Origin of the sequence: Maribellus sp. YY47 (genome assembly GCF_023111095.1) — a bacterium.
Lineage (GTDB): Bacteria > Bacteroidota > Bacteroidia > Bacteroidales > Prolixibacteraceae > Draconibacterium.
Genome location: NZ_JALGYW010000007.1, coordinates 115,344 through 173,014 on the forward strand (window position 1 = coordinate 115,344; position 57,671 = coordinate 173,014).

At 41.0% G+C, this 57,671-nt stretch carries 47 protein-coding genes (2 of these 47 cut by a window edge); 35 read left to right on the forward strand and 12 right to left on the reverse strand.

The window, feature by feature from the left end; translation table 11 throughout:
• Positions 1-89 carry the 5' end (the start) of a hypothetical protein gene (locus MR764_RS07455; RefSeq protein WP_247978779.1) on the reverse strand. The gene continues 493 nt to the left of window position 1, outside the view, so only the first 89 of its 582 coding nucleotides appear in the window; it begins with the start codon at positions 87-89; the stop codon falls past the left edge of the window.
• Positions 90-663: 574 nt separating this feature from the next.
• On the opposite strand from MR764_RS07455, the gene MR764_RS07460 reads away from it, so the two are divergent.
• Positions 664-1,893 (forward strand): LL-diaminopimelate aminotransferase, encoded by a 1,230-nt coding sequence (locus MR764_RS07460; protein WP_247978780.1) that lies wholly within the window; start codon positions 664-666, stop codon positions 1,891-1,893.
• A gap of 1,192 nt (positions 1,894-3,085) precedes the next feature.
• Here MR764_RS07460 and MR764_RS07465 read toward each other — a convergent pair.
• Positions 3,086-4,318: a pyridoxal phosphate-dependent aminotransferase gene (locus MR764_RS07465; RefSeq protein ID WP_247978781.1), complete on the reverse strand. Its 1,233-nt coding sequence runs from the start codon at positions 4,316-4,318 to the stop codon at positions 3,086-3,088.
• A 238-nt stretch (positions 4,319-4,556) separates the two neighbouring features.
• Here MR764_RS07465 and ald point away from each other — a divergent pair, with 238 nt between their 5' ends.
• The 7 genes from ald to MR764_RS07500 all read left to right on the forward strand — a co-directional run bounded on the left by ald (position 4,557) and on the right by MR764_RS07500 (position 11,460).
• A complete protein-coding gene (ald, locus tag MR764_RS07470) occupies positions 4,557-5,669 on the forward strand; it encodes an alanine dehydrogenase (protein ID WP_247978782.1) in 1,113 nt (370 codons plus the stop codon).
• Positions 5,670-6,189: 520 nt separating this feature from the next.
• Positions 6,190-7,005 (forward strand): ion transporter, encoded by an 816-nt coding sequence (locus MR764_RS07475; RefSeq protein ID WP_247978783.1) that lies wholly within the window; start codon positions 6,190-6,192, stop codon positions 7,003-7,005.
• Between the two features lie 141 nt (positions 7,006-7,146).
• Positions 7,147-7,941, forward strand: a complete 795-nt coding sequence (locus MR764_RS07480) for a thymidylate synthase (protein ID WP_247978784.1) — start codon at positions 7,147-7,149, stop codon at positions 7,939-7,941.
• Between the two features lie 10 nt (positions 7,942-7,951).
• Positions 7,952-8,455, forward strand: a complete 504-nt coding sequence (locus tag MR764_RS07485) for a dihydrofolate reductase (RefSeq protein ID WP_247978785.1) — start codon at positions 7,952-7,954, stop codon at positions 8,453-8,455.
• Positions 8,452-8,757, forward strand: a complete 306-nt coding sequence (locus MR764_RS07490; RefSeq protein WP_247978786.1) for a cation:proton antiporter — start codon at positions 8,452-8,454, stop codon at positions 8,755-8,757. Before MR764_RS07485 ends, MR764_RS07490 begins: the two co-directional genes overlap by 4 nt.
• Complete coding sequence (locus tag MR764_RS07495; protein WP_247978787.1) at positions 8,721-9,674, forward strand: cation:proton antiporter; 954 nt, start codon at positions 8,721-8,723, stop codon at positions 9,672-9,674. Before MR764_RS07490 ends, MR764_RS07495 begins: the two co-directional genes overlap by 37 nt.
• Positions 9,675-9,717: 43 nt before the next feature.
• Positions 9,718-11,460, forward strand: coding sequence for a M14 family zinc carboxypeptidase (locus tag MR764_RS07500; protein WP_247978788.1), 1,743 nt, complete (start codon positions 9,718-9,720; stop codon positions 11,458-11,460).
• A gap of 57 nt (positions 11,461-11,517) precedes the next feature.
• On the opposite strand, the gene MR764_RS07505 is transcribed toward MR764_RS07500, so the two are convergent.
• The 4 genes from MR764_RS07505 to MR764_RS07520 all read right to left on the reverse strand — a co-directional run bounded on the left by MR764_RS07505 (position 11,518) and on the right by MR764_RS07520 (position 18,927).
• Positions 11,518-12,612, reverse strand: a complete 1,095-nt coding sequence (locus MR764_RS07505) for a chorismate mutase (protein WP_247978789.1) — start codon at positions 12,610-12,612, stop codon at positions 11,518-11,520.
• A 2-nt stretch (positions 12,613-12,614) separates the two neighbouring features.
• Entirely contained in the window at positions 12,615-13,586 is a 972-nt protein-coding gene (locus tag MR764_RS07510) for a prephenate dehydrogenase (RefSeq protein ID WP_348773075.1), read from the reverse strand.
• A gap of 174 nt (positions 13,587-13,760) precedes the next feature.
• Positions 13,761-16,220, reverse strand: a complete 2,460-nt coding sequence (locus MR764_RS07515; RefSeq protein WP_247978791.1) for a T9SS type A sorting domain-containing protein — start codon at positions 16,218-16,220, stop codon at positions 13,761-13,763.
• A gap of 268 nt (positions 16,221-16,488) precedes the next feature.
• On the reverse strand, positions 16,489-18,927 hold the full coding sequence (locus tag MR764_RS07520) for a T9SS type A sorting domain-containing protein (RefSeq protein WP_247978792.1): 2,439 nt from the start codon (positions 18,925-18,927) through the stop codon (positions 16,489-16,491).
• A 623-nt stretch (positions 18,928-19,550) separates the two neighbouring features.
• On the opposite strand from MR764_RS07520, the gene MR764_RS07525 reads away from it, so the two are divergent.
• Together MR764_RS07525 and MR764_RS07530 are read left to right on the forward strand one after the other, a co-directional pair.
• Positions 19,551-21,005, forward strand: coding sequence for a glycoside hydrolase family 32 protein (locus tag MR764_RS07525; protein WP_247978793.1), 1,455 nt, complete (start codon positions 19,551-19,553; stop codon positions 21,003-21,005).
• A gap of 48 nt (positions 21,006-21,053) precedes the next feature.
• Entirely contained in the window at positions 21,054-21,536 is a 483-nt protein-coding gene (locus MR764_RS07530) for a thioredoxin family protein (RefSeq protein ID WP_247978794.1), read from the forward strand.
• 69 nt (positions 21,537-21,605) lie between these two features.
• On the opposite strand, the gene pepE is transcribed toward MR764_RS07530, so the two are convergent.
• The gene (gene pepE / locus MR764_RS07535) at positions 21,606-22,316 is read right to left on the reverse strand and encodes a dipeptidase PepE (protein WP_247978795.1); all 711 of its coding nucleotides are present in this window, start codon (positions 22,314-22,316) and stop codon (positions 21,606-21,608) included.
• 259 nt (positions 22,317-22,575) lie between these two features.
• Between pepE and MR764_RS20355 the strand changes: the two genes are divergently transcribed.
• The 5 genes from MR764_RS20355 (at position 22,576) to MR764_RS07560 (ending at position 27,513) form a co-directional block, all read left to right on the forward strand.
• Positions 22,576-23,427, forward strand: coding sequence for a M23 family metallopeptidase (locus tag MR764_RS20355; RefSeq protein ID WP_247978796.1), 852 nt, complete (start codon positions 22,576-22,578; stop codon positions 23,425-23,427).
• A gap of 133 nt (positions 23,428-23,560) precedes the next feature.
• Positions 23,561-24,721, forward strand: coding sequence for a 1-deoxy-D-xylulose-5-phosphate reductoisomerase (locus tag MR764_RS07545; protein WP_247978797.1), 1,161 nt, complete (start codon positions 23,561-23,563; stop codon positions 24,719-24,721).
• 9 nt (positions 24,722-24,730) lie between these two features.
• Positions 24,731-26,068 carry an RIP metalloprotease RseP gene (gene rseP / locus MR764_RS07550; protein ID WP_247978798.1) on the forward strand — a complete coding sequence of 446 codons (1,338 nt, stop codon included), beginning with the start codon at positions 24,731-24,733 and terminating at the stop codon, positions 26,066-26,068.
• Between the two features lie 42 nt (positions 26,069-26,110).
• Positions 26,111-26,308, forward strand: a complete 198-nt coding sequence (gene tatA, locus MR764_RS07555; protein WP_247978799.1) for a twin-arginine translocase TatA/TatE family subunit — start codon at positions 26,111-26,113, stop codon at positions 26,306-26,308.
• Positions 26,309-26,463: 155 nt separating this feature from the next.
• A complete protein-coding gene (locus MR764_RS07560) occupies positions 26,464-27,513 on the forward strand; it encodes a DUF4837 family protein (RefSeq protein WP_247978800.1) in 1,050 nt (349 codons plus the stop codon).
• An 84-nt stretch (positions 27,514-27,597) separates the two neighbouring features.
• Here the strand turns inward: MR764_RS07560 and metF are convergent, their stop codons facing one another.
• Together metF and metH are read right to left on the reverse strand one after the other, a co-directional pair.
• The gene (metF, locus tag MR764_RS07565) at positions 27,598-28,551 is read right to left on the reverse strand and encodes a methylenetetrahydrofolate reductase [NAD(P)H] (protein WP_247978801.1); all 954 of its coding nucleotides are present in this window, start codon (positions 28,549-28,551) and stop codon (positions 27,598-27,600) included.
• Between the two features lie 154 nt (positions 28,552-28,705).
• Positions 28,706-32,374 carry a methionine synthase gene (gene metH, locus MR764_RS07570; protein ID WP_247978802.1) on the reverse strand — a complete coding sequence of 1,223 codons (3,669 nt, stop codon included), beginning with the start codon at positions 32,372-32,374 and terminating at the stop codon, positions 28,706-28,708.
• A 320-nt stretch (positions 32,375-32,694) separates the two neighbouring features.
• Here metH and MR764_RS07575 point away from each other — a divergent pair, with 320 nt between their 5' ends.
• Positions 32,695-33,906 carry an MFS transporter gene (locus tag MR764_RS07575; protein WP_247978803.1) on the forward strand — a complete coding sequence of 404 codons (1,212 nt, stop codon included), beginning with the start codon at positions 32,695-32,697 and terminating at the stop codon, positions 33,904-33,906.
• A 90-nt stretch (positions 33,907-33,996) separates the two neighbouring features.
• On the opposite strand, the gene MR764_RS07580 is transcribed toward MR764_RS07575, so the two are convergent.
• Complete coding sequence (locus MR764_RS07580; protein ID WP_247978804.1) at positions 33,997-35,235, reverse strand: Gfo/Idh/MocA family oxidoreductase; 1,239 nt, start codon at positions 35,233-35,235, stop codon at positions 33,997-33,999.
• A gap of 533 nt (positions 35,236-35,768) precedes the next feature.
• Here MR764_RS07580 and MR764_RS07585 point away from each other — a divergent pair.
• From MR764_RS07585 to MR764_RS07640, 12 genes are all read left to right on the forward strand, one after another.
• Positions 35,769-38,825, forward strand: coding sequence for an FAD-dependent oxidoreductase (locus MR764_RS07585; protein ID WP_247978805.1), 3,057 nt, complete (start codon positions 35,769-35,771; stop codon positions 38,823-38,825).
• Between the two features lie 250 nt (positions 38,826-39,075).
• The gene (locus tag MR764_RS07590) at positions 39,076-40,305 is read left to right on the forward strand and encodes a site-specific integrase (protein WP_247978806.1); all 1,230 of its coding nucleotides are present in this window, start codon (positions 39,076-39,078) and stop codon (positions 40,303-40,305) included.
• Between the two features lie 11 nt (positions 40,306-40,316).
• A complete protein-coding gene (locus MR764_RS07595; protein WP_247978807.1) occupies positions 40,317-41,204 on the forward strand; it encodes a hypothetical protein in 888 nt (295 codons plus the stop codon).
• A 180-nt stretch (positions 41,205-41,384) separates the two neighbouring features.
• A complete protein-coding gene (locus tag MR764_RS07600) occupies positions 41,385-41,684 on the forward strand; it encodes a helix-turn-helix domain-containing protein (RefSeq protein ID WP_247978808.1) in 300 nt (99 codons plus the stop codon).
• Positions 41,681-42,313, forward strand: coding sequence for a DUF5131 family protein (locus tag MR764_RS07605; RefSeq protein WP_247978809.1), 633 nt, complete (start codon positions 41,681-41,683; stop codon positions 42,311-42,313). Before MR764_RS07600 ends, MR764_RS07605 begins: the two co-directional genes overlap by 4 nt.
• Positions 42,314-42,712: 399 nt before the next feature.
• Positions 42,713-43,861, forward strand: a complete 1,149-nt coding sequence (locus tag MR764_RS07610) for a BT4734/BF3469 family protein (RefSeq protein ID WP_247978810.1) — start codon at positions 42,713-42,715, stop codon at positions 43,859-43,861.
• 628 nt (positions 43,862-44,489) lie between these two features.
• Positions 44,490-44,843, forward strand: a complete 354-nt coding sequence (locus MR764_RS07615) for a hypothetical protein (RefSeq protein WP_247978811.1) — start codon at positions 44,490-44,492, stop codon at positions 44,841-44,843.
• A gap of 340 nt (positions 44,844-45,183) precedes the next feature.
• A complete protein-coding gene (locus MR764_RS07620) occupies positions 45,184-45,492 on the forward strand; it encodes a hypothetical protein (RefSeq protein WP_247978812.1) in 309 nt (102 codons plus the stop codon).
• Positions 45,493-46,259: 767 nt separating this feature from the next.
• Complete coding sequence (locus MR764_RS07625) at positions 46,260-47,123, forward strand: AAA family ATPase (protein ID WP_247978813.1); 864 nt, start codon at positions 46,260-46,262, stop codon at positions 47,121-47,123.
• Positions 47,065-48,099, forward strand: a complete 1,035-nt coding sequence (locus tag MR764_RS07630; protein WP_247978814.1) for a DUF3871 family protein — start codon at positions 47,065-47,067, stop codon at positions 48,097-48,099. The genes MR764_RS07625 and MR764_RS07630 overlap by 59 nt, the downstream gene beginning before the upstream one ends.
• 111 nt (positions 48,100-48,210) lie before the next feature.
• Positions 48,211-49,599: a hypothetical protein gene (locus MR764_RS07635; RefSeq protein ID WP_247978815.1), complete on the forward strand. Its 1,389-nt coding sequence runs from the start codon at positions 48,211-48,213 to the stop codon at positions 49,597-49,599.
• Positions 49,600-49,707: 108 nt separating this feature from the next.
• Positions 49,708-49,956 carry a hypothetical protein gene (locus tag MR764_RS07640; protein WP_247978816.1) on the forward strand — a complete coding sequence of 83 codons (249 nt, stop codon included), beginning with the start codon at positions 49,708-49,710 and terminating at the stop codon, positions 49,954-49,956.
• On the opposite strand, the gene MR764_RS07645 is transcribed toward MR764_RS07640, so the two are convergent.
• A complete protein-coding gene (locus MR764_RS07645) occupies positions 49,953-50,306 on the reverse strand; it encodes a hypothetical protein (RefSeq protein ID WP_247978817.1) in 354 nt (117 codons plus the stop codon). The two genes, MR764_RS07640 and MR764_RS07645, sit on opposite strands and share 4 nt — an antisense overlap.
• A gap of 113 nt (positions 50,307-50,419) precedes the next feature.
• On the opposite strand from MR764_RS07645, the gene MR764_RS07650 reads away from it, so the two are divergent.
• On the forward strand, positions 50,420-50,728 hold the full coding sequence (locus MR764_RS07650) for a hypothetical protein (RefSeq protein WP_247978818.1): 309 nt from the start codon (positions 50,420-50,422) through the stop codon (positions 50,726-50,728).
• An 11-nt stretch (positions 50,729-50,739) separates the two neighbouring features.
• On the opposite strand, the gene MR764_RS07655 is transcribed toward MR764_RS07650, so the two are convergent.
• Positions 50,740-50,967 (reverse strand): helix-turn-helix transcriptional regulator, encoded by a 228-nt coding sequence (locus MR764_RS07655; protein ID WP_247978819.1) that lies wholly within the window; start codon positions 50,965-50,967, stop codon positions 50,740-50,742.
• 358 nt (positions 50,968-51,325) lie between these two features.
• On the opposite strand from MR764_RS07655, the gene MR764_RS07660 reads away from it, so the two are divergent.
• The 6 genes from MR764_RS07660 to MR764_RS07685 form a co-directional block, all read left to right on the forward strand.
• The gene (locus tag MR764_RS07660; protein WP_247978820.1) at positions 51,326-52,195 is read left to right on the forward strand and encodes a DUF3761 domain-containing protein; all 870 of its coding nucleotides are present in this window, start codon (positions 51,326-51,328) and stop codon (positions 52,193-52,195) included.
• 69 nt (positions 52,196-52,264) lie between these two features.
• Positions 52,265-52,978 carry an FISUMP domain-containing protein gene (locus MR764_RS07665; protein ID WP_247978821.1) on the forward strand — a complete coding sequence of 238 codons (714 nt, stop codon included), beginning with the start codon at positions 52,265-52,267 and terminating at the stop codon, positions 52,976-52,978.
• A 22-nt stretch (positions 52,979-53,000) separates the two neighbouring features.
• Positions 53,001-53,267, forward strand: a complete 267-nt coding sequence (locus MR764_RS07670; protein WP_247978822.1) for a hypothetical protein — start codon at positions 53,001-53,003, stop codon at positions 53,265-53,267.
• Between the two features lie 64 nt (positions 53,268-53,331).
• A complete protein-coding gene (locus MR764_RS07675) occupies positions 53,332-56,151 on the forward strand; it encodes a DEAD/DEAH box helicase family protein (RefSeq protein WP_247978823.1) in 2,820 nt (939 codons plus the stop codon).
• A gap of 1 nt (position 56,152) precedes the next feature.
• Complete coding sequence (locus MR764_RS07680) at positions 56,153-57,352, forward strand: restriction endonuclease subunit S (RefSeq protein ID WP_247978824.1); 1,200 nt, start codon at positions 56,153-56,155, stop codon at positions 57,350-57,352.
• A gap of 11 nt (positions 57,353-57,363) precedes the next feature.
• Positions 57,364-57,671, forward strand: the 5' end (the start) of a protein-coding gene (locus MR764_RS07685; RefSeq protein ID WP_247978825.1) for a putative phage abortive infection protein. Its footprint extends 1,012 nt past the window's final position; the window shows 308 of its 1,320 coding nt (coding positions 1-308); its start codon is at positions 57,364-57,366; its stop codon lies off the right edge, out of view.

A 57,671-nucleotide genomic window follows, 5' to 3' on the forward strand; every position in this document is an offset into this window, starting at 1 on the left:
AATAAATCATCCAAATAATTTAATACTTCAATTTTAGATGGCCACGAAGCATTATATTTTTGCAGATAAATGCTTAAAAAATCATACAAGAAAAACTCATTTTCAAGGCAGAAGAATCTATACAATACTTCCTCTATCCTTTCAACATCTGAGTTGAATTGGATCATTTCAGGGATATACCCAAATGACATTCGCTTATAATGTATCTGAAACTCTTTCAATATGCCAATCAAATACGCATCATATTTCATAAAAAAAGGAAATAACAATCGATTGAAAATATCCCATCTATCCTCAACTGAAATATCTTCCCAACTCCTTAATTCCAATTTTGGATAGAACTTTTCTTTTAAATCAGGTCGTGTTTGAGAATAACTTTTGAATTCCATCGTGCGTTTTGTTTTTCATAAAATTAGGAATTTCTGTCAATTTATGAAGTCACTCATCTTAAGGGCTAAAGCCCAACATTACCGCATCCCATAACCCCAGGCTTAAGCCTGGGGTTACTGAATCAAAAGCAACTACGGGTTTTAACCCACAACTTACCCATACTTTCATTAAAAAAATCTAAATAAGAATTAGCCCGGTTCACGAAGAAAGGTGTCGCCACTTATATTTCTTATCTTAGCGGCTTCAATTGAAATTCAATAAAAACAGATAGATATGGCATTAATTAATGAAAATTACCTGAAGCTTCAGGCGGGTTATCTCTTCCCCGAAATCGGGCGGCGTGTGAATGATTTTATTGCAGCCAACCCCGATAAAAAAGTGATCAAAATGGGTATTGGCGATGTAACGCAACCTTTGGTGCCGAGTGTTGTAAAAGCATTCCACGAAGGCGTGGAAGAAATGGCCAAAGGCGAAACGTTTAAAGGTTACGGCCCGGAACAAGGTTATGCTTTTTTGCGTGAAGCCATTGCCAAACATTCATACCAGGACAAAGGTGTTAATATTTCTGCCGGCGAAATTTTTATTTCCGACGGCTCGAAATGTGATACCGGCAACATCCAGGAAATTTTTGGAAACGATAATAAAATAGCCATCTGCGACCCGGTTTACCCGGTGTATGCCGACACTACAGTAATGTCGGGCAAAACCGGCACCTGCCAGACCAACGGCTACTACGAAAACATTGTTTACATGCCGTGCACCAAAGACAATGGTTTTATTCCGGAACTTCCTACCGAAACTCCGGACCTGATCTTCCTGTGCTATCCGAATAACCCAACCGGAACAGTGGCATCGAAAGAAGAGCTGAAAAAGTGGGTGGATTATGCTATCGAAAAAAATGCGATCATCCTTTACGATGCAGCCTACGAAGCCTTTATTCAGGACGACAGCATTCCACGTTCGATTTACGAGATTGAAGGCGCCAGGAAAGTGGCCATCGAATTCCGCAGTTTCTCGAAAACAGCTGGATTCACAGGAACGCGTTGTGCCTTCACGGTAATCCCGGATGATTTGGTAGCTTTCGACAAAAGTGGTAAAGCTCACCCGGTGAAACCCTTGTGGAACCGTCGCCAGTCGACCAAATTCAACGGTGTTTCATACCCGGTACAAAAAGCGGCTGCCGCCATTTTCACCGAAGAAGGGAAAAAAGAAGTAAGCGAAGTAATTGCCTACTACATGGAAAATGCGCGCATTATGAAAGAAAGCCTGGCGAATGCCGGTTACGAAGTATTTGGCGGCGAAAATGCGCCTTACATTTGGGTAAAAACCAAAAACGGCATGAAATCGTGGGAATTTTTTGACAAGGTTTTAACGGAAGCCAACGTGGTGGGAACTCCCGGTTCAGGCTTTGGTCCTTCGGGCGAAGGCTACTTCCGTTTTTCAGCTTTTGCCGACCGCGAAAATGTGCTGGAAGCGATGGACAGAATCAAAAATATGAATTAAGAAATTCAGCAATACAATACTCAGAAGCCGGTTATTTAGCCGGCTTTTGTTTTTCCGTCAATTTCGGAATACTTTTTATTTCACGCCGATTACCGCAAATTCCATTTCATCCCAATGGGTGAATTCATTTTCTGCGTAAATCTGCGTTATCTGTGTGCCGTTAAATTCCGCTTACGGAACTTCAGTATAAAATCAGATCAATGCGGAAATGAATAATAATTGTGTTTTTACCCGTAAATCAGGTCCACTGAGCTTCTATAAAAGCCACATCCTTTGGGCGTGTTTGTTTACTCGCCAAAATCACGGATAAAGCCGAAAACCATAACCCGATTCGCTGAAGTTGGCTGCATTCAACATATCAGACCGAAACCGGGCATCGTTAGACTTCGGCATTTGGACAAGAACCATTCTGCCATCAGACAGCCCCTATCTTATGCCAGAGAAAAGCTCGCTGATTGGGTAAAGTCCTTATCTGTTGTAAGAAAACCCTCCTCTTTTATAAGATAACTTCTATCGGGCGGGGTAGCATCATTCTCTGATGCAAGATAATCTTCATCTTATACCAGAGAAAGGCTATCGGGCGGGGTAGAGAGATTATCTTCCAGAAGATAACCCTCCTCTTCTATAAGATAACCCCTATCGGGCGGGGTAGCATCATTCTCTGATGCAAGATAATCTTCATCTTATACCAGAGAAAGGCTATCGGGCGGGGTAGAGAGATTATCTTCCAGAAGATAACCCTCATCAGTTAAAAGATCCACCTTATCGGGCAGATGGGAGCCATTCTCTGATACAAGATAGCTTTCCTCTTTTTATCCCGACACCTGGAATTTTGTTTGAGAATGCTAATCGGGTAGGAGGAAACTAAACCACTATGCACCGGAAGTACATAGGTTTAAAATTGAATGAAATTCAAAAGAAGAATTAAGACATGAGATGTAAGTAATGAGTGACGAGACAAGAGTAGTAAGAATTAAAAAATTCAGATACTTGGATCTGGTCATCAGACCGATAATTTGCCGCCGACTTCCTTCAGATTCCACCTCGCGGAGGACACCCTTGTTTCAAGCTAACACTTCCCCCTATCAAGGCGTATCCGGGACCTACACCCTGGAGTTATGCCCCATACCGGGCGGCTAACAATAAAAAATCCGGTAAGCACTGCTCCCGGATCTTCCAATATCTTATATCACTACTTTGAACTTTCCTCGCTTATTTCAACCCGCCGCATTTTGCTTCCCGGGTAAACTTTCAAGGCTTCCTGTAAAATTTTAAGCGCTTTTGCCAGGTCTTCCTTTTTCAGTACGTAGGCAATCCTCACCTCATCCTGTCCTTTGTCGGGAACTGTATAAAATCCGGAAGCCGGAGCCAAAAAGATCGTTTCTCCTTCGTAACTAAATTCAGACAGCAACCATTCGCAGAAGCGGTCTGAATTATCAACGGGCAAACGGGCCACGGTATAAAAGGCGCCCATCGGAATCGGAGAATAAACACCGTCAATCCGGTTAAGACCATCGATCAGAAACTTACGGCGGTTTACATATTCGTTGTAATTGTTGAGCATGTAATCCGGATCAGCATCCAAAGAAGCTTCGGCAGCGATCTGCCCGATCAGTGGCGGACTCAAACGGGCCTGACAAAACTTCATCACATTCTTTTTAACCGCTTCGTTTTTGGTGATCAGCGCACCAATTCTTAGTCCGCATTCGCTGTACCGTTTCGAAACCGAATCGATCAGCACCACGTTTTGCTCAATACCTTCGAGGTGAAATGCTGAAATATACGGAGCCCCGGTGTAACAAAACTCGCGATAAACCTCATCCGAAAAAAGATACAAATCGTACTTCTTAACAAGGTCACGAATTTCATTCATTTCCTGTTGCGTATACAGATACCCGGTTGGATTGTTCGGGTTGCAAATCATGATCCCCTTGGTTTTTGGGGTAATCAGTTTTTCGAATTCTTCCACCGGTGGCAGCGAAAAACCTTCTTCGATCGTGGCTGCAATGGAACGGATTTTTGCTCCGGCCACAATAGCGAAAGCCTCGTAGTTGGCGTAAGCTGGTTCCGGAACAATGATTTCATCTCCCGGATCGAGACAACTCATAAAAGCAAATGTTACGGCCTCACTTCCCCCTGCAGTAATGATGATGTCCTCGGTATTTACATCAATGTCAAACTTATGGTAGTATTTCGCCAGTTTTTGCCGGAACGAAAAAATTCCTTCACTGGGTGTATATTCAAGTATTTTTCGGTCGATGTTCTGAATTGCCGCCAGCGCTTCTTTCGGAGTAGGCAAATCGGGTTGTCCGATATTTAGATGATATACTTTTACCCCCCTTTCCCTGGCTTTCTGAGCCAATGGAGCTAATTTCCTGATGGGTGAATCAGGCATTATCCTTCCCCTGTCTGATACTGTCGGCATGTTAATTTTTTTTACAAGTCAGCAAATATAATTTTATCAATCTGAAAATAACCGCGATTAAAAAATTTCATTTTAGAATATTATTGATAATTTAACTTCCAAATTAACAACATATTATGACCCTGGATGTTTAATCATCCATAAACGATTAATTCATTAAGTTTTATCATGTTTTCGTTACCCTGCTCTTTCTACTTTTGAATAGCAAATTATACTATTAATACTAAATCTTTCAGATATGATTATTGGTGTTCCAAAAGAAATTAAAAATAACGAGAACCGCATTGCCCTTACTCCTGCAGGTGCGGCTGAATTAACAAAACGTGGCCACCAGGTTTATGTTCAGGCCGGTGGCGGTTCAGGCAGTGGTTTTCCCGATGAAGACTATGTAGCGGCAGGTGCGCAAATTCTTCCGACAATTGAAGATGTTTACGGCATCGCCGAAATGATCATAAAAGTAAAAGAGCCGATCGAATCAGAATACAAGCTTATTAAAAAAGATCAGATCTTATATACTTATTTTCATTTTGCCTCTAACGAACAGTTAACTGACGCGATGTTAAAAAGTGGTGCGGTTTGCCTGGCTTACGAAACCGTTGAATTACCTAACCGTACGCTTCCCTTGCTGATTCCCATGAGTGAAGTTGCCGGCCGCATGTCAATACAGGAAGGCGCCAAATACCTCGAAAAAACATTTGGCGGTTACGGCGTATTGCTGGGCGGCGTTCCCGGTGTTCCTCCGGCTAATGTACTGATCATCGGCGGTGGAATTGTAGGTACTGAAGCTGCAAAAATGGCTGCCGGTCTGGGCGCTGACGTTACCATTATGGATGTTTCGCTGCCACGCCTGCGTTACCTCGACGACATTATGCCACCGAATGTAAAAACCATGATGAGCAACGAATACAACATTCGTGCAGCCGTTAAACAAAATGACCTGATCATTGGCGCGGTGCTTATTCCCGGAGCCAAAGCTCCTCATCTGGTAACCCGCGACATGCTGTCGACCATGAAACCGGGAACGGTTTTGGTTGATGTGGCAGTTGACCAGGGCGGATGTTTCGAAACCACCATGGCCACTACACATGCTGAACCAACTTTTGTGGTCGATCATGTACTTCACTATTGTGTGGCCAACATGCCGGGTGCGGTTCCGCGTACTTCAACCATCGCCTTAACCAATGCAACTCTGCCCTATGCCATCCAGATTGCACAAAAAGGATGGAAACAGGCTTGTATCGACAGCGAACCTTTGCGAAAAGGGCTGAATGTAGTTGACGGCAAAGTGGTTTACGAAGGGGTTGCCGAAGCTTTCAACCTTCCGTACCACGATGTAAATACAGTGTTATAACAAAACCTATCGCTATATTTCCAAGCCTTTCCGGTCATTCGGGAAGGCTTTTTTATTGAAAGCCGATCAACGAAAGACAGGTATTTTTCGTCCGGAAGTACTGTCAATCTATGATCAACTACCTGTTCCGGACGATTTCCCTTCGGTCATTTCATCCCGGCGTTACACACCGGGTTAATCACATTTAGCGCTTTCAGCGCCATAAAAAGGGAAGAGTTCAAACATCACAGTCCGGTTTTACTCGTCTTAACTTTCTAATTCTGCTCAATATCCCGAAGGGATAAAGTAGGATTAACCTCGGGTGAAACCCGGGGTGATATGTAAGTAAAATCAAAGGCGCAATCAATAAGCGAATCAAGGCACAATCGTTCTATGCGCCTTGTAATCCAGCAATCTTTATAAAATGCTGTCAACAATCCGCACTTTCATTCCTGTTGGAGATTCCCGGGAATCATGATTGTTTTATTGAACCCCTGCACTTCCCCTAAATGTTGTATATTTAAACCCCAAAGCGCAGGCCATGGGGAAAACCAAACAAAAACTTTACGAGATTATTTTTGAAGCAGATACACCTGCAGGAAAGCTTTTTGATGTAGCCTTACTTTTTGTGATCCTGCTTAGTGTGGCATTGGTCATGCTCGAAAGCGTTCCATTTATCCGACAGGATTACTACTCGCTTCTGCACATTATAGAGTGGGTCATTACCGGTATTTTCACCCTTGAATACCTGCTTCGGATCCTCATTATCCGAAAACCTTTCCGTTATATTTTCAGTTTCTACGGCATTATCGATTTTCTGTCGGTCATCCCAACCTACATCGGGTTATTCCTGGTGGGCTCGCACAGTCTGGTGGTTATCCGGATATTACGCATGCTCAGGGTTTTCCGAATCCTGAAACTAAGCCGTTACACGCAGGCAGGGCGATCGCTGGCGCAGGCCATTTGGGCCAGCCGCGAAAAAATAAGCGTTTTTATATTTTTTGTGGTGGTGCTGGTTATTGTAGTGGGTACCATTATGTATTTGATTGAAGGCGAAGCGCACGGATTCACCAGTATTCCAAGGGGAATTTACTGGGCCATTGTAACACTTACCACAGTCGGCTATGGCGACATCAGTCCGCAAACACCGTTCGGACAATTTATGGCGAGCATTGTTATGATTATGGGCTATGCAATTATTGCAGTACCTACCGGCATTATTACTGCCGAAATTATCAATCCATCGAACCGCGACAACACACAGGTTTGTCCGCAATGCCTTTGGCCGCACCACGATGACGATGCTGTTTTCTGCAAAAAATGCGGTGTAAAAATCAATCCCACAGAAAAAAACTAAACGGTTCAATTAACAACACCCAAACATTTGTGGATATTTAAATGCATCATTTGGGGAACACCATTTTTTGAATTTCTATTTTTACCAAAAATTACAGTGACATCCTCTCCATAAATAAGGATTTCACGAAAATGAATGATTATGAGGCAGTATTTGGATTTATTGGAAACCATTTTGAAAGAGGGAACAAAAAAGGAAGACCGGACAGGCACCGGCACAATCAGCCGGTTTGGACATCAAATGCGTTTTGATCTGAGTGAAGGATTCCCGATGGTAACTACCAAAAAGCTGCACCTGAAGTCGATCATTTATGAATTGCTGTGGTTTCTTGCCGGCGACACCAATATAAAATACTTGCAGGACAACGGCGTTCGGATTTGGAACGAATGGGCCGACGATGATGGAACCCTGGGCCATATTTACGGCTACCAGTGGCGCAGCTGGCCGACTCCCGATGGAAAACACATCGATCAGATCAGCCAGGTGGTCGACTCGATCAAAAATAATCCCGACTCGCGCAGACACCTGGTTAGTGCGTGGAATGTGGGTGAACTAGATAAAATGAACCTGCCCCCCTGCCACATCCTTTTCCAGTTTTATGTGGCCGACGGAAAACTTTCGTGCCAGCTTTACCAGCGTAGCGCTGATGTATTTCTGGGCGTTCCGTTTAATATCGCTTCGTATGCGCTGCTCACACTGATGATGGCGCAAATAACCGGACTAAAACCGGGAGATTTCGTGCATACTCTTGGCGATGCACACATTTATTCGAACCACATCGAGCAGGTAAAGCTTCAGCTATCGCGCGAACCGTATCCCCTGCCAAGCATGAAAATCAACCCGGATGTCAAAAGCATTTTCGATTTTAAATACGAAGATTTTGAACTGGTAAATTACCAATCGCATCCACACATTAAAGGAGTAGTAGCCGTTTAATTTTTCCAAAATGATTCAAAAAAACATTTCCATTATAGTTGCTGTTGCCGAGAATTTTGCGATTGGCAAAAACAACGACCTGCTTTTTCATTTGCCCAACGATTTAAAACGTTTCAAGGCAATCACTTCCAGGCACAGCCTGATTATGGGACGTAACACCCTGCTTTCGTTACCCAAATGGCCGCTACCCAACCGCCGTCATATTGTAATCACCGATAAAAAAGACGATGTATTTCCGGGTTGCGAGGTAGTGTTTTCGATCGACGAAGCCATTGAAAAAGTAAAGGGAGAGGAAGAAGCTTTTGTGATTGGAGGCGGCATGGTTTACCGCCAATTTTATCCGCTGGCCGGAAAATTGTACCTTACACTGGTACACCAGTCTTTTGATGCCGATGTTTATTTCCCGGAAATCGACTACGCCGAATGGCACGAAAACGAACGGGAAGACTTTTTTGATGAGAAAAATAATTTCAATTATTCTTACCTGAATCTGGAACGAAAAAAGATGGAATGAATGTTCTTCTGGTAATAGGGCTACTACTGATTGCAGGCTATTCTCTCGGGTACCTGGCGTCAAAAATCGGATTGCCCAAAATTATCGGATACATCGCCACCGGAATCGTCTTCAGCCCTTATTCTTTTGGCATTCTCGACAAAAGCATACTCCCTCAAACCGAACCGCTCATTGATGTAAGCCTGGCGTTTATTGCATTTGAAGTGGGAGGTACACTGAAATGGGATAAAATCAAAAATTACGGAAAGGTATTGATCGCATTCTTTTGCTCGAAAGCCTTTTACCGTTTTTCCTGGTGCTGATTTTCATCAGCCTGAGCGGCTATCTGTTCCCGGGCATTTTCTCGATGCAAAGTCACTGGATACTTATTCTGGCACTGCTGATAGCGCCGCTGGCCAGTCCGACAGATCCCTCTGCAACCATTGCCGTTATTCACCAGTACAAAGCAAAAGGCCAGGTTTCGGACACCATAATGGAAGTTGCCGCTCTCGACGATGCGATGGCGGTATTGCTGTTTAGTATTTCGGTGGCAGTTGCTGCTATTGTGGCCGGAAACAACGACACCAGCATCAGTTCATCGGTTTTACACGCTTTTTATAAAATAGCAGGCGCAGTTTTGGCGGGAGGAATTACCGGGTGGCTGACGGGCTTTTTATCCAAAATGCTAAAAATAGAGAACGAAGGACAGTGGATTGTTTTGCTCGCAGCCGTCATCATTTTTACTTTTGGAATAGCCTCATTTTTGAATCTGGATGAGATACTTGCTGCCATGGCTTTGGGGGCCTTTATTACCAACTTCAACAAACAAAGCAAATTACTTTTCAAAATTGTGGAACGTTATACCGAAGCATTGATTATGTTGCTTTTCTTTATTCTCTCCGGCCTCCATCTCGACCTGTTTGCCATCCCCGATGCTACCTTGCTCATTCTGATTTTTGTGCTCCTGAGAATTACCGGGAAGTATTTCGGTGCGCGACTGGGCGCTTCGTGGGCACACGCTCCTCAAAAAGTAAGAAGATACACCAGTGGCGGACTGATTCCGCAAGGAGGAATTGTTATCGGATTGGCCTTGCTGATCTCAAAAAATCCTGCTTTTTCAAACATTGCCCATCCTCTTCTGGCGGTGATCATGGGAAGCGCCATTTTCCACGAGTTACTTGGCCCCCTGGCTGCTATCCGTGCATTAAAAAAGGCAGGTGAAATTCCAGGCAAAACTTAATTTTCGGCAAAAAAATTATACTTTCCCCTTCAAAAATCATACGATGAAAAGAACTGCTGCTGCATCACTTCTATTAATGTTTTGTTTCACTGCTTTTGCACAAAAGCAATCGCTGTTAAAGCTCAAATATGAAGAGAACTATACTCCAACCTATTCCGAAGTAATTGAAATGTTCCGTTTGCTCGACAGAACCTATGAAAATGCAGTTCTGCTTGAAAAAGGAAAAACCGACAACGGCAAGCCCCTGCATCTTTTTGTGATCAACAACGAGCCTGTTTTTGATCCTGCAATCCTTCGGGAACAGGGCAAAACAGTTTTACTGATCAACAACGGAATTCATCCGGGAGAACCCGAAGGAATTGACGCCAGTTTAGAATTTGCCGACGACATACTTCGTAACAAGGATGACCTGGCTGAGCTCCTCGAAAATACAGTGATCATTATGATTCCGGTCTATAATATCGGCGGCCATTTAAACCGCAGTGCCTATAACCGTTCGGGACAAACCACCCCCTACGAAACAGGATTCAGAGGAAATGCCAAGAACCTCGACCTGAATCGTGATTTTACAAAAAGCGATTCACAAAATGCACTTAGTTTTTACGAAATTTTTAACGAATGGAACCCAGATGTTTTTCTCGACACACATACCACCAATGGTTCCGATCATCAGTATTCCATCACGCTCATTCCACCATCTCCGGCCCGATATCCTAAAGTAATGCAGGAATTTATTCAGAACGATTTTGTTCCGGCGCTTTATAATGATATGAAAAAGGGAACTTACGAAATGATTCCCTATGTCAATTACATTTACCACGATCCAAGACAGGGAATGGCTCTTTTCCAGGGAAGCCCGCGCTACTCGAACGAATTTGCCACCATGTTTCACAGCCTCGGATTGGTGACAGAAAATCATATCTATAAAAATTACTCCGACCGTGTAAAATCGTGTTATCAGTTTATTCAGGTATTGGCCGAATACACTTCGCACAACAGTAAGAAAATCAAACAAAAGAGAGCGACGGCCATTCGTGAATCAATGATAATCAACGAATTTCCGGTAAGTTACCAACTCGATACGACACAATTTACCATGATCGAATTTAAAGGATATGAAGCAACCGATAATCAGCTTAGTCCGGTAAGCGGCGTTGAACGTTTTGGTTACGACACCAGCCGTCTCTACACCGACTCGATTAAATACTACGAATTCTGGATTCCATCGGAAAAGGTAAAAGTTCCGGAGTATTATTTGTTGCCACAGGGATACGACGAAATTATCCAGAAACTGAATTTGCTGGGAGTACGTTATTCCACCCTTCAGCATGATTCGGTAATGAAAGTATCGGTTGATTACATCGACGATTATTCCAATTCCTCCCAACCGAGCAACGGTCATTACTACCACAATAAAGTAAGCACGCACTCCGAAATACAGGAAATTCAGTATTTCAAAGGTGATTTGCTGATTCCGGTGCGACAGGAAAAGATCCGTTATATTCTGGAAATGTTCGAGCCCAAAGCGGAAGATTCATTTTTCAGGTGGAACTTTTTTGACAACATACTCGATCAACGCGAATATTTCTCGTCGTATGGGTTTGAAGAGAATGCGCTAAAATACCTGAACGAACATCCCGATTTCAAAAAGAAGATGGAAGAAAAACGCGCTGCAGATCCGGAGTTTGCAAAGGACCATCGCGCACAAATGGCTTTTATTTACAACAATACCGAATGGCTTGAAAAAACCTGGAAACGCTATCCGGTCGGAAAAATATACGAGTGATTTTTGAGTGTATTTCAAATAAAAACGGAAGCCAATTGACTTCCGTTTTTTATCGTTTTATTTCTCTGCATCCATAATTTCAGTCTGCATACGAACCGAATCTTCGTGAATCAGCTGAAAGAGTATTTTTACAAACGTTTCGTCGAGGCTTAACTTTTTACCCAGATTAACACGACTTTCCATCAACTGAGTCCAGCGGTTGATCTGAAGTGCAGTAACGTTATTGTCTCTTTTATATTGGCCAATTTCCTTTACAATCTCCACCCTTGAGGACAGCATCTCCAATAACTCAGAGTCGATGGCATCAATTCGGTTTCGAAGCATATCCAGTCGGTTTTCAAACTCCGGATTATTGGCACTCTCGTAACGTATTACAAGCCTGTCGAGTAATTTCGCCAAATCGGCAGGAGTTACCTGCTGAGCGGCATCACTCATAGCACACGAAGGATCGATGTGCGATTCAAGCATCAAACCTTCCATACCCATATCGAAGGCTTTTTGCGCTATCTCGAACAAGTATTCCCTTTTCCCAGCAATATGGCTCGGATCGCAAATTATGGGAAGATTAGGCATGGTACGACGCAATTCAATTACATTTTTCCAGTTCGGGTAATTGCGGTACTTGGTTTCACGAAACGGTGTAAACCCGCGGTGAATCGCAACAATATTACGAATCCCCGCCTGGTGAACCCGCTCGATCGCTCCCATCCACAACTGCACATCCGGATTCACCGGATTCTTAATCATTACAACTGCGTCGCTGCCTTTTAAAACATCGGCAATTTCCTGTACCACAAACGGACTCGCAGTCGACCGTGCTCCGATCCAGATTACATCCAGTCCGGCTTTTAACGCTTCTTCGGTGTGTTGCGCATTCGCCACTTCGGTACCAACGGGTAATCCGGTTTCCTCCCTTACCTTTTGCAGCCAGCTTAGGCCAATTGAGCCCACTCCTTCGAAAGAACCGGGCCGTGTTCTCGGTTTCCAAACGCCCCCACGGTATACAAACACACGTTTATCCTGGGCTAAAAGTCGGGCAGTATCGAGGGCTTGTTTTTCCGACTCGAGGCTACATGGCCCCGCGATCAGCAATGGATTGTCAAGATTTGGCAACCAGGCTTTAATCGGATTAATGTCTAATTTCAATGTCATGATTATTTCGTATAAAGTTTTGTTATTTTTTCTTCGTTTTTCACCAGATGAGGAGTTTCGCCTGCCAAAATGCTTCTGATCCGGTTGGCACTTTCAATCAGATCCCACATCTTTTCATCATCTTCCTCCTTCATGCAATCTCTGAATTCTTTTAAATGCTTAATGTATACGTTCAGGGCTTCAACAACGTAACGGCGGTTTTGTTGAAAAATGGGGTGCCACATCGAACCGGCGCTTTTGGCCAATCGCACCGTAGAACGAAATCCGCCGCTCGCCAGATCAAAAATGATGCTTCTGTCTTCTTTAGCCTGCACGGCATTTGCCAAAGCGAAAGCCGCAGCGTGTGGCAGATGAGATACAAAAGCGGTGCTGTGATCCTGCTCATCCGATGTCATATAGGCAATATCCATCCCCAGGTTCTGAAACAATTTTTCGACAAGTGCAATGTGTTGCGGGCCTGAATCTTCCTGATCGCAAATAATGGCGATCTTACCCCGAAACAAATCTTCCATTGCGGCAGTTGGTCCCGAGTTTTCAGTGCCCGACATGGGATGTGCCGGCACATAATTTTTTCTTCGTTTATGGCTGGCAACCGAATCAACCAATATTTTTTTGGCCGAGCCCATATCTGACACGGTGGTTCCACTTTCAATCCGGTCAAGAATAAGCGGCAATACAGCCAGTGTTTTATCCACCGGAATGGCGATCAAAACCATATCAGTGTGGCTAACGCCTTCTTCCAATGTTGCAACACGATCAACCAGGCCAAGTTCGAGCGCCTGGGCAGCATGTATTTCATTGGCATCAACACCGATCAGCTCGGTGGCAAAACCCGATTTGCGAAGGTCTTTTGCCATAGACCCTCCAATTAATCCCAGCCCAACGATTGTAATTCTCATATGACGTATTTTTATAAAAAAAGGCCCCGAATTTCTTCGAGACCTTTCTGTAACATATCTTTCGTTTTTAACAATACACTACTTCCTGATCCCGATTTTAGAACCAAAATAAAAATAGAAGTAATAAAAGCTATTGTTAAAATTCGTTTGCATCATCTAACTTTTGTGTCAACAAATATAGGTATATATTTTAAAAATGAAATCACACTATCCTATTTGCTTAAAATTATTAAGCTAAATGATGGAAATTTAGTTTTTAATTAACTTTTTGGTAAGTACGGGTTTTCCATTCTCACTTACCCGGAGCAGGAACATTCCGCTTGCCTGATCCTTCAAATCAACCTGCTCAGAGTATTCTCCCCAAACACTCTCGACAAAATTCGAATAAACATTTCTGCCAAAAGAATCAAATACATCAATCTGCAGACTTTTCAATACTTGTTCCGGTTGGATATCAATATGAAATGCAGTGGAGAACGGGTTGGGATACACATTCACATTTCCCGGCGACAACACGACAACAGGCGCCGAAACCGTTTGCTGAATCCTCAAATTATCAATTACCCACCCCCAGCCGTTGGCATACGGATCGGAATACAAGCGGAAACGAATCAAAATCGTATCCCCGGCTTCAAAATTTCCGTTTTGCAATAATGAAATTTTGCGGTTCACATACCACTCTTCTGTTCCCACTGCTTTCGAATCCTGATCAACAATCGAGGCATTATAATTTGTCAGCCAGGTAGCATTTGCGCCGGAATCGTAGCCATCGACCAGTTCCTGCCAGGTTTCGCCCTTATCCTTGCTCCCTTCAACAATTACATAATCCCAAAAAGCATCGCTCCCGTAGCCCCCCGTGCCGGGCTCCACCAACACTACTTCGTCAAACCACATTGCTCCTTCCTCTTTCAATATTACCGGATATTTCAGCATCGTGGTAAAATTATAGTCCTTGTTATCTTCTTCGGGACTGGGATACGGATGAGGGCTATGCAAAGCGGCATCTTTGAAATTCTTTGCGTCATGAATATCAAAATCTGCCAGTAAAAAATCAGGGCTTTCGGTATTAAAATTATTGGCATAACTCTCCACCGGTTCGAATATCCTCTCAATTTTAAATGTATAGGTATCCGAGGCCGGAGCAACTGTTTGATTTTTGGCAACAGCAGCATCGATCGCTACAATCGAATACTTAATTTCATCACCATCCTGAAGTCCCTCTTCATTTAAATCAAATGTTCCTGAGTAATCAATACCATTTTGCAAAGTCAATCCAAACGACGGCTGTTCGATGCCGTTGAGCGAATAATTAACGTATACGGTATCAACCCCAAGATTATCGTCTACTTGTGCGTTTAGCACAAGCGGATCACCTTGCACAAGAAAGTAAGGAATTGGAGTATGCTCAATAACCGGAGGCTCCTGATCGACCCCAAAATGCACATTATGAACTGCAACGGGAGCATTCCAGGGGCTTGTGCTTTTTCGCCCCTTTATATCTGAAACTTCCACATAATACTGGAAATCTGTGGTTCCGTTACCGGGGATATAGCTTACGAGGTATTCATCTGTATTTTCGGTTGCCACAAGCAACAAGGTGTCCTGCGTGGTGAAATTATCGGTTGAATAGATCACAAACGTATTGGAGGAAAGTTCATAATAGCTTTCCACGGTAGCGAAAAACTCGAGGGGTACCAATTGTTCTTTGTCTCTTACCGGAGTATGATGTAAAAACAGGTTCGTCCAGCCAATGTCCTCCATAATACCCTTTGTAAGTGGTCCCGGATCGTGATTGGCTTCACCCGGAGCAATAGCATGCGTCATCAATGCATTGGCCGTTCCGGTGCCGTAGGTCACATCATTTAAATGATAAATACTTGAACCGTCATCGAAGGTATTCGGCGCATACAGTCTTGGCCGCGAGGCATTGGTTTTAGCCACCGGGCTATCTGCAAACAATGAATTCGAAATCAAGGCACTATTCAATTCCACAGAGGCATTTTGAAAAAAGGATGTGTCCAGCAGGTTACGCCCGCTGAATTGCTCCACCAACAAATCAAAAGAGGTAAAATCGCCCCTTGAATAATACTCATAGATGCCCAGGCCGTTGCTCACATAGAAGAATCCGGTAAATCCGAGGCCGTGACCGATCTCGTGTAAAACCACTGTCACAAAGTCGTATTTATCGATGGGGGTATTTCCGTCGATGCCGTAATACCAGTCAATTTTGTTGCTAAAGCTTGCTTCAATATCCGAACGACCTGTACCGTTTAGCTCTTCGCTGGCTATTTTTTCAGCAACAGCCACCGGATAATAGCAGTCGGGGACCGGAGCATTCGTAAAATTGGCATAATAGGTTTCAGGACCACAACTGGCCAAAGTATTGACACCAAGGCTCCCCGACCACGTTACGTAAATGTGAATCGGAACACTTGATTCAAGTATGCTTTCCCAAATACTTACTGCATATTCAAAGGCGACTTTTACAGAATCAGGAAATCCGCTGTACGAAACAACGATATCGCTTTTGGCTTCTCCCGACTTAAGCAAAAAATCTTTGGGAGGCGGAACAAATGACTTTTCAGCCTTTCCGGAGGCGTAACAAACGGGATTCGGGAATTTCCCCTCTCTGAGGATAGCTTTCTGCTGTCCGAAAACCAGGTTTGCCAGGCCACATAAAAGCCCAATAATTAGTATGATTCTGCTCATCAACTTTTGATATTTGAAAAATAACTGATAAAGCTCTTAATTGTTCGAAATTAAAATCAAATGAAGTTTATATAAAGCGACCAAGATACAAAAAGAATGCCGGGACAATCGTCCCGGCATTTCCTAATTTAAGGCTGTAATACCAATCATCTAATATTCTAACCTTTGCGCTTTTTTCTTTGACACTAATCTCAGTAGAACTACAATTGAAGTTATAAAACCAACGACTGCTGCTAAAAATGCAATTAATAATAAACTTTTCATGATTCTAATTTTTTATGATTTTTTGATTGATTGTTAATGCTTGATTATCTGTAACACTGGCGAGATAAACTCCCGCAGCAACGTTTGGCAGCTCAATTTTGATGCGTTGATCATAGTTGGCCAAACGTGTTTCGCGGTAAATGGTTTTACCGCTGAGGTCTCTTACAATCACGTCGACATCAGCTCCCTGAGTATCGAGACCATCAATGTATATGCTGTTCTGGAACGGATTAGGATACACGTTCACTTCGTTTTCTGCAAGAATTTCATCGGCATCGGTGGTTATACTTTGAATGGAAAGATTGTCGATTGCCCAACCCCATCCGGTAACCGCTGCGTCAGATGCAAGTCTGAAACGGAAAAGCACTGTATCTCCGGCTTCAAACGGTGTATTATCAGTTAGATTAATATGTTGACGCAAAAACATGTTTTCAGTTCCGCTGGCTTCAGAAACGGTACTTTTCAGTGAACTGCTAAAATGAGATTTCCAAAGTTCATCGGCACCCGAATCGTAACCATCGATCAACGGCAACCAGCTCTTACCATTATTTTTACTGCCTTCAATAATTACAAAATCCCAGAATTTATCTTCTGTATATATCGTTCCTTCTTCACCCGGCTCAACCAATACCACCTCATCAAAACTCATTTCTCCATTTTCTTCAATAATGACCGGGTATTTCAACTGGGCGATCAGGTTATACTTTTGATTTTCGAGTGTTGACTCAGGATAAGGGCTTACCGTATGTAAATTGCCTGATGAAAAGCCTGAAGGTCTGTTGACTTCAAAATCAGAAAATTCGAAATCGTTGTTAGCATTATCAAAGTTGCTTACATAAGCGGTCACCGGCTTTTGGGCTTCAGAAACACCAACTGAGAAATAACCTGTAGCCGGCAAGTATCTTTTGTTTTCGCGAGCTGTAGCATCAAGTGCCAACACGCGGTATTGAATGTCGTCGTTTTCTGTTAATCCGACAGGTAAAACCAATTCGCCGGTATAGGTATCCTGTCCTTCCAAGCCAAGTGCAAAAGGCTCCTGGCTTTCACCGTTTATCGAGTATTCCACCTGAACCGATTTAATTCCCACATTATCGGTTGCGGTCGCACTCAGGTTAAGTACAGGATTTACATTTGACATTATTCTTGCAGGATTATGTGCCAAAGTAGGTGGATAATAGTCGGCTCCAATAGTGAATATATATTTCCGTTCGGGCGCTCTGTCAGGGCTGGTAAAAACCATATCGCCTGTTGTTGTAGCTGAGTAATAATAATACATCTTACCTGTTCGGTTATTGATTGGAGCCTCTCCTTCAAATTTTCGGGTAGACTTGTTGTATTTCAGAGGAAGTACATTCGAGGTCGCAAAATTATCGGTAGAAAAGAAAAACTTAACCGACGAACTGTCAATTTTCAATTCGCTGCTTACCTCAACCGAAACCGGAAGTTTTTCGCAAGTTTCTTCAAAATCCTTAATTACTAAACCGTCAATAGTAACAGCTTTCCAGCCCAACTCTGCCAAAACACTCATTGTTTTATCACCGGGATAGTGAATCGCTTCGCCTTTAAAAATGTATGGGCTCATCAGCGCATTTGCATCTCCTTTTTCATAGCCGCTTTCCACATAGTGGTAAACACTGGTGGCTCCGCTCCAGCTACTGGGAGCATACACCAGCTGACGATCGGTCCCGTCATTTCCTTTCAGAGTCAACTGACCGGAAACCAATGCATTCTTGAGAGCAGCAGAAGGAATATCGAAATGCGAAGGATCACACAACGACAAACCGTTGTTATACACATACAGGTCGTAAATACTTGGAAGATGAGCATTGTTGCTCAAGGTTCCCAACCCGTTACTTACATCGAAAAAACCGGCAAATCCGAGACCATGTACAATCTCGTGCAAAGCTACGGTTACAAAATCGTACTGAGAACCCGGGCCATCGCCATCCGTTCCCAAATACCAATCCATGTTACTGTTGAATGTACAAACGATGTCAGCTTCGGTTCCATTTAATTCAGAACCGGAAAGTTTCTCGGCCAAAGCGACCGGATAGTACACGTCGGACAAGCGGGCACCATTGAAGTTTTTGTAAAACGACGACGGTGAGCTTTCAGCCAGTAAGCCGGTACCCATCGATGACCATTTAGCCTGAACCTTGATCGGAATATCCGAAGAGATCAGGTTCTCGTAAATGGAAAGCACATATAAAAATGCAGGTTTTGCATTTTCCGGAAAGTTCACGAACTCTACCTGAAAATCTGATTTAGACACTGATCCCGATTTGAGGTTCAACTCAACGGGAGGTGTGAATGATTTTCTAATTTCTTCTGAAGCGATGTTTACCGGAGCGGTTACCGTGGTAATCCTTTCAGGTTTCTGCTTCTGTGCCCAGACATTGCAAGCGCCAGCAATTGCCAGGACGGTGATTAAAAAGCGTCTCATTACAACTTAAATTAGGTTAATACTCAAGCCTAATTAAGTTTCGATAAAGCATGCTTACAGTTAGCCCTCAAACTGAGCGATACGAGCATACACGAACTGACCTGAATTACCGGGTTTGTATTGTAATTCAGTGGGTTTGTAAATTCGAATTTGCATCACGCACAATTCTACTTCCAACTAAAGCGAAGAACAAAAAGTTTCAAACGTTGAAACATTTTGAGTGGAACAACCTGGATTAACAGCTAAGCTTCATCTTGACTCAATCAGGGTCTGTATCGCACTCACAAATTTCAATCGTCCTCGGTTGAAACGATAATTCTTGCCAAGTTAAAAAACACAATTCGGGCAATGAAACTGCTTATCCGGTTCACGCGCAAAGATTAAAAAAAAGGAACCGGTGGGTTTGTAAAACAGCAACACGCCAAAACATGTCTGTTAACTCTTGAAAGCGAAAATAAAAGCTCTTGATTTAAAATTGATGATTGTCTGAAAATCAAAAGCGTCAGCCAAAGAACGGTTTTACATTTATGGGTTTGTGGAGGTAAATGTAGGGATTATTTTGATTAATGCAAATTTTTTTTCATAAGTTTAGCAAAACAACGAAAATAGCATAAACAGATTTTATGAACTTTTTATCAACAGCCTTACTCTCTATCACTGTGCTTTTTAGTGTTCCGGACAAGAAAAACAACAAAGAACCCTACAGAGAAGACTATCGCCCACAATACCATTTTACGCCGGAAAAAAACTGGATGAACGATCCGAATGGCCTGGTTTATTACGACGGCGAATACCACCTTTTTTACCAACACAATCCCAAGGGCAACGAATGGGGATACATGCATTGGGGACACGCTATCAGTACCGATTTGATGCATTGGGAAAACTATCCGATAGCTTTATATCCCGACGACAATTCAGAAGACAAAGTAAACTGCACAGCCTATTCAGGATCAGCCATTGTGGATGAAAAGAATCTCCTTGGAAAACAAAAAGGTGACACAAAAACACTCGTTGCATTTTACACCAGCCAAAACTGCGGACAGCGCATGGCCTACAGTACCGACAAAGGCCGCAACTGGAAAAAATATGAAAACAACCCGATAATTCCGTTGGACGAAAAAGACGATGCCCGCGATCCGAAAGTAATCTGGCACGAACCTACCCAAAAATGGGTGATGGTGCTTTACCGAAAATCGAATGACAGCGATAATTCAAAAGGCGTTTCCTTTTACACTTCTGACAACCTAACCGACTGGGAATGGAAAAGCCACATTCATGGATTTTTTGAGTGCCCCGACCTGGTAAAATTCAAAGTTGAAAACCGACCGGAAGAAACCGTCTGGGCTCTTTTCGACGGAGACGGAACTTACCTTTTTGGAAATTTCGACGGAGCAGAATTTACGCCTATTTCAGGTAAAATGAAAAGCGACTGGGGTAAAAACTTTTACGCCACACAAACCTGGAGTAACATACCAGCTTCCGACGGCCGAACGATACAAATAGCCTGGATGAGAGGAGGAGAATATCCGGAAATGCCGTTTAACGGGCAAATGACTTTTCCCAGCGAATTGAGCGTTCGTCACTTCCCTTCGGGCTACAAGTTAATCCGGAAACCAATTGCTGAAATCACATCCATTCAAAAGAACATTCTGGATATAGAAGACAAAAATGTAATCCCCGGAATAAATGACAACAAAGTGAAAAAAGCATCGGGTGACTGCCTGCGCATCGTAGGCGAATTTGACCTTAAAACATCAGATAATTTCGGATTCCTGGTTCGGAACAGCACTAAAAAGCCCGGAACGGAAATTCTATATAATGTAAAACGAGGTACACTTTCGGTAATGGGAGTTACAGTTCCGCTGCTTCCGATCGGCACCAAGATTAAGCTTGATATTTTACTCGACCGTACTTCGATCGAAGTTTATGCCAACGATGGACAGACCGTAGTTTCAAATTGCTTTACTGCCGATCCAAAATCAAACGGCCTGGTATTGTTTTCGAACGGAGGAGAGTTGGGCATTGACAAACTGGATGTGTACGAGATCAAGTCAGTTTGGGAGAAGAAGGACTAACTGAAACCAAATCAAGAACTATAATAAATAAGGAGAAATAAAATTCCGATGAAAACGATTCTCATAGCCTTGACCTTTATCTTCAGTGTGGCATTACTAAATGCCCAGGAAGTCAAAATATACAATCCCGAAGCCAACGCAAAAGAAGACATACAGGAAGCGGTGAAAGAAGCAGCAGAATCGGGGAAGCATGTTTTTCTTCAGATTGGGGGAAACTGGTGTCCCTGGTGTGTTAAATTCCACCGATTTATTGAAGAAGACGCAGAAATCAATGCCTTTGTGCAGCAAAACTTTGTGGTGGTAAAAGTTAACTATGATCCCAAGAATAAAAACAAAGAAGTGCTTGCGGAACTGGGATACCCGCAACGTTTCGGTTTCCCGGTTTTTGTTATTTTGAATGGAGAGGGAAAGCGCATCCACACTCAAAATTCAGCCTTCCTGGAAAAAGATAAGGATTACGACCGTGACAAAGTTTTACGCTTTTATCAAAACTGGTCGCCTGCTGCGCTTGACCCAGCAAATTACAAATAAGAAAATCTATATTTCAAAATAAAGAAGAAGCTCCGGGAATAATACCGGGAGCTTCTTCTTTATACGCCTTTACCTGTTCATCAAAAAACTAAAGTCATCTCCGGCCTTCAGTTCAAGCGGCTCCTGCCCTTTTTTGAAAATCCGGCACGACTGTTCACCGATCAACTCCAACTTATCGTTCTCGAGTTTAAACATGGTCCCTTCGCGTAACCCGGCAACATAGCATCTCGGATTCACCTCAATAAACTCCTGAATGCGTTGCTCGCGTGTTTCTCCGCCATGCCCTTCGGGATTGGCATCCAAATAATGGGGATTGATTTGAAAAGGAACCAAACCGGTACATTCAAATCCTAACGGATCAATAATTGGCATATCATTCGTCGTCCTCAGTGTTGGGCAAGCCACATTCGATCCGGCGCTCCAGCCAATGTAGGGAGTATCATTAAACGCCTTCTCCCGAATAGGATTCAATAATTTCCTATCTCTAAGCATACGCACCAGCTGCCAGGTATTTCCACCTCCAACAACAATTGCCTGTGCTTGCTGAATGGCTTTCACCGGGTTTTCAAAAGTATGAATGCCAACAATGTGATGCCCGAGCTCGGCAAACCGCGCTTCTACCTTCTCGCAGTATTCATCGAACGAAAAAGTAACCGCAGCATATGGAATAAAAACTGCCGTAACAGGCTTATCGCCTAAAAATTTTTTGATTTCGTTTTTGGGATAATCCAGGTACGCTTCACCCGGCATTGTTGAATTGCTAATCAGTAGTAGTTTCATTGTTTTCTATCTCAAAGTTGATTGATTCAATACAAATAAAGAAAAATTCGATATATAACTGACGGTCAGTCATACGCAAATTTGTCGTTCTCTATTAACGCACAATAACCGTAAAAAACGGAATTCGGGCAATGATAATTGTTTGGTTTCATCAAGAACTTACAAAGTGGATTTTCACTTCTTATAAATTCTTAAAAAATATGAATCGCGGGGGCTATTTCTTATTTCTTTCTAAATTTGTAAGCTTAAATAAATCAGGGTGGAAGAAAAAAAGAAATTTTATTCGAAACTAAAAAACCAGTACCGGTTAATTATATACAACGATACGACATTCCAATCGGTTTGGAGCATGAAACTTTCTCGTTTGAAAGTTTTTACTGCCACCAGCGTGTTGTCGTCAATAATTGTTGTTTTGGTCATTCTGTTGATTGCGACAACCGGATTGCGTGAGTACATTCCGGGCTATCCGAAAGCAGAATACCGGCAGATGCTGATTCACAGTGCGCTAAAAGTGGACTCGCTGGAAATGGAGTTGGCCAAACGCGACCGTTTTTTCAAAGGGATTCAAACCATTATGTCGGGCGATATACCCGAAGATGATCACATTGTGGAAGCAGAACGCCCTTCATCTGAAGTTGATTTTCAACAATACAACCACGACTCCATATTTCAGGATGAACTGCTGGCCGAACAGCTCAGCCTTTCGTTGCAGCCGGAAACAGGAAACAAAACCGATTTAAGTCGCATGCACTTTTTTGTTCCGGTAAAAGGAGTGATAACCGAGCGTTTTAACTCTTCAGCCGATCATTTTGGGATCGATCTAGTGAGCGAAGCCAACGCGCGAATTTCTGCTGTATTGAGCGGTACTGTTATTTTTTCGGGATGGACACTCAAAACAGGTTATTCCGTTTACATTCAACACGACGGAGACCTGGTTTCGGTCTACAAACACAATTCGGAACTGCTAAAGAAAGAGGGTGACCACGTAAGTGCGGGCGAAGCCATTGCAATTATCGGAAACACCGGGGAACTTTCTACCGGGCCTCACCTGCATTTCGAACTCTGGCACGACGGAAACGCGCTGAATCCGGAACAATACATTGATTTCTAGAAGCATTCACAATGACACATCCATATCACAGAATCACAATTTGCAGCAAGCGCATTGAAAAGAGAGACAATGGGCTGAATAACATAATGGAGTTACCGGCAAGCATGCATGCTGAAAACGTATTTTTGAACAGATGAAAAAAAGAGTTGCCATTCTTGGTTCTACCGGCTCCATTGGAACCCAATCGCTGGAAGTAATCGCACAAAATCCCGATCTTTTTGAAGTTGAAATTTTAACGGCCAACAACAACGTTGATCTCCTGATTCAACAGGCCAAAACATTTCAGCCCAATGTGGTGGTAATTGCCAACAAAGAGAAATACAAACAGGTATCGGAAGCACTGAAATCGGAAGACATAAAAGTTTATGCTGGGAATGAAGCACTTGCCCAGGTGGTCGAAATGGAAACCATCGACCTGGTGCTAACCGCGATGGTTGGCTATTCCGGACTACTCCCAACTTTAAACGCAGTAAAAGCAGGAAAACACATTGCGCTGGCGAACAAGGAAACTCTGGTGGTTGCCGGTGAAATTATCACCAAAGCTGCCTTGGAAAAAGGAGTCGATCTTCTTCCCGTTGATTCGGAACATTCGGCTATTTTTCAATGTTTGGTGGGCGAGTTCATGAACCCTGTTGAGAAAATCTACCTTACGTGCTCAGGAGGTCCATTCCGCGGCAGATCACTAAAAGAGCTTGAAAACGTAACCGTAGACGATGCGTTGGCGCACCCCAACTGGGACATGGGGGCAAAAATCACCATCGATTCTGCCACCCTTATGAACAAGGGATTTGAAGTAATTGAGGCCCGTTGGTTGTTTGGCCTCCCTTCATCCAAAATTGATGTGATCGTTCACCCGCAATCCATAATTCATTCGCTTGTTCAGTTCGAGGACGGCTCCATGAAAGCGCAGATGGGACTACCCGACATGAAACTGCCGATACAATATGCGTTGGGATTTCCGAACCGGATAAAAAACAATTTCCCGCGCTTTAGCTTCCTTGATTACCCGAACCTCAGCTTTGAACAGCCTAATACAAAAATTTTTCGTAACCTTGCACTTGCTTTCGAAGCGTTGGATAAAGGAGGGAATATGCCCTGCATCCTGAACGCTGCCAACGAAGTAGTGGTAGAAGCGTTTCTGAAACGAAAAATCGGTTTTCTGCAAATACCGGAAATCATTGAAGCGGCTATGAATAAAGTGGCTTTTATTGAAAAGCCGGAGTTGGAGGATTTAATTGAAACCAACAACGAAACAAGAACAGTAACCGAGTTGTTAACAGGAAACGGAAATTAAAAAACTTGAATGGAATCGATATTAATTAAAACAGTACAGCTTCTCTTAAGCCTATCAATTTTGGTGGTTCTGCACGAGGCAGGACACTTTATGTTTGCACGTTTATTCAAAACACGCGTCGAAAAATTTTACCTGTTTTTTGATCCGTGGTTTTCACTTTTCAAAGTAAAAAAAGGAGAAACCGAATATGGAGTTGGCTGGTTGCCCCTGGGTGGCTATGTTAAAATCTCGGGGATGATTGACGAGTCGATGGACAAAGAAGCCATGAAACTTCCCCCGCAACCCTGGGAATTCAGATCCAAGCCGGCATGGCAACGTCTGTTGATTATGTTGGGAGGTGTTTTGATGAACTTCATTTTTGCGTTCATCATCTACATCGGAGTGCTTTATGCATGGGGAGAAGAATACCTTCCGACCAAAAATGTAAAATACGGAATCGTTGTTAACGAAGTAGGCGAACAGATCGGATTCAAAACCGGCGATAAAATCCTGTCGGTTGACAACCAATACATCGAACAGTTTCAAAAAATTGTCCCCACCATTGTTTTAGACGAAGCCAAAACCGTTCAGGTTGAACGCGACGGGCAAAAGATCGACATCGAAATTTCGAGCGAAGACCTGGCGCTGATGTTAAGAAGCAAGGGTATCCTGGACGAGCGTCTCCCGTACGACATTAAAATCGGGAAGCTGGCCAAAGATTATCCGGCAGCACAGGCAGGCTTGCTTGTCAACGACCAGTTGGGTAGTATTGACGGAAATTCGTTTGAATATTACGACCAGTTTACAAATTACCTCGACTCAAAGAAAAATTCGGAGATCGCGATTGAAATCACCCGCGACGGTCAGAAACTGACCAAAACGGTAAAAGTAAATGAAGAAGGCAAACTGGGTTTCAATCCTGCCCTTGTCAATCCCGATATTTTTGAATGGAAAACACTGAAATACGGCTTTTTAGAATCAATCCCTGCAGGAGTTGACCGCGGTGTTCAAACCACCATCAACTACCTGAAACAATTTAAACTCATCTTTAATAAAGATACCAAAGGTTACGAGTCGCTGGGAGGTTTTGCTACCATCGGGAATATCTTCGCTCCTACCTGGAATTGGGCACATTTCTGGGACATGACAGCGTTTATCTCGATCATTCTGGCGATTATGAACCTACTTCCCATTCCTGCTCTCGACGGCGGCCACGTCATGTTTCTGCTCGGCGAGATCATCACCGGAAGAAAGCCGGGTGAGAAATTTCTTGAGTATGCACAGATCACCGGAATGATCTTATTACTGGCACTTGTACTTTATGCCAATGCCAACGATATAATTAAGATGATTAACGGAACATTTTAGCAAAATATTTCTATTTTTGTCACGAACCAATTAAAAAGTATCATGAATCTATTTGTATTAGCAGGGTTTATTGGGCCACAGGAGATCATTATCATCCTGATCATTGTATTACTTCTGTTTGGTGGTCGTAAGATTCCGGAATTGATGAAAGGTCTTGGTAAAGGAATGAAGGAATTCAAGAAAGCCACCAAGGAAGAAGATGATGACGAAGCTTCGGAATCAGGAAAAATTGAAAAGTAATCAATATCCAATAAGATAATTGAATCCCGTTCGAACAGAGCGGGATTTTTTTGTTTTCTTTCCGTTCTTTAACGGTAACCGGTTCGGGGCGTTTTAACACATCAGAATGGTAAGATTTTTGTTGTAAATGTTCCGAATCTCAAAATCTGAATGTTATGAAACTCAAAATTAACTACTTTGCTCCGATTGTTTTACTGGCTGCAATTCTTTTCTCGTGTAATAACGACACTTCCAATATGCGGAAAAAAATCACCGGGAAAGCTGGCGAAATGGTTGTTGTGATCTCAAAATCGGCGTGGGAAGAAAGCGCTGGAGAAGCCATTCGCGCCACCTTGGCTCAGCCTCAGGTGGCACTTCCGCAGGAAGAACCGCTTTTTGATGTGATTAACGTGCCACACGAAGCATTCAAAGACATCTTCAAATCCACCCGGAATATCATTCAGGTGAACATATCGCAAACCGTGGAAAAAGAAGGCGTAACCTTTACCGATGATGTTTGGGCCTACCCGCAGGCTACGGTTCAAATTCAGGCTAAAAACCAGGATCGTTTTGTTGAACTGCTTAACGAAAACAAAGACAAAATTCTCTCCTATTTCCTTTCTGCAGAACGGGAAAGGATAACCATGAATTACAAAAACACCTACGAAAAATCGGTTTACAATATCCTGGATAAGGATTTCGGAGTGACCATGCTTGTGCCACCCGGTTTCAGGGTAATGGAACAGAAAAAAGATTTTATCTGGATCCAGTACGATACTCCTGATATTATTCAGGGAATAGTAATTTACACCTATCCCTTTGTTTCCGACAGTGCGTTTACGGTTGACTACCAGCTTCCATTAAGAGACAGCATATTAAAAGCCAACGTTCCGGGACCAACCGACGGCAGCTACATGGCAACTGAAACCCGAATCGATCCGATATACAATATTACCCGACACAACGGAAATTATGCAGGTGAAATGCGCGGACTATGGCGAGTGGCCAACGATTTTATGGGCGGGCCATACATTGCTTTATCGGAGCTTGACATGGCCAATCAACGGGTAATTAATGCCTTTGGATTTGTTTACAAGCCCAACAAAGAGAAACGCAACCTGCTGCGCCAGGTGGAAGCGATGATTTACTCGTTAAAACTGAACAATCAGAAAGAAAACGATAAGCTAAACAAACAGTCGGACTTTGAAATTAACGTTGAAGGATAAAATACAGCGCATACCAACAAGAAGGCCGGGGAACATATTCTCCGGCCTTACTTTTTTATATAATGCAATCGCGTTATTGCCAAATTAAAAAGCGGCTTTTACAATTTCTTTCACGTTATCTGAAATACCGTAGGTATAAATGTGCAGCGACGGCGCCTTATGCGCTACCAGGTCTTTCGACTGCAAAATTGCCCATTCGGTTCCTACTTTGCGGGCCTCGTCGTTGTTCTTGCATTTTGCCAGCTCTTTCGACAGTTCCATCGGCAAATCAATGCTAAATATTTTGGGAAGAACCGTTAGCTGGTTCACCATGTTAATCGGTTTAATGCCCGGAATAATCGGGACTGTGATTCCCATCGCACGACAACGATCCACAAAATCGTAGTACACCTGGTTGTCGAAAAACATCTGAGTAACAATGTAATCAGCCCCTGCATCCACTTTTTGTTTCAGGTATGCCATGTCCGAATCCATGTTTGGCGCTTCAAAATGCTTTTCAGGATAACCAGCTACACCAATACAAAAATCAAGTGGAGTATTGTTTTTCAAGTCGCCATCGAGGTATTTTCCTTTTCCAAGATCTTTAATTTGCCCAACCAGTTCGTTCGCGTTGGCGTGTCCGTTTTCGGTTGGAGTAAAAACACTTTGCCCTTTAATTCCGTCACCACGCAAAGCCAACACATTATTGATTCCCAGGAAATTCAAATCGATCAGCACGTGCTCCGTTTCACTTTTGGTAAAACCACCACACAAAATGTGCGGCACCACCGGAATGTTGTACCGATGCTGAATGGTTGCTGCAATGGCAACTGTTCCAGGACGCTTGCGAACCGTGTGTTTCACAATCGAACCATCCTTTAATTCCTTAAATTCCACCTCATCGCGGTGCGTGGTAATGTTGATGTATTTCGGATCAAACTCTGTCAGGCTTTCAACGGTCTGATAAAGTTTCGACGCATCGTTTCCTTTTAAAGGAGGTAACAGTTCAAATGAAAATACAGTGCTTTTTGCTGCTTTTATGGTATCTATGACCTTCATTGTCGGTTTATCTTTTGTGCTACAAATGTAATAAAATCGTACCCTTTGGTATGAATCCCCGGTTGTTTCGCGGAAAATTGCGCGTTAATTTAACCGAAGCTTTTCATCCGGCATCCTTTTTACGACAACAGATATCTTCCGGTTTCCCTCCAAATTATTTGTAATTCAAATTAGTGGGTAGAAATTTCTCGACAAAATCAATGCTTTTCCCTTTCCGTTTGGCATAGTCGGCTACCTGGTCGATACCAATTTTCTCGAGACTAAAATACCGCGACTCGGGATGAACAAAGAACTCGCCGGACACCGATGCATTCGGATACATCGCAAAATGTTCGGTCAGCGAAATTCCCACTTCTTCTGCTTTAATAAAGTGGAAGAGGTTTTCTTTTTCTGAATGTTCAGGACAAGCCGGATAGCCCAGTGCCGGACGTATTCCCTGGTATTTTACTTTCAGGATATCATCCAGTGAAAGATTTTCATCGGGCACATATCCCCAGTAATTCTTCCTGATTTCCAGGTGCAGCAATTCTGCAAAAGCCTCGCTCAAACGGTCAGCAAGCGCCTCCAACATAATTGCCTTGTAATCGTTATGGTCGGCACGGTACTGATCTTTCCATTTTTCGATGCCGATTCCCGCTGTAGTTGCAAATCCTCCGCAATAATCTATTTTTCCGGAATCAAGCGGAGCGACAAAATCGGCCAGACAGAAATTCGGCACACCGGCTTTTTTCTTCTCCTGTTGACGGATGTGGTAGAAACGGCCGATTTCCTTTGAACGTGTTTCGTCTTCAAATAAAACCACATCGTCACCATCGGCATTGGCGGGCCAAATTCCAAAAGCGGCATTGGCCTGCAACATTTTTTTGTCGATGATCTCATCGAGGAATTCATTGGCTTCCTTGTAAAGTTTCCTGGCTTCCTCGCCTTGTTTCTCATCGTTGAAAATATCGGGGTAATGACCTTTCAAGCCCCAGGTTATAAAGAAGAAAGTCCAGTCGATGTATTGCCGCAGTTCTTCGAGCGGAAAATCGATCAGATGCTTCACTCCTGTAAAATTTGGCTTGTAAATCGGGGTATTGTTCCAGTCGATTTTGAATTTATTGGAACGTGCTTCTTCCAGCGTCAGGTATTCTTTTGCTTTTCGCTGTCCCTGAAACTGCCGGACATTTTCGTAATCGTCGCGAACCGACTTTAAATAAGTTTCGTTTTTCGCGATCAGGTTCGACACCACATTTACCGCCAGCGATGCATCTTTCACGTGGATTACCGGATTTGAATATTCTGGTTCGATTTTCACCGCCGTATGAATTTTTGAGGTCGTCGCACCACCAATCAGTACAGGAATATCCATTTTGCGGCGTTCCATTTCCTTGGCAATATCGACCATAATTTCCAGCGATGGCGTAATTAAACCACTCAGTCCAATAACATCCACCTTGTGCTTCACCGCTTCATCCAGAATTTTTTCGGTGGGAACCATTACTCCAAGGTCAATAATTTCATAATTATTACACCCCAGAACAACTCCTACAATGTTTTTACCAATGTCGTGTACATCGCCTTTCACGGTGGCCATCAACACTTTTTTCTGTGCTGTTGAGTTTTTGAATTTTGCTTTATCAGCCTCAATGTACGGGAGCAAATAGGCCACCGCCTTCTTCATCACACGTGCCGATTTGATCACCTGTGGAAGAAACATCTTCCCTTCACCAAAAAGTTCGCCTACGATGTTCATTCCATCCATAAGCGGCCCTTCGATAATGTTCAGCGCCGGAGAATATTTGGTGAGCGCCTCTGCCATGTCTTCGTTTACATGCTCGGGTAAACCTTTTACCAGCGCATGACTGATGCGTTCTTCCAGCGGCAGCTCACGCCATTCGTCTTTTTTCTCTTCTTTCTTATCGCTAACCTTCATGTTTTCGGCAAATTCGAGCAAGCGCTCTGTTGCATTCGGACGACGATTCAAAACAAGGTCTTCAATCTTTTCGAGGAAATCTCTCGGAATCTCGTCGTAGATCTGCAACATTCCGGGATTTACAATTCCCATGTCGAGCCCGGCCTTTATTGCATGATACAGGAAAACCGAGTGCATGGCTTCGCGCACCACATCGTTTCCACGAAATGCAAAGGAAACGTTGCTGACCCCGGCGCTTACTTTTGCAAAGGGCAGATTTTCCTTGATCCATTTCACCGATTCAATAAAAGAAACCGCGTAATTATTGTGTTCCTCGATCCCCGTTCCAATGGTAAGTACGTTGGGATCGAAAATGATATCCTGGGGTGCAAAATGTACTTTTTCTGTAAGAATTTTATACGCACGGGTACAAATTTCCTTGCGGCGCTCGGTGTTATCTGCCTGGCCTTTTTCGTCAAAAGCCATGACAATAACTGCAGCGCCATATCTTTTTACCGTTTTTGCCTGCTGAATAAAAACTTCCTCTCCTTCTTTCAAACTGATGGAATTCACGATCGCTTTTCCCTGCAGACATTTCAACCCGGCTTCAATTACTTTCCACTTCGACGAGTCGATCATGATCGGCAGCTTGGCAATATCCGGTTCCGCCATAATCAGGTTCAGGAAGGTTGTCATTTCCTTTTCGGCATCCAGCATGGCATCGTCCATGTTTACATCGATCACCTGTGCTCCGTTTTCCACTTGCTGGCGGGCAATCGTCAAAGCCTCTTCGTATTTCCCTTCGCTGATCAATCGGGCAAATTTTCGTGAACCGGCCACATTACAACGCTCGCCGATGTTCATAAAATTGGTGTTTTCGGTAATCGTTACAGGTTCAAGCCCGCTCAGTTTCATATTTGTTCCCGGCTCAACCAATTGGTGAGGTTTAGCCCGGGCTGCCAGATCGGCAAAAGCATGAATATGATCCGGAGTGGTACCGCAACATCCGCCAATAATGTTTACAAAGTTGTTATCGAGGTAATCTTTGATGTAACCGGCCATAATCTCGGGCGACTCATCGTAGCCACCAAACTGATTCGGTAGCCCGGCATTGGGATGCGCACTGATGTGGAACGGTGCTTTTTTCGAAAGTTCTTTTACATACGGGCGCAAATCGCTGGTGCCGAGCGAGCAGTTCAGCCCGATGCTCAGCAAATCGACATGCGATACCGAATTCAGAAAGGCTTCCAGTGTTTGGCCTGAAAGTGTTCGTCCACTGGCATCGGTGATCGTTCCGGAAACCATCAGCGGAAGTTCAATCCCACGGGCCTCCAGCGCTTCTTCTACCGCAAAAATGGCAGCTTTGGCATTCAGCGTATCAAAAATGGTTTCGATCAGCAACAAATCAACACCGCCATCCAGCAAACCATCCACCTGTTCGCGGTAAGCCTTTTTTACCGTATCAAACGAAACAGCACGGTAGCCCGGGTCGTTCACATCGGGCGAAAGCGACAAGGTTTTGTTGGTCGGTCCGATTGACCCCGCTACAAAACGTGGTTTGTCGGGAGTCTTTTCGGTGTATTCGCGGGCCACTTCCAGCGCCAGTTCTGCCGAAGCTTTGTTCATTTCATACACAAACTCCTCAGCTCCGTAATCGGCCTGTGAAATACTGGTTGCGTTGAAAGTGTTGGTCTCTAAAATATCGGCTCCTGCCTCCAGGTAACGGGTGTGAATTTCTTTAATGATCTCAGGTTTTGTAATCGACAGCATGTCGTTGTTCCCCTTTTGGTCGTTGGGGAAATCCTTCAATCGCTCTCCTCGGTAATCTTCTTCGGTTAGTTTATATTCCTGAATTAAAGAACCCATTGCGCCGTCCATTACAAGAACGCGTGTTTTAAGTTCTGCCCTGATGTCTTTCCGTCTGTTCATTCGATGAATTTGCTTTGGGGTTAATTTCCCCCTTCTAATTTTAATATCGCAATCTGAGCTACAAAGGTAAATAAAGCCCCCTTGGAATTCAAAGGTTGCGTAGCATTTACCTCATTTGTAAACTGAAACTTTCCTAAAAGTCGGATAGTTGCTCTTAATAACCATCCCCCCGATGAAATGTTCTAAGTTTAATTTAAACTTTCGTTTTAACGGGAAAAATGTTGTTCCGAACAATTTTAGGACAATTACGTCTCTTTCATGTTAATTTTGCTGTTTCCTAATAAAATAATACAATCTGCTCATGAACAGAAAATAAGAATATGAGCAAGAGCATCAAATATTTAACTACAGTTATTTCCGTGACACTTGGATTACGTTTGTTTTCCATGTCGATTATCATTCCGTTTTTATCGGCCTATGCCATGAATTTAAAAGGCGGAAGTCCGGCGCTAACAGGCTATGCCCTTGGAATATTCGGACTCACACAAGCAGTGCTGCAAATTCCATTTGGCGTTTTAAGCGATCGGATCGGGTATAAAAAAGTAATGCTGGCCGGGCTTGTAATGCTGATTGCAGGTTTGTTAACCGCAGCTTATGCCACATCCATTGGCTGGCTCATTTTTGCGCGTGCACTGCAAGGAAGCGGAGCCATTGTGACGGTTGGCTACTCGTGGCTATCATCGGTTTCGGGCGATGCCGAACGCGACAAAATACTAACCAAGTTGGGAGCACTGCTGGCTACTTTCACCATGTTGTCGTACGTATTGGGGCCGCTTGTTCATATTGTGCTAAATGTTAGTCAGATGTTTGTTTTCTCTGCGATCCTGATTGTGGGGTGTTTCATCTGGGTATTAACAAGCACGAAACAGGTAAATCCTGCTCTCCGAAAAGAATACGCTCAAAAGCACAAAGTGAAATCGGTTTTTAACATCAGTCACCTCAGCAAAAGCCTGATTCTCACCTTTAACAACTTTTTAATGATGGCTTTCTTTTTTATGCTTCCTCTTTTACTGGAAGGAAATTTGGCCACCAACCAAATATGGATTGTTTTAAGTCCTTCTATTTTGATCGCCGTTGGCGTTCTGCCTTATTTTTCAAAACAAGCATCAAAAGCAAATGCAAAAAAGGTACTAACCGTCTTGTTTCTATTAATCGCTGTAGGCTTTTTTAGTATATATTTCCGAACTGTCGTTTCTGTTATCTGCGGAACAATTTTACTGATGGTGGGCTTATTATCCATTTCCTCGATTGTTCCGATGCTGATTAACCGGGAGATGGACAACCGCCAGCGCGGGAAAGGCAACGGAGTGATGGTCAGCTTACAATATTTTGGATCGTTTCTGGGCGCTGCGGTTACCGGCAAGCTTTGGGGCTGGGGGCTGGTCGTAGCCTTTGGCTTCGTGGGAGCGGTAATCTTTGCAGGAATTATTCTGACCAACTTGGAAAGTAAGCCAAGCAACCTACCTCTGGAAATCGAAACGAAATACGAAACGCAACCTCAGCCGGCATCAAAACGAAGATATAAACCCTGAAAACTTTAACGCTCAAAAAAAAGCCGGTGAATAAAAACGGGAATCACTCCCAATTCTATCACCGGCCTTTTTATTATATTTTGCGATTATTTATTCCCAATATTTAAACTGCGGGATTTTCAATAACTCCCCATCCTTCATCGCCGATTGATGCGCAACAATTCCCCCAACGGTCATGTTCAGTGCCATTGCCACGTCCACCAGAGGTTTTCGGTCCTGAAGAATGGCAGTAACAAACTCATCCATCAGTCGTCCGTGAGAGCCACCGTGTCCGCCTTCCGGCACCCCGGGAGGCAGAGCAGGCCGGGCCAGATCGGGCAGCGTTTTCTCTATGCCTTCATATTTATCGTAATAAGAACCTTTTGTTCCGCGCACCCTTCCGGTCTCCGATCCGTAGCCCTCTCCATAGGTATCGGCGCTTCGCCCCATTCTGGCCATACTGCCCCCATTGGTTCGGTACAACGAAATTTCAGTTGCAAATGGATTTCCGTACTGGTTATTTAAATTATATCGTTCCATTTTCCCGGGAATACCCATGCACGATACTTCAATAAAACTGCCGTTGGTTACGCCAACGTAATAAGCATCGGAATGTGTAGGATACCATTGTGGCGGCATTCCGCTGCGCCAGTTTTTATACGCTGCGATGCCGTTTGCAGAATAATGCCAGTATTCACCTTCGGTATAAATTATATCTCCCAAAGCCCCGGCATTGTACAGCTGTCGCATTTCATAAAGGTTCTGACGAAACATTGATGTTTCAAACATCATGTATTTTAGTCCTGTTCGTTTCACCGTTTCAAAAACTTTCTCGGCATCTTCGAGCGAACCAAACACAGCCGGCACGGCAGTGGCAACATGCTTACCGTGGTTCAGCACTTCGATACAATGGCGTGCATGATTGGGTGCATCGGTGGCGACAAAAATGGCTTCAATGTTGTCGTCTTTCACCATCTCTTCGAGCGAAGGATAGGTTTTGTTACAGCCCACTTCTTTTGCCAGGGCTTCACACCGTTCAGGAATCAGGTCGCTAACCGCCACAACGTCGACATTGGGGTGATTCTGAAACCCAAACGCCGCCGAGAATTTACACACACCGTAACCTACTAGTCCGACCCGAATTTTACGGTCCGAAACAGGTTGCCATATCTTTGTTGACGTTTCAACCCCTGTATCCTCGAAGCCCTGAATAACAGGTTGATCCGTTTTTTTCTGACTAGTGCAACCTATCTGGCTGACACCTATTAATCCGGCTCCTACTCCCAAACCACCCAGGCGTATAAAATTACGCCGGTTAATTGTCTGGTCATTTTCTTTCTTTTTTCCCATGTTGGTTGTTTCTTTTCTAAGTTATTATCGCTTATCGTTCGGTTAAAATTTTTTCCTTATGCTTTTTGTTGGTAAAACGATGATTGGTGTCCCTGATACCATCGCAGGTAACTTCGTTTCAGTATTTTTAAATAACTCCACTCGTCACCTGATACCAAACATAATCATTTCATTAAATAGAATAATCTGAAAATGAAGGATTAATCCACTACCCTGCTACAAAACATAAGTAGGCTCCAAATTAAATTCAACGATATAAATCAGCACAAACCCAAAATTTAGCAATTGCACCAGTCAACTTTTATTTCTCCTTTCAAAACCAATACCTATATTTAGACTTCCATGCAATAGGGCAGTTATAATTCCATAATGCATGTGAAAACTTTTAAATTCGACTCATTATCTTTTTTGTTGCGAATACCATCCAAAAAGTTACCATTGAGTTTTTTTAAAAGACTGACCCGAGAAACGACTCTGACCAAGTTCAGAGTACATGATTTCCGGGGTGAACTAAAACCAATTAAACCATAACCATGAAACGACGCAGCTTTATTAAAACAACCGCAGCCGGTTCGGCTTTCCTGATGACTTCAGGTGCATTTGCATTTGGAAGTACTTTACCTGACGAAAAGAAATTCTGTTACCAGTCGGCCAGAAAAATACCTGTAGCCTACAATGTTGACGTTGTGGTGATAGGTGGCTCTTTGGCAGCGGTGGCTGCTGCTGTTGAAGCAAAAAAATCGGGCTCCAATGTTTTTTTGGTAGCCATGGAACCGTATTTAGGTGAAGATGTTTGCGGAACTTCCCGTCTTTGGACGAACGATGCCAGCATTTATAACACCGAACTCGGGAAAACTATTTTCGGGAACGGACTTCCCACTCCGATGCATGTGAAACGCACACTGGATAATGCGTTGATCGAAAACAACATTGACTTCCTGTATTCGAGCTATGTAACCGATGTTTTAAGTGATAAGAACAATCAACTGGCAGGAGTAGTTATTTCAAACCGCTCTGGAAGACAGGCAATAATTGCCAAAACGATCATCGATGCCACTCCCCGAGCAATGGTGGCACGGATGGCCGGAGCGCAGTTTGGTGTTTATCCATCAGGCGAACAAACCTTTAAATTCACGGTAGTTGGAAATCAGTTAAAGGAAGCTCCGGGTCTCAAAGGAAAAATTCAGGATAAAAAGGTGCAACTGAAATACGCTTCAACCGGAGATACGCAAGGAAGTGGTTTTTCTGATGCTGATGTAAAATATGATGTCATCGAATATTCTATTCAGATCAACATGAAAGATGGAAGTTGGGCATCGTTTGCAGAAGCTGAGCAAATTGCCCGCGACCTCACATGGGATACTGATCAGGTAGAATCATCCGACTTAATTTTCCAGAATCCCCCGGATAAACTGACCGGGCAGAAAAGATGGAACAACGCCGATGTTGATCCGGAGAACATTAATCTTAAAGTTTTCAGGCCCCGGAAACTGGAGAACATTTTTGTATTAAGCGGAAGCGCCAATTTGAGTGACGAAGCAGCAGAAACGTTGCTGCAACCCGGAAAGCTTATTCGGGTTGGAGAAAGAATCGGAAAAGAAGCTGCAACTGTTGCCACAAACACCGATGAACCACAAGCTGTGAAAATTAAAGGCAGCAGAAACTCAACTATTGTACAGGGAGACGTGGGCGAAATACTGGAAGGATTGCGGCCTTCTCTCAACATTGGCGAGATTGTTGCCGAAGAAACCATACTTCCTGTTCTGGGAACTTACGACGTGGTTGTAATGGGGGCCGGAACTGCCGGTGCACCAGCCGGTGTTGGCGCTTCAAAACAGGGAGCAAAAACCCTCGTGCTCGATTACATGCACGGAATGGGCGGAATGGGAACACTCGGCATGATTGGAAGATATTACCATGGCTACCGGAAAGGATACACAAACACCGTTGACCAGGGAGTAAGGAATATGGATTTGGATAATCCCCGAAAAAAGAAATCGCTGGCGGAATGGGTGTTCGACTGGAAAACAGAATACTTCAGACGGGAGATTCGCAGTGCCGGTGGCGACATATGGTTTGGCGTGCTGGGTAGCGGGGCCTATGTTGAAAACGGGAAAGTTAAAGGAGTTGTTGTTGCAACGCCTGAAGGACGTGGAATTGTGCTTGCCCACACGGTTATTGACTCCACCGGAAGCGCTGACATTGCCATTGCCGCGGGTGCCGAATATCACTACACTGATGGACTTTCAGTTGCCGTTCAGGGTTCTGGCCTTCCGTTTAAAAATCCGAATGATTTTTATAACAATACCGACTGGACTTTCATCAACGATTCTGACATGCTCGATGTTTGGCGCGCATTTGTTATTGCAAAAGATAAATTCAAAGATCAGTACGACATCGGGAAAATACCACAAACCCGCGAACGCCGCAGAATGGTTGGCGATTTCACGGTTGGCGTGCTGGATGTATACAACGGGCGCACATACCCTGATATCATTTCGGCTCATTTCAGTTCGTTCGACACACACGGATTCACCGAAGATCCGTTCTTCTCGTTAAAACCGCCTGCTCACAGCGGGGTAGATGTTTTGGCTTTTGTTCCGTTCAGAGCACTGCTTCCAAAAGGACTGGAAGGAATCGCCGTTACCGGGCTTGGTGCCAGTGCACACCGCGATGCCATGCCGGTGATAAGGATGCAACCTTGTTTGCAAAACCAGGGATATGCGGTTGGAATGGCTGCAGCACAGGCAAAGGTGAATAATCAGAACATTCGCTACATTGATATCAAGGCACTTCAAAAAGAACTGGTGAAAATTGAAAGCTTACCGGAACATGTGCTTACCGACAAAGACAACTACCCACCGGCCTACGAAAAAATTCAGCAGGCTGCCATCACAGTAGTTGATAACCTGGAAGGTTTGGAAACTATTTTGTGGGATAAAGAAAGGGGCGTAACTGCTCTGATTGACCAGTTTCACATGACAAAGAATGATGAACACAAACTGGTTTATGCACGTATTCTGGGAATGTTGGGCGATCCAAACGGATGGGAAGAGCTGATCAAGGCGATAGATACTTACGATGATTGGGACGAGGGCTGGAACTACACCGGCATGGGACAGTTTGGGAAAAGCATCAGCTACCTCGACAGCCTAATCATTGCCGCAGGCAGAACGCAAAAAAGAGAAGCTATCCCAACGATAGTCAGGCTTGCAGAGAAACTAACACCCGAAAGTCATTTTTCTCATTTCCGGGCAGTTGCCATTGCACTGGAAACAATTGCCGATCAAAAAGGCGCCGAACCACTTTTCAAAATTCTGGAAATGCCGGGGGTAAAAGGGCATGTTATGCCGGACATAAAAACAGCTAAAAAACTCACGCCTGCTGACAAAAACGATGTTTCAACCCGAAACAATGCTTTGCGGGAAATTATTTTGGGGCGGGCGCTATACAAATGTGGAGACTACAACGGTGTGGGAAATCAAATTCTGAATGAATACTCAAAAGATTTGCGCGGACACTTTTACCGCCACGCAAGCGGAGTTTTGCAACTTTCTCCTGCCCCCAAAAATGTGGATGTTGAATTATGAAATAGTTTTTCAACCAGATAAAACCAACAAAAAAGCACTTTCGAAATTGAAAGTGCTTTTTTGTTTTTGTGGGCCCAACTGGGCTTGAACCAGTGACCCCCTGATTATGAGTCAGTGATTAATAATTTCCTTTATTTTCTTCAAGGCTGATTTACAGCCTGTTAGTTTCTTTTATTTTCCTGTTTTTTCTCTTTTTTACCCCTTATTTCACAATTTGTATGTATCTTGTATGTATCAAATCCTGATGCTCATGATTGGTGTAACTACCTCAATAGTACTTGATACAAGGGTTCAAAGGGCAGACGAAACCTATGCAGTAAAGTTACGAATTACTTATAAAAGGCAACAAAAGTATTATCCAATTGGTATTTGGTTAAATGAGGAAGCTTGGCAAAGAACCCAGCAAGATAATCCCAGAAAAGGATATAAAGAAAACAAGCTATATTTCAATGAGATTGAAAAAAGAGCTATTGACATTATAAAACAACTCCATCCCTTTTCTTTTTCTGGTTTCAAGCGCAAATTCAATCAAGATTCCCAGCAACAACTTGATACAGTTGAGTTATTTAATGAATACATCAAAAAAATGAAGGATGAAGAAAGGTTTGGGTCAGCGGCCTCCTATTCAGATGCTTTAACTTCTATCCAAAAGTTCTTGGCTACTCAGAAAAGAAAAAAGTTAATGGTATGGGATATTACACCTGAATGGCTACAGGGTTATGAGGATTGGATGAAAGCCCAGAAAAGAGCATCTTCAACAATTGGGATCTATTTAAGAAGTCTAAGGACTATTGTCAACATTGCCATTGAAAATGGCAGCATCAGCAGGGAGGACTATCCTTTTGGGAAAAGAAAATACCAAATACCGGCATCCCAAAATGTAAAGAAAGCATTGACGCTTTCTGATATTAAAAAGATTGTTGAATATGAGCCAAGAAGCAGGTTTCAGGAAAGAGCCAGAGATATTTGGCTACTAAGTTACCTTTGTAATGGAATTAATTTCAAAGACCTTGCACTCCTTCAAAACAAAAATCTTGCAGGGAATAAAGTAATATTTATCAGATCTAAAACAGAAAATTCTACCAAGCAAGAACTAAAACCTGTCACAATTATCCAAACTGAAGAGATTAAAAATATTATAGCGAAATGGAGAGCTGATACAAAAGATCCCGATGATTTTGTCTTTCCATTCATTAGCCATAATGATCCCCCCGAGCAGCGCCACAACAAAATCAAGAACATTACAAAGAAGATCAATAAGCACATGAAGAATATAGGTGAAGTCCTCAAGCTTGAGATGAAAATAACAACATATACAGCAAGGCATTCCTTCGCCACTGTATTAAAAAGATCTGGTGCCCCTATTGAATTTATTTCTGAAAGTTTAGGTCATAAGGACTTGAAAACTACTGAGAATTATCTTGATAGCTTTGAAGATGATGTGAAGGAAGCATATCAACGAAAATTACTTGACTTCTAATTTCTCAAATCATGCAAAAATCAGATTCAACATTAGACTTCCCAGTTAAATTTTTTGTGGATTTCTTTATCAATGGCGGTTATCCAAAATACAAAGAGAACTTCTTAAGTTGGTGTCAAAATGAGGCAGCAAAGGATTCAAATGTAAAAATGTTCCGTAGTCAACATGATCTTTGGGTCAATCAAAATATCGCCAATTCCGTGGGAGAGGATTCTTATCAGACAACTTTCATGAGTCAAGACCTCAATACTTTTATCAGATCAGAGGTGGAAAAGTCAAAGAAACTACTCCTGAATGAACAGGCTACTAAATACACAGATAGAGATAAATTATTTACATCACAAAAAGTTACTCTAAAACAGATTCTGAAAGAAAACGAATCTCTATTTAAAGAATTCACCTCTATTAGAGAAAGTATTGAAGAACTAGTAAGCTACATTGATGAATTAAGTGAACTTGAGAGTTATCAACCTGATAACTTAATAAATACTTCATTCCCACAAGAACAAAAAGAAGAGGTAGACATAGTTGAAGAGGTAACTGGCTACCTTAAAGGGCAAAATGAATACGGGCAAACAATAATGTCATCTGAAGAATACAACAGAATGTTGAAGTTCCTAAGGAAAGTTATTGAAGACAAAAAAGTCCAAACCCCAGAGATTCCTTTTGACTTTGGAGGGAGATTAACAGTTGGTGTTCTACGGTTTACATTCCATGTCCTTCATCTCAAGCTCTATGGGAAGGAGAAAAAGGACTATTTCTTGAAATCCGTACACAAGGCCATTAAGCAATTTGAACGCTGGAAGTATGAATCATTCAAAACCAAAATCTCTGTTCCCCCGACAAAATTTCCTGAATGTGATGTGCCTGAAATTATAAGAAAACAAGCAGGAAAATAGAATATAACTGGGTGTGTTTTATTTTAGTTACACCGCGATTCCCAAACTTACCTGCACTTACCTACTTCTACCGGCCCTTACCTATTGATTTGCAATTTATTACCCTGTTTATTTGTAAGTGAAAATTTTCATTAACAGATGCAGTGCACAGCATAGTCATTAATCAAAAAAAATGGAATTATGTTACAAAATGAAATAGGGTTAGAAAAGTTGAAGCAACTGCTAACTGAACAGAATTTATTACAGAAGGAAGTTTTGAATCTTGAAGAAGCCAGTGCTTATATTGGAATCAGTAAGTCAAATTTATACAAAAAGACCTCTGCTCATAAGATCCCTCACTATAAACCAGAAGGTAAGCTATTATATTTTAAAAGATCGGAATTAGATGAATGGATGCTCAGAAATCGTCAATCATCAACTGATGAAATAGCTGATAAAGCAGCCACTCTTTTTATTAACCAGAAAGGGGGATTATCATGAAATCAATTAATAAGTGGTACGATTCAATCTGGAATCCTTTTTCCGGAGTGCCAATCGATGGAAATAAGGGAAAAATGAATACTTCAGTCAAGGGTTGGTTCAATGAATTAGAACTTGATGATGAAAAGCTTACCTATCCATCACTTATGGAGCGTGCAAACAGGATTCTTATAAATCCGACTATTGATCTACTAGACTATCATATGGGGAGCAAAAAAAATCTCGATCTTCTTAATCGAATTGTAAACGTTATTAGAGATAACAGCCATTTGAAATTTATGATTGTTTCATATTGGGTAGATACGAGTATCTTGAAATTAATTGAATGGCCAAATAATCTAATAATTGTTGCACAAGTTTTTGATGAAGAAGACAAAAGGAATCTTGAATTTTTGTACTGTATTGATTTTCCAGGGCAATGTTATGTTCTTTTTGAAGACTGTGTACCTAATTTAGGTTTTGTCAGCTTAGAGACGATAGATGAGGTGATTATTAATTTGAATTCCAATACCCCCTTAAACCATTGGGACCTAAATTGGATAAGTTCAATGTTATCCCAAGCTATTGCTGATGGATGTGGTTTCTCACTTGAATTTGAACCCAAGTCTGAGAAAGGAGAATTATCATGAGTAATTCTAAGGAATCCTCAATATTTGTGAATGGCGAGGGGCAAATTAGCCCCCACCTTCCATATGGATTTTATTCAAGTATGGGTATCGGGCTTTTTCCGGATGAAAGAAAAAGAAAGAAAGCAGAACCAAGATTGCTCGAATTCGTGAAAATATGGTCTCTGAAATATGATATCAGATTTTTGTCCGGCTTAGCCACTGGACCTTTACCCCTTGGTTAGACTATTTTAAATTATACACCAAGTATAACATCGTTGAAGGACATACAGGGAATACCCGTAATACCCTTTGATTCTCAGAATCTACAAACAAATCCAACTCTAAATCCAGCCAATAGGCGTTTGGGATCTTGGTTTGGCCATACAGTTTTATCAAGTCAAAACTTAAAATCAATACAACATGTTAGTCTCAATATTTGAAAATTCTACCCCAACGAACATAGATGTTGATATCAACCAGATTGTTGATGCTATAAAATCAGGTACCCACCAACATGTTCAGTTCTCGCCATCAGGAGTTATTAAAGTTCTCAGCAATAGATACGACACACTGATATACAGTGGACTATGTTTATTGACATACAAAGCAAAATCAAAAGAAGAACTCAATTGTATCTTTAAAACTGTAACTCAAGTACCAACTACACTATGCTGTTTCCGGAATGAATCAGGCACCGGTTTAAATGTGCTGATTAAAACAGATTGTTGGGAAGGGCATCATCAGACAGGCTACACTCAAGTATTTAATACTTATCAAAACCTGATTAATCTGGGGACAGTTGATTTTTTACCAGATGAAAACATACTTTGCCAATTATCTCATGACCCTAACCTTTACTACAATCCTGAATGTAGGATTTTTGAGGTCGAATTTAAAACACCAATAGACAATATTTCAGAAACGATATTGAGAGAACTAAATAAAGAAGCATTTGAAAAACAAGTTATTTACACAGAACAAAGACACAAATTAACCGAAGAGACATTTAACGACTTCTTTGGGACACTTGCCAGCAATTGTTTTAATGCACATATTCCGTTGACATCAACATTGGAACTGATATATCGAAAATACGGGTTGTCTTTTATTGTCAAAGGAATTGTAAAAAGGGTCTACAAAGCTTTATCTCTGCAGCCAGTAAAGATAAAAGATCCAGCCCATTCTATTCATTTCAGGAACTTCCAGAACTACAAGGAGGATGTTGAAAATGATGAGATTATATTCTTTGAAGCTTTGGTATATTACTCTCGCCTATGGGGAATTCCGTTTTATTACTCAGATAAGAAGATCGCAGCAGATCTGAGAATTAATAGACATAGAAGGAAAAAAATCGTTGATAGGTATAAAAACATGGGGTTTCTAAGTACCTTTCAAAAAAAAGTCTATGATTCAGATAAGTTCGCTACAACTCACTACTTTTTAAATCTGGATCAATTGCCCAACGCTGCAAGGGAATTAATGATTGATCCCAAGGACTTCCTTAAAACTATGATGCCTCTCTTGATGCAAAAGAAAGGAACTCCTATGGGCTATTCTGTGGATCCTTGAGTCATTAAAAGACAACTACGCTACAATCTTCCCTTTTGGAGTTGCCCTTCTAGAATCAGCCTTAAAATGGATATTTCACGCTGCTGATTTCAGCATCATTGATTACCTGTTTATGTTGTAGATTTTAGCACTATAGATTGTCAAAATCATGTTGTTGAAATCTACAACTAATAGAAATACCCTTATAGCATATAAATTGGGAAAGGGGGTGTGGGGGAAAACCCTTAGGATAATTTCAAACCATTTTTTCATCCTTCAAATGAGTCGCCAATACTTGTTCAGGGCAGCATGACAAGAGAGTCAATATTACCAATGCAAATACAGCAACATGTATAAAATCGAATGATCAAAGTATATATCCACTGCTTATAAAAATATTGAAGTCAAATTTTTTTTATAAAAAAATTTTTGCCCTTACTTTGCACTTGCACAATCTACCCGTGAATCCACCACATCCTCCTTGCCTTTGGGGAAATACCCCCTACCCTGGATTATCATCAGTTTTTTTCAGCAGCAGGAATAAATGATTTTCTTTTTTATTCAGCTCCCCACATCTTTGCCACCCCCACCCAGCTTTGAACTGCATCAGAGGCAGTTGAATCAAGTATAAACGTTAAAACTTTTAGCTATGGTAACCATCGTAGATATCGTAAAGAGATCTTCCCGGGAAGGGAATGAATTTGTTGCATTGATTGTGCAGGGTGAATTGGAGATGCTAACAAGCAAGTCAGGAAACCTCTATGCAGCAGCAAGAAAAGCCAGCATTCCCTCGACATTGGAATTTGAGGCTGCCAGATTAATGATTGGCAAAGAGCTGCCGGGCAGCATAGAGAAAGTTGAATGTGCGCCTTATGAGCACTTCACACCTGAAGGTGAAATTCTTCAACTGAACCACAGATGGCAATTTGTTCCGGAAAATCAAGCAAGGCAGCAGCAGAAAGAGGTACTGTACTTGCAGGATTTGGCACATGAAGTTGGATAAACAAGAACAATGCCTTAGCACTAGCAGGGCATTGTTTTAAGTTTTTAATTTAATTCTTTCCGGATTAAATTTTAAAACTGAAATATTTCAAAGATTCAAAATTGACTTGACTCAAATTAAATTTTAAAGTGAAAAGCAGCAGTGTGAAGCACCCAAGACACATTAAATTCTATCGCATTCTGCTATGTGATAGATTTTATCTATTTGTGGGATCGCTCTATAATAGCCCTTTTCTCTTCCAACTGCTGCCCCTCCAATTCTACTTTCTTGCTTTGCTGCCCTTTGCTTGAATGGCAGCATGGAGAAAATACTCAATTACAAGGATTTTAAATCAAATACTATGAAAATCAAAATCCACTACATGATCATTTGTATTATAGCCATTTTGGCTTTTGCATGTGCACCATCTCCTGAAAATGTATCTCACTTTAATCAGGCAGATAATTTCAATATCGTCATTGGTTTCTGGCATGGACTTATAGCTCCTTTCTCACTAATTGGAAAGCTATTAGGCTTGGATATTGGTCTGTATGATGCAGGGAAATCAATGTTCAGTTACTGGGTGGGATACGGAGCTGCAATCTATCAATACCTTAGGTATGGGTTTTTCTTTGGGAATCAGCTTTGGCAGCAGCATGAGGTAAAATAATTCTTAACACTGCTGCCCTGCAAAATATGGCCCTCGCACATCAATAAGCAAACAGGTTTTCTGCTGTATTTTTAAAAGTTTTTTGAGAAGGTATTTCCTGTGATGTGTGAAAAAAATACCACTGAAAAAAGGAGATAAAAGGTTGCCTTGATGGTGACCTTTTAATTTAAATATTTTATCACGCTGGAAGCCTTCTTCTTGTTGCAATACATTTCATGAACAGCTCAATATCAGAAGATATTCCCAAATAGAGAAAGCTATCTAATTAACAAAATATTTATTTCGCTGAAATAGAGCACTTAGCATTCTTGGCTTACTCCTTGTAATATTTAAATAACTTCAAAAAGGACGATAAAAAAATAAGGATATTAAGATAACGGGGAAAGCGACTTCTGTATTTATGATTGGTTTTGTGTTTAGGGGTTTGTAAATTATCAATCATCTTCAAAAAGCGTCCATTGAGCTTTCCCCTTTCTTTTTTTTATCTACCATTAAAGATTTGTAAATTATAGTTGAAATTGTTTTTTCAACATTCCCATGTATGGGGAAACAGTAAAATAGGGTAGTTTAAACTGCCCTGTTTCTATTTAATGTTCAAAATAACATTTTCGATAAGAAGAAAGGGCAGTTCAACAACTGCCCTTTACTAATGTTAACCCCCAAACACACAATGGGCAGAATGCCCATCAGCTTTAAAACTACAAAGAAATTCTCTTTCTCCCAACATAATTGCCATTCATAAAATCTATCACTTTTAATCTTTTGATATGGAAATAAGAAAAGCTCAAAGAAAGCAAGCCAAGATTAAGCTTGCTTTACAAGGGCCATCTGGCTCTGGAAAAACTTATTCAGCACTCCTACTTGCTGCTGGATTAACTGACTACAGCAAAATCGCTGTTATTGACACTGAAAATCACTCTGCTGACCTCTATGCTCATTTGGGTGATTACTCTGTACTTCAACTTCAAAAGCCATTCTCTCCTGAAAGGTATATTGAAGCTATTGAAACCTGTGAGAATGCAGGAATGGAAGTGATCATCATTGACTCCATCACACATGAGTGGGATGGCTCAGGTGGTGTTCTTGATGTACATGGCAACATGCCTGGGAACTCTTTCACCAACTGGGCTAAAATGACGCCAAGGCATAATGCTTTTGTGCAAAAGATCTTGGAATCACCTTGTCACATCATATCAACAATCAGGACCAAGACAGATTATACCCTTTCTGAAAAGAATGGGAAAATGATTCCTGAGAAGGTTGGACTAAAGGGAATTACTAGAGACGGGATGGACTATGAATTTACCGTTGTTTTTGATCTTGATATTAAACACTACGCTTCTGCGTCAAAAGACAGAACAGGTTTATTCATGGATAAACCGGCTTATGTTATTTCATCAAAGACAGGTGAAAGAATTCTTCAATGGTGTAATGCCGGGACTTCATTAGATGAAGTCATCAAGCAAGTTCAGCAGGCCAAAGACACCATAGAACTGAGGGATCTACTTAAAAGGTACCCGGAATTCAGGACTTCTATTGAACCTCTGGCTGTAAAGCGAAATGAGGTTTTAAATGCTACGATTATTAACCAAACAAGAATATCCGGAAATGGAACTAATAAAGGTAAATGACAAGTCACAACTCAAACTTGTGCCTTCACCAACTGCTGTAAAAGATAATCAAAGGACAAACTCTGATGTACATTTTATGGCAGCAAACACAGAAATAATTGGCATTGATGATATGCGTAAAAAACATACCATCCCTGTATTTGCCAAGGACAATGAGAGTACAATTTCTCATCAGGAATTTATTGAAACTGTTGAATATGTTACTCAACAAATCTTTGGAGGTGAGCATATTCTTACACCTGCTGTAAGGGTCTCACATCCCATTAAAGGGAGAATTCCATCTGCTGTAGGTAAACCTGCCAAAGAGCTTCTGGAACATGAAAAAACGCTTTATTTTGAGAGGATGGCGTTTGCAATAGAGATTGCTTCCATCAGGGATAATGTTGCTGGGAATGAGCTTAATTTGACTGTGGGTGGTGTCAGGGCTTATAACCTTGACAACCTTCATTCAACGAAAAGAGCAGAGAGTTTCAGGCTATTTATCGGATTCAAAAATTCGGTATGCTGTAATCTTTGTGTTTCAACAGATGGATTCAAGAATGACATCAAGGTCAGAACCATTGCAGAACTGGCAAAGTCTGCTTATAATCTCTTTGGTGAATTCAACTCTTACAAGGAAATTGAAAAGTACAGCAGTTTGCCAGATACAGTCATTACAGAAAGCCAGTTTGCTCAAATTGTTGGTAGAGCAAGGTTGTACCAAAACATGCCATGGAAAAACAGGAAAGATTTACCTGCATTTCCATTAATGGATAACCAAGTGACTCAGATTGTAAAAGACTTCTATTCAGATGAAAGTTTTTGCAGGGACGAATCTGGAAATATCAATCTGTGGAAGCTGTATAATCTGTTCACAGGAGCTAATAAGTCATCTTACATTGATAGTTTTCTTGACCGGGGTGTAGGATGCCAGCATTTTGTTGGTGGTTTACATCAGGCTTTGTCTGGAAGCGAATTTAATTGGTTTTTGAATTAAATTAAGACTGCTCTATATCAAAGAGCAGTCTTTAATCTTCATCATATTAATTTTGTAACTTGCAGAATCAATATTTTCAGTAATGTACATTAAGGAAGTCAATCTCAATAAATGTCAAATTTACTATTTATTAAAACGAAAACTAATACAAAGGATGGGGATATATTATTCACTGGACCATATTCAATGATAGCTCCATATTTAATAGAAATCGCTTGGATTCTTGCCAATGAATTTGGTGAGATTATTCAAGAGAATAATTTCATCCTTGATAAATCTAATGACACCAACATATTTGTAAATAAGTCAATTTCAGAGAAAACATCATGGTCTCTCAAAACAATTTTAGTTGAACTTAACAAAGTTATTCTGAATACAGATTGTCTTATCTATCAGGATTTTATTGTTGAAAGAATTATTGAAACAGAATCATTGAGAAATGATGTGAGATTTATTTTGCCCTCAAAAAATCGGATTAATCTTCGTGATATTAGAGAGTATCTTTTAGATGAAAGTCAATTTCTTGCTACTATAAGTATTAGTGATTTATATTTCAGGTTATTTGCAGAGAATGCAAGGACAAAGAAAAATGGTGCTCACAAGGATGTATGGTTACTGTATCGCTGTTTCTTTGCGATGATAAAACGTAAGATTATTATGTACCCACGAGAAAAAAATAACTGCCTAAACATTAATAAACTAATTACTACAAGAAATAATAAACTATTTAGAAGAGTTAATAATAAGATTTCGTTAGAATATGATTATGCTGGTTTCTGGCACTCCAAATTATCTGGGAAAAAAGCAACTATATATTGTGATAAAGATAAATTTAAAGAATCTTTTTTCAGCAAGGAATTGTTAGAGATTGAACTGAAACTAAAAGGATTAATGACAGTTTCAACGATTTACAAAAAGAATGAAATCCAAAATAAAAACATACAAGAAGAAACAAATAAAATTACACGATTAATTAACTCTATTATAAACCTTTACAAACAAGCCAGACTTTATAATGAATACACTATTATGGGATATCCAAAAGAAGATTTTATTGGTTTTAAAGGCAACTTAATTGATGAATACCAAGGGGAATATACTTTGCAAAACTATTATTTTGAGCAAATTCCTTATTTTACTGGTGATGAGGTATTTTTTCAAGCTTTTGATAGTGAGTGGATTTATGATGGTTTGTGTCAATATTTACGCATTTTGAATCCAAGAACAAAGATAAGTAATTCATATTTCAAACATTTTAGAAATAGAATTAAGTCAGATGACGCGTATTCTGAGATATGTAATGAACTTGACAATATTTATTTAGCTGGAAATTTCATTTATGATAATACTCTTGAAATTCATCTTAAAAAAGTATTGAAGCTAATTAATATAGAAGATATTTGGATTGGATATGATAACGGTATACATTTTCCCAAAAATGGCTTTTTTATCGGTAAACCATTTAGGAGTTATTTGTCCGAGGAAGAGTGTCTTTATTAGGTTAATATTTTGTAATATGAGGGATTGCCTCTTAATTCTTTTTTCTATAATTAATGACTTAGCTTGCTTCTGGATAAATCGGAAGTGTTTTATTAGAATTGCCATATAATGAAAAAAATACAGTTAATTCATAAAGAACATCATGAGGAATGCATGGAAGTGCTAAAAAGCACCATAGTCAAAGATGAGGATTTGGATAAATTCACGATTGATAAGGACACTCTGTTACATGAACTTCCAGAGCCTGTAATTAATGCTTTTTTAGATTTTCTATCATCATACAGGGGAGAACTGAGGCAAATTGCTTTAAAAATGATTAAAGAAGGCACACTTATTTTAGAATGTTGGGAAGATTAATAGTCAAATTTCACTATACCAGTTTCCTCAGAAATTGACACATTAAGATTATGCCCCCCATCTCCATTAATTTGATTTCGACTGTCTCCTTCTTCGGTTGATAAATGCAGGATGTGGTCAGAGATTCTTTTTTCCCATTGCTTTCTTGTTTTTTTATGGAATTTAGGCTTGTCAATCAATGCATCTATCATCATCTCAATAGTATAAGTTCCTTCAAGAATCATCAAATCAATAAGTCCACATTCAGCATCAATATGATGTCTTAACCAAGTAACACCTTTGGAGACAGGATTTGGTTTTCTAACCAGCTTCATAGTGTTCTGAATATCTTCCTCTCTTGCTTTGGACATGAATTTTGAGTTTAAGTACAGAGAAAGTTACAAAAATCATATAAGAAATCCCTTTTCACATCACTACAAGTTGGCAATGGATTAGCTATTTATTCAACCTCAAAAACTTAATCATGAAAACAAAACAAATCATACTTCACCTTATTGGTGAGCAAATTCGCAATCAGTTGCTAATCCTTACATTTGAAAAATTAGGATTTGACTGTAATAATTACACACTGAACATCAGTGAAGTAATTTTAACACTGGTTGGATTTGATGCAAAGTCAGATTGTCTGTATGAACAATATTTTCAACTGCTGGAAGATGCAGCAAAAGAAACGTCATACATCAATTTGGATCAAATGCTGAGCAAGTGGTCAAATTTAATTTATTCGAAGCTAATTGAAATTAAGGCAAATGAATTTTTCTCTTCCGGGTAAAATCATGAATATTAATTAGCAGTTTCTACATCAACTAACTCAGCGATTGAAATTTCAAGTGCCTGACTAATCTTATAAAGAGTTGAAATCGTTGGGTTAGTTCTTCCAGCTTCCAAACGAGATAAGTTCGCTTTTTCAAAATTGCAGATGGCAGCCAGATTCTGTTGGGTAATCCCCTTGGATTCCCTTAATATGCGAATTCTATCACCAATCTTTTTTTGAAGCTGGTTAATATTCATTAATTATCATTTCTGACAACTAAGATTTTGTTTTATCTTTATAAATAGGTTATCATATATGACAACCAAAAGGATAGTAGTAATATAACGGGCTATACATGGGAGGTGTTTTAGATAAACTGGTCTTCACAGAATCTCTGTTACTTCAGCTTCTGGTCATTGGATTGCTTTATGCCCTGTTCCATATAGTTGGACTCTTTGTCCTAAAATTCATGGATCATCGAAGTAACTCAGTCTCAAGAATCATTAGGATCAAATACGCCTTTGTCGTGAGCTTTTTTATCACATTGCAAATTCAAATATTGCTTGTCGGGATTGCACAGTGCTATATTCTCTTTTTTTACTAAAGTCATCTGCTATGCCAATTAACCAAATACAACAGACGAGCTCAGAGAATAATACTATTGATGGGTTATTGCTAAAAGCCGCAAAGGTGTTTGTCAAATATGATTTATACCCTCATTCTCCAAAACAATATTTTATTGAGCAGTTTCCATTTGTAAATAGGGTTAGTTTAAATCGGGCTTGGGACAAAGCAAATAATGAAATCACATATCAAGAGCGCATAAAATTCAATCAATATGGGTATGACAAGGAAGAATGCTTTTGGACCAAAGAGGTAGAGTTTGATAAAGATGAAATAATTAAGAATCTCAATCAAGACTATGATTTGGTGTTCGACTATCTAATTAACAAGCCAAATTCATATACATTGAAAGCCCGTGACAAAAGAGCTCATTATTACTTAGCCTTAGGTTACATTACAAACATATCCGAGGAAATAAAGTCTAGTGATAAGCTAAAGAAATTTAATCTCCCCGGAGAAATTGAAAAGGCTATTTCATACGTCTTTTTCTTCTTCGGAGCTGTAGTCGCACTCAGTCCTATATTGATTCCTTTTCTAATTACAAGCTTCACTCCGAGTGATAAACTTGTCCTGAAATATTTGAAGGAGGAATTTAAAACTTTTGACGAGTCCCAGTTTGATATTGACTCTTTAACCCTGCTTGTTGCCCATGAACATCTTTACAGGTTTAATGGCGCAGTGTGTAATGATGGATCAATAAGTCACTCCCAGGGCAGGGGAACGTGCTCGTATCATGGAGGAGTTTCATATTACTTCTACAAAGGGGATTGTATGATGACATGGGATGAATGCCAGGAAGAAGCCATCAAGCTCTTGGAAAAGATAAAGAAGAAAGCAAAACGAAGATCATGGATTGATTGACTTTTTGAATATAACCTTCACCTACATGAAATTTAATTCTTACGCAATAATCAATAAAAACTATTTAAAATGAAAATAAAACATTTATGCTTTGCATTAATACTCCTAGTATGTGCCTGTTCTGACAGTAGTTCAGATGATGAGAAGATCGTTGATTTCTCAGGAGACTCCGGGATCTTTATTGATCAAAGAGATGGACATCGTTACAACTGGATTAAGATTGGAGAACAAGTCTGGATGGCGGATAACCTGGCCTATCTCCCTGATGGAGTTTCATTAACTGACTCTCCTTTTGCCGTGTTTGAATACAATGGGGACAACCCTCAGGAGGCAAGGAAAAGTGAAGGGTATAAAGAATACGGAGTATTTTACAACTACTATGCAGCAAATGAGTTCTGTCCAGAGGGTTGGCATCTACCATCCAATGCTGAATGGGAACATTTGGCAGAGTTTATCAGTGAAGATAATGGCGGCTTTGAAAAACAAGAAGAGACCAAATATGACCTTGAAGGATGGTTTGAAGTTGGTAAACAACTAAAAATAGTAACGAGTGTGTATGAAACTAATGGAACTGACAATTATGGCTTTTCTGCACTGCTGCCAGGAATAATTGAAGGCAACGGGAGTGTTTCTTCCAAAGGGCAATATGGTAGATTTTGGACAGCAACAGAGGAAAATGAAGGTAGGACTTATGCGAGGTTTGTAAAATCCAGTTCAAGCCTGCTATATACCACTCATTTATGGAAAACAAGCAAACTTAGTGTCAGATGTGTAAAAGATTAATAGATTTCGTAACACTTCTTGCATGCCAACCACTTTAATGAAAAAGTTCCAACTCATTCACCAAGAAAAAGATGAGCAGTGTTTTGAGATTCTCAAATCCTGCATTGTTGAAGACAAGAAACTCAAGGAATACCGCATTGACAAAGACACTCTGTTAGAAAACCTGCCAGAAAGTATTGTCAATAAATTCCTTGATTTCTTAGGCACTGATCGACAGTTTAGAACTTTGATGTTGCACATGATTAAATCAGGAACATTGGTTATCAGTTGTTGGGATGATGAAGAATAGCATTTATCAATAAAATTCCTAAATTTAGCCAACCAAAAACAAAAAGTACGACAACCGCTTTATAATGCCAAACCAAAATCCTGAGCAAATAGCAAGAGACCATATTGACAGGCAGTTAGTTGCTTGCGGATGGACTATTCAGGACATCAAAAAGATAAATCTTCATGCTGGTATTGGGGTAGCAATCAGGGAATATTTAACTGATGTTGGTCCTGCTGACTATGTATTATTTGTTGATGGAAAGCCTTGCGGGATTATTGAAGCAAAAAGGGAAGATGAAGGATTTCGCCTGAATGTACATGAAGACCAGACTGAGGGTTATGCAATAGCCAAACTCAAACACTTGAATAATGAACCTCTTCCTTATGTTTATCTCAGTACTGGTGAAATAACAAGGTTTACCGACTTCACAGACCTAAAACCAAGAGCAAGGGAACTGTTCTGTTTTCACAGACCTGAAACTTTAAGAGATTGGATAAAAAGGGATAAATCCCTGCGCAGAAGGTTACATGATTTACCAGCCTTACAAACTGATGGTCTAAGGGAATGCCAGATAAATGCAATTACCAAACTGGAAAATTCATTCAGGGAAAACAGACCAAGAGCGTTAATTCAAATGGCTACAGGTTCAGGAAAAACCTTTACTGCCATTACAACCATTTACCGTTTACTGAAATTTGCAAAAGCTAAAAGGATATTATTTCTGGTAGATACTAAAAACCTTGGAGAACAGGCAGAACAGGAATTTATGTCTTTTGTCCCCAATGATGATAACCGGAAATTTACAGAATTATACAGCGTTCAACGTTTAAAATCAAGTTATATAGCAACTGACAGTCAGGTTTGCATCAGTACCATTCAACGTTTGTATTCCATTTTAAAAGGAACTGAGTTGGATGAAAAACTGGAAGAGGAAAATCCAAATGAAAGGAAATACCAGCCAAAGGAGATTCCACCAGTGGAATATGACGCTAAAATGCCCATTGAGTTTTTTGATTTCATTGTAATTGATGAATGCCACCGTAGCATTTATAATTTGTGGAAGCAGGTTCTGGAATATTATGACGCTTTTGAAATTGGGTTAACAGCAACACCTGACAGCAGAACCATTGGATATTTTGACCAGAATCTTGTAAGTGAATATTCTCATGAAATGGCTGTTGCTGATGGGGTAAATGTGGGTTACGATGTTTTTATTATTGATACTAAAATCACTCAGCAGGGGGGAACTCTCTGGAAAGGGGAATACATTGAACACCGGGAAAGGTTAAGCAGGAAAAAGAGGCTGGAATTACAGGATGAGGATGAAAACTATTCTGCTCAGCAGTTGGATAAAGATGTAGTGAATCCCAATCAAATCAGAACTATTATTCGCAGTTTCAAAGAACATTTACCAAATATTTTCAAAGAGAGGTTTGATAAGGATGGAGTTTTTGAGGTTCCCAAAACTTTAATATTTGCAAAAACAGATTCACATGCTGATGACATTATCCAGATTGTAAGGGAAGAATTTGCAGAAGAAAACCGATTCTGTAAAAAGATTACTTATACCTCAGACAAAGACCGTTTGGATGCTGATGAAAATATTCTGGAAAAAGGAGAAGACCCAAAAACAACTTTGGCTCAGTTCAGAAATGGTTATCATCCAAGAATAGCTGTTACCGTTGATATGATAGCAACAGGTACAGATGTAAAACCTTTGGAGTGTTTGCTTTTTATGCGTGATGTAAAAAGCCGCAATTACTTTGAGCAGATGAAAGGTAGGGGAACAAGAACTGTTGACCTTGATACATTGAGAAAAGTTACCCCTTCTGCCAAAACCACCAAAGACCATTTTGTAATTGTTGATGCCATTGGTGTTAACCGTAGCCTGAAAACTGACAGCAGACCATTGGAGAAAAAGCCTGGCATTCCATTAAAAGATTTGCTACAGGCAATTGCAGTTGGAGTAAGGGAAGAAGATTTGTTTACATCATTAGCTAACAGGTTAACTCGTTTAGACAAACAAATTACACCAAAAGAAAAACAGAAGTTTGCTGAAAAGGCAGATGGTAAAAGTATTTCGCAGGTGGTAAAAGAGTTGCTAAATGCTTTTAATCCTGATGTGCTGGAAGGAATTGAGACCAAAGTAAAAAATGATTACATAGGCGCTGCACCTGATGATATAGAAAAAGCCATTCTATATGAAACCGAAAAGTTAAAGGATGAGGCTGCCAAAGTCTTCACAGGTGAATTGAATGAATACATTGAAAATGTTCGTAAAGCACATGAGCAAAGGATAGATACAGCCAATCCTGATGAGGTGGTTCATGTGGGTTGGGATAAGGAAAACAAGGATAAGTCAGCAGAACTGGTAATTGAATTTTCAGCGTGGATGCAGCAGCACAAGGATGAATTAACTGCATTGCAGATTTTCTATAACCAACCTTATAGAAGACGAGAACTCACTTACACCATGATTAAGGAAGTGCTGGAAAAACTGCAAAGTGACAAACCATTACTTGCACCGCTGCATGTTTGGAGAGCTTATGAAGCCTTGGAAGAATGTAATGGTTCGCCAAGAAATGAATTGACAGCCATAGTTTCACTTATCCGCAAAGTAAGTGGGTTGGATGCTGTTCTTACAGCCTACGATAAAACAGTGGATAAGAATTTTCAGGAATGGGTATTTAAAAAACAGGCTGGTGCTGTAAAGTTTAATGAAGAACAAATGTTATGGCTCAGGATGATTAAGGACTATGTAATCAGCAGTTTTCATATTGAAAAGGATGATTTTGATTACAACCCTTTTAATGCTCAGGGTGGATTGGGCAAAATGTGGCAGCTTTTTGGAGAGCAGACAGAGGAGATTATTAATGAATTAAATGAGGTATTAGCAGCATAAAATGGCTTTAGGACGTAAACCAATTGAAATAGTAAACGAAGGCAAACATCAACTTTTAGTAAAAGCTGAACATTGGAACAGGATTTATTTAAAGGAAGTTGCCAAAGTTCAAAATGGATATGCTTTTAGTTCAAAAAATTTTGTAAAAACAGGTGGCTTACCATTAATCAGAATACGTGACATTGATAGTACATCAACTGTTGATAGGTTTGACGGAGAATATTCAGATGAATTTATAGTAACAAAAGGAGATGTACTTATTGGTATGGATGGAGATTTCAAAGTTGCACGTTGGAAAGGTGATGATGCTTTGCTTAATCAACGGGTATGTAGAATTATTCCAAAATCAAAAGATTTTGACTCTAAATTTTTATTTATTTGTTTACAGCCATACCTAAATGCAATTAATGAAGAAACTTCATCGGTAACTGTTAAACACTTGTCTTCAAGAACCATTGAAGAAATTCCTTTGCCTTATCCACCTCTTCCTGAACAACAAGCCATTGTCTCCAAAATAGAAGAACTACTCAGTGATTTGGAAAACGGGAAACAGCAATTGATATTGGCACAACAACAAATAAAAATTTACAGGCAAAGTTTGTTAAAATGGGCATTTGAAGGAAAACTCACCAACAAAAATGTGAAAGAAGGGGAGTTGCCAGAGGGATGGAAGATTGCTCCCCTTGGAAATATATGTGATATGAAAGCTGGTTTTTTTGTAAAGGCTGTTGAAATCCAAAAAGAATATAATGAAGGACTGTTTCCTTGTTATGGTGGAAATGGATTAAGAGGTTATACTGAATCATACACACACAAAGGCACATTTTCTCTTATAGGTAGACAAGGAGCTTTGTGTGGCAATGTGCATCGGGTTAATGGAGTTTTCCACGCTACCGAACACGCAGTTGTCACTTCTGCAAAAGATGGAATTGACACAGATTGGTTATTTCATAAATTAACAGCAATGAAATTGAATCAATATTCTGCTGGTGCAGCTCAACCTGGTCTTTCTGTAAATAAACTTTTAAAAATCGAAGTCTTATTCCCAACACTCAAAGAACAAAAACTCATCGTTGATGAATTGGAAAGCAAACTAACTGTTTGCGATAAAATTGAAGAAACCATCAGCCAAAGTTTGCAGCAAGCAGAATCATTAAGGCAGAGTATTTTAAAAAAGGCGTTTGAAGGGAAACTGGTATAACTAATATAGACATGAAAAAGATAAAAACATTTGATACTTTTTTCTGGTGGAGTGCAGCAGCATTCATTTTAGTTGTTGCACTTATTAGTTTTTTTCCAGCATGGTTTACTGCTTCTTTTAGCAAGTACAATTTTACAACTACTGGACAGATAGGAGATACAATTGGTGGAATAATGGGACCATTTATTGCAATTGCTGCTGCTGCATTAACTTTTTTAGCATTTTGGGTTCAGTATAAAGCTAATGAACAACAGAAACAGGATATTAAGGATTTAAAAGAAAGGGGAGAAATTGAAAAATTAGAAGCTAAATTTTTTGA

What these genes read in the sequence shown, in the direction of transcription:
- MR764_RS07525 (WP_247978793.1), top strand. Translation starts at nt 19,551, where the DNA reads ATGAACTTTTTATCAACAGCCTTACTCTCTATCACTGTGCTTTTTAGT.
- MR764_RS07500 (WP_247978788.1), top strand. Translation starts at nt 9,718, where the DNA reads ATGAAAAGAACTGCTGCTGCATCACTTCTATTAATGTTTTGTTTCACT.
- MR764_RS07575 (WP_247978803.1), top strand. Translation starts at nt 32,695, where the DNA reads ATGAGCAAGAGCATCAAATATTTAACTACAGTTATTTCCGTGACACTT.
- MR764_RS07605 (WP_247978809.1), top strand. Translation starts at nt 41,681, where the DNA reads ATGAAATCAATTAATAAGTGGTACGATTCAATCTGGAATCCTTTTTCC.
- MR764_RS07625 (WP_247978813.1), top strand. Translation starts at nt 46,260, where the DNA reads ATGGAAATAAGAAAAGCTCAAAGAAAGCAAGCCAAGATTAAGCTTGCT.
- rseP (WP_247978798.1), top strand. Translation starts at nt 24,731, where the DNA reads ATGGAATCGATATTAATTAAAACAGTACAGCTTCTCTTAAGCCTATCA.
- MR764_RS07515 (WP_247978791.1), bottom strand. Translation starts at nt 16,220, where the DNA reads ATGAGCAGAATCATACTAATTATTGGGCTTTTATGTGGCCTGGCAAAC.
- MR764_RS07600 (WP_247978808.1), top strand. Translation starts at nt 41,385, where the DNA reads ATGTTACAAAATGAAATAGGGTTAGAAAAGTTGAAGCAACTGCTAACT.
- MR764_RS07620 (WP_247978812.1), top strand. Translation starts at nt 45,184, where the DNA reads ATGAAAATCAAAATCCACTACATGATCATTTGTATTATAGCCATTTTG.
- MR764_RS07490 (WP_247978786.1), top strand. Translation starts at nt 8,452, where the DNA reads ATGAATGTTCTTCTGGTAATAGGGCTACTACTGATTGCAGGCTATTCT.
- metF (WP_247978801.1), bottom strand. Translation starts at nt 28,551, where the DNA reads ATGAAGGTCATAGATACCATAAAAGCAGCAAAAAGCACTGTATTTTCA.
- tatA (WP_247978799.1), top strand. Translation starts at nt 26,111, where the DNA reads ATGAATCTATTTGTATTAGCAGGGTTTATTGGGCCACAGGAGATCATT.
- MR764_RS07615 (WP_247978811.1), top strand. Translation starts at nt 44,490, where the DNA reads ATGGTAACCATCGTAGATATCGTAAAGAGATCTTCCCGGGAAGGGAAT.
- MR764_RS07660 (WP_247978820.1), top strand. Translation starts at nt 51,326, where the DNA reads ATGCCAATTAACCAAATACAACAGACGAGCTCAGAGAATAATACTATT.
- pepE (WP_247978795.1), bottom strand. Translation starts at nt 22,316, where the DNA reads ATGAAACTACTACTGATTAGCAATTCAACAATGCCGGGTGAAGCGTAC.
- MR764_RS07655 (WP_247978819.1), bottom strand. Translation starts at nt 50,967, where the DNA reads ATGAATATTAACCAGCTTCAAAAAAAGATTGGTGATAGAATTCGCATA.
- MR764_RS07520 (WP_247978792.1), bottom strand. Translation starts at nt 18,927, where the DNA reads ATGAGACGCTTTTTAATCACCGTCCTGGCAATTGCTGGCGCTTGCAAT.
- MR764_RS07645 (WP_247978817.1), bottom strand. Translation starts at nt 50,306, where the DNA reads ATGTCCAAAGCAAGAGAGGAAGATATTCAGAACACTATGAAGCTGGTT.
- MR764_RS07505 (WP_247978789.1), bottom strand. Translation starts at nt 12,612, where the DNA reads ATGACATTGAAATTAGACATTAATCCGATTAAAGCCTGGTTGCCAAAT.
- MR764_RS07635 (WP_247978815.1), top strand. Translation starts at nt 48,211, where the DNA reads ATGTCAAATTTACTATTTATTAAAACGAAAACTAATACAAAGGATGGG.
- MR764_RS07595 (WP_247978807.1), top strand. Translation starts at nt 40,317, where the DNA reads ATGCAAAAATCAGATTCAACATTAGACTTCCCAGTTAAATTTTTTGTG.
- ald (WP_247978782.1), top strand. Translation starts at nt 4,557, where the DNA reads ATGATTATTGGTGTTCCAAAAGAAATTAAAAATAACGAGAACCGCATT.
- MR764_RS07560 (WP_247978800.1), top strand. Translation starts at nt 26,464, where the DNA reads ATGAAACTCAAAATTAACTACTTTGCTCCGATTGTTTTACTGGCTGCA.
- MR764_RS07465 (WP_247978781.1), bottom strand. Translation starts at nt 4,318, where the DNA reads ATGCCGACAGTATCAGACAGGGGAAGGATAATGCCTGATTCACCCATC.
- MR764_RS07590 (WP_247978806.1), top strand. Translation starts at nt 39,076, where the DNA reads ATGATTGGTGTAACTACCTCAATAGTACTTGATACAAGGGTTCAAAGG.
- MR764_RS07485 (WP_247978785.1), top strand. Translation starts at nt 7,952, where the DNA reads ATGATTCAAAAAAACATTTCCATTATAGTTGCTGTTGCCGAGAATTTT.
- MR764_RS07665 (WP_247978821.1), top strand. Translation starts at nt 52,265, where the DNA reads ATGAAAATAAAACATTTATGCTTTGCATTAATACTCCTAGTATGTGCC.
- MR764_RS07580 (WP_247978804.1), bottom strand. Translation starts at nt 35,235, where the DNA reads ATGGGAAAAAAGAAAGAAAATGACCAGACAATTAACCGGCGTAATTTT.
- MR764_RS07670 (WP_247978822.1), top strand. Translation starts at nt 53,001, where the DNA reads ATGCCAACCACTTTAATGAAAAAGTTCCAACTCATTCACCAAGAAAAA.
- MR764_RS07630 (WP_247978814.1), top strand. Translation starts at nt 47,065, where the DNA reads ATGCTACGATTATTAACCAAACAAGAATATCCGGAAATGGAACTAATA.
- MR764_RS07680 (WP_247978824.1), top strand. Translation starts at nt 56,153, where the DNA reads ATGGCTTTAGGACGTAAACCAATTGAAATAGTAAACGAAGGCAAACAT.
- MR764_RS07480 (WP_247978784.1), top strand. Translation starts at nt 7,147, where the DNA reads ATGAGGCAGTATTTGGATTTATTGGAAACCATTTTGAAAGAGGGAACA.
- MR764_RS07460 (WP_247978780.1), top strand. Translation starts at nt 664, where the DNA reads ATGGCATTAATTAATGAAAATTACCTGAAGCTTCAGGCGGGTTATCTC.
- MR764_RS07610 (WP_247978810.1), top strand. Translation starts at nt 42,713, where the DNA reads ATGTTAGTCTCAATATTTGAAAATTCTACCCCAACGAACATAGATGTT.
- MR764_RS07640 (WP_247978816.1), top strand. Translation starts at nt 49,708, where the DNA reads ATGAAAAAAATACAGTTAATTCATAAAGAACATCATGAGGAATGCATG.
- MR764_RS07545 (WP_247978797.1), top strand. Translation starts at nt 23,561, where the DNA reads ATGAAAAAAAGAGTTGCCATTCTTGGTTCTACCGGCTCCATTGGAACC.
- metH (WP_247978802.1), bottom strand. Translation starts at nt 32,374, where the DNA reads ATGAACAGACGGAAAGACATCAGGGCAGAACTTAAAACACGCGTTCTT.
- MR764_RS07530 (WP_247978794.1), top strand. Translation starts at nt 21,054, where the DNA reads ATGAAAACGATTCTCATAGCCTTGACCTTTATCTTCAGTGTGGCATTA.
- MR764_RS07475 (WP_247978783.1), top strand. Translation starts at nt 6,190, where the DNA reads ATGGGGAAAACCAAACAAAAACTTTACGAGATTATTTTTGAAGCAGAT.
- MR764_RS07585 (WP_247978805.1), top strand. Translation starts at nt 35,769, where the DNA reads ATGAAACGACGCAGCTTTATTAAAACAACCGCAGCCGGTTCGGCTTTC.
- MR764_RS07675 (WP_247978823.1), top strand. Translation starts at nt 53,332, where the DNA reads ATGCCAAACCAAAATCCTGAGCAAATAGCAAGAGACCATATTGACAGG.
- MR764_RS07650 (WP_247978818.1), top strand. Translation starts at nt 50,420, where the DNA reads ATGAAAACAAAACAAATCATACTTCACCTTATTGGTGAGCAAATTCGC.